The organism is Arcticibacter eurypsychrophilus, assembly GCF_001730525.1.
Lineage (GTDB): Bacteria > Bacteroidota > Bacteroidia > Sphingobacteriales > Sphingobacteriaceae > Arcticibacter > Arcticibacter eurypsychrophilus.
Genome location: NZ_MDFN01000009.1, coordinates 1 through 57,671 on the forward strand (window position 1 = coordinate 1; position 57,671 = coordinate 57,671).

Annotated in this window: 34 protein-coding genes, 1 tRNA gene and 1 other RNA gene (1 of these 36 running past the window's edge); 16 read left to right on the plus strand and 20 right to left on the minus strand. The window is 39.0% G+C overall.

What is annotated here, in order from left to right:
- Positions 1 to 259 precede the first annotated feature (259 nt).
- Positions 260 to 1,960: a GH39 family glycosyl hydrolase gene (locus BFL47_RS06335; RefSeq protein WP_069658968.1), complete on the plus strand. Its 1,701-nt coding sequence runs from the start codon at positions 260 to 262 to the stop codon at positions 1,958 to 1,960.
- A gap of 44 nt (positions 1,961 to 2,004) precedes the next feature.
- Here BFL47_RS06335 and BFL47_RS06340 read toward each other — a convergent pair whose 3' ends face one another.
- The 3 genes from BFL47_RS06340 to BFL47_RS06350 all read right to left on the minus strand — a co-directional run bounded on the left by BFL47_RS06340 (position 2,005) and on the right by BFL47_RS06350 (position 4,197).
- The gene (locus tag BFL47_RS06340; protein ID WP_083257043.1) at positions 2,005 to 3,360 is read right to left on the minus strand and encodes an APC family permease; all 1,356 of its coding nucleotides are present in this window, start codon (positions 3,358 to 3,360) and stop codon (positions 2,005 to 2,007) included.
- 42 nt (positions 3,361 to 3,402) lie between these two features.
- Positions 3,403 to 3,894, minus strand: a complete 492-nt coding sequence (locus BFL47_RS06345; protein ID WP_069658969.1) for a GNAT family N-acetyltransferase — start codon at positions 3,892 to 3,894, stop codon at positions 3,403 to 3,405.
- A 229-nt stretch (positions 3,895 to 4,123) separates the two neighbouring features.
- A tRNA-Ile gene (locus BFL47_RS06350) sits at positions 4,124 to 4,197 on the minus strand.
- Positions 4,198 to 4,263: 66 nt separating this feature from the next.
- Between BFL47_RS06350 and BFL47_RS06355 the strand changes: the two genes are divergently transcribed.
- A complete protein-coding gene (locus BFL47_RS06355; protein WP_069658970.1) occupies positions 4,264 to 4,902 on the plus strand; it encodes an HAD family hydrolase in 639 nt (212 codons plus the stop codon).
- Between the two features lie 30 nt (positions 4,903 to 4,932).
- Positions 4,933 to 5,238 (plus strand): phosphoribosylpyrophosphate synthetase, encoded by a 306-nt coding sequence (locus tag BFL47_RS06360; protein ID WP_069658971.1) that lies wholly within the window; start codon positions 4,933 to 4,935, stop codon positions 5,236 to 5,238.
- Between the two features lie 14 nt (positions 5,239 to 5,252).
- Here BFL47_RS06360 and BFL47_RS06365 read toward each other — a convergent pair whose 3' ends face one another.
- A complete protein-coding gene (locus BFL47_RS06365) occupies positions 5,253 to 6,461 on the minus strand; it encodes a proline dehydrogenase family protein (RefSeq protein ID WP_069658972.1) in 1,209 nt (402 codons plus the stop codon).
- A gap of 58 nt (positions 6,462 to 6,519) precedes the next feature.
- Here BFL47_RS06365 and BFL47_RS06370 point away from each other — a divergent pair, with 58 nt between their 5' ends.
- The 7 genes from BFL47_RS06370 (at position 6,520) to BFL47_RS06400 (ending at position 15,223) form a co-directional block, all read left to right on the plus strand.
- The gene (locus BFL47_RS06370; protein WP_069658973.1) at positions 6,520 to 6,726 is read left to right on the plus strand and encodes an RNA-binding S4 domain-containing protein; all 207 of its coding nucleotides are present in this window, start codon (positions 6,520 to 6,522) and stop codon (positions 6,724 to 6,726) included.
- Positions 6,727 to 6,728: 2 nt separating this feature from the next.
- Complete coding sequence (gene aroB / locus BFL47_RS06375; protein WP_069658974.1) at positions 6,729 to 7,793, plus strand: 3-dehydroquinate synthase; 1,065 nt, start codon at positions 6,729 to 6,731, stop codon at positions 7,791 to 7,793.
- A gap of 299 nt (positions 7,794 to 8,092) precedes the next feature.
- Positions 8,093 to 8,926: a prephenate dehydratase gene (locus BFL47_RS06380; protein ID WP_069658975.1), complete on the plus strand. Its 834-nt coding sequence runs from the start codon at positions 8,093 to 8,095 to the stop codon at positions 8,924 to 8,926.
- A 24-nt stretch (positions 8,927 to 8,950) separates the two neighbouring features.
- Positions 8,951 to 10,057: a chorismate mutase gene (locus tag BFL47_RS06385; RefSeq protein ID WP_069658976.1), complete on the plus strand. Its 1,107-nt coding sequence runs from the start codon at positions 8,951 to 8,953 to the stop codon at positions 10,055 to 10,057.
- On the plus strand, positions 10,057 to 11,352 hold the full coding sequence (gene aroA, locus BFL47_RS06390; RefSeq protein ID WP_069658977.1) for a 3-phosphoshikimate 1-carboxyvinyltransferase: 1,296 nt from the start codon (positions 10,057 to 10,059) through the stop codon (positions 11,350 to 11,352). The genes BFL47_RS06385 and aroA overlap by 1 nt, the downstream gene beginning before the upstream one ends.
- A gap of 3 nt (positions 11,353 to 11,355) precedes the next feature.
- Positions 11,356 to 12,447: a chorismate synthase gene (gene aroC / locus BFL47_RS06395; protein WP_069658978.1), complete on the plus strand. Its 1,092-nt coding sequence runs from the start codon at positions 11,356 to 11,358 to the stop codon at positions 12,445 to 12,447.
- A gap of 256 nt (positions 12,448 to 12,703) precedes the next feature.
- Positions 12,704 to 15,223 (plus strand): hypothetical protein, encoded by a 2,520-nt coding sequence (locus tag BFL47_RS06400; protein WP_069658979.1) that lies wholly within the window; start codon positions 12,704 to 12,706, stop codon positions 15,221 to 15,223.
- A 145-nt stretch (positions 15,224 to 15,368) separates the two neighbouring features.
- Here BFL47_RS06400 and BFL47_RS06405 read toward each other — a convergent pair whose 3' ends face one another.
- From BFL47_RS06405 to BFL47_RS06450, 10 genes are all read right to left on the minus strand, one after another.
- Positions 15,369 to 17,141 (minus strand): RagB/SusD family nutrient uptake outer membrane protein, encoded by a 1,773-nt coding sequence (locus tag BFL47_RS06405; protein WP_069658980.1) that lies wholly within the window; start codon positions 17,139 to 17,141, stop codon positions 15,369 to 15,371.
- A 22-nt stretch (positions 17,142 to 17,163) separates the two neighbouring features.
- Positions 17,164 to 20,379 (minus strand): SusC/RagA family TonB-linked outer membrane protein, encoded by a 3,216-nt coding sequence (locus tag BFL47_RS06410; RefSeq protein WP_069658981.1) that lies wholly within the window; start codon positions 20,377 to 20,379, stop codon positions 17,164 to 17,166.
- A gap of 29 nt (positions 20,380 to 20,408) precedes the next feature.
- Positions 20,409 to 21,863 carry a fasciclin domain-containing protein gene (locus BFL47_RS06415; RefSeq protein ID WP_069658982.1) on the minus strand — a complete coding sequence of 485 codons (1,455 nt, stop codon included), beginning with the start codon at positions 21,861 to 21,863 and terminating at the stop codon, positions 20,409 to 20,411.
- A gap of 9 nt (positions 21,864 to 21,872) precedes the next feature.
- On the minus strand, positions 21,873 to 23,687 hold the full coding sequence (locus tag BFL47_RS06420; RefSeq protein ID WP_069658983.1) for a fasciclin domain-containing protein: 1,815 nt from the start codon (positions 23,685 to 23,687) through the stop codon (positions 21,873 to 21,875).
- An 8-nt stretch (positions 23,688 to 23,695) separates the two neighbouring features.
- Positions 23,696 to 25,186 (minus strand): RagB/SusD family nutrient uptake outer membrane protein, encoded by a 1,491-nt coding sequence (locus BFL47_RS06425; RefSeq protein ID WP_170827284.1) that lies wholly within the window; start codon positions 25,184 to 25,186, stop codon positions 23,696 to 23,698.
- Positions 25,187 to 25,206: 20 nt separating this feature from the next.
- Positions 25,207 to 28,488 (minus strand): SusC/RagA family TonB-linked outer membrane protein, encoded by a 3,282-nt coding sequence (locus BFL47_RS06430; RefSeq protein WP_069658985.1) that lies wholly within the window; start codon positions 28,486 to 28,488, stop codon positions 25,207 to 25,209.
- A gap of 13 nt (positions 28,489 to 28,501) precedes the next feature.
- Positions 28,502 to 30,730 (minus strand): fasciclin domain-containing protein, encoded by a 2,229-nt coding sequence (locus BFL47_RS06435; RefSeq protein ID WP_069658986.1) that lies wholly within the window; start codon positions 30,728 to 30,730, stop codon positions 28,502 to 28,504.
- 488 nt (positions 30,731 to 31,218) lie between these two features.
- Positions 31,219 to 33,789 (minus strand): beta-galactosidase, encoded by a 2,571-nt coding sequence (locus tag BFL47_RS06440; RefSeq protein WP_083257044.1) that lies wholly within the window; start codon positions 33,787 to 33,789, stop codon positions 31,219 to 31,221.
- 7 nt (positions 33,790 to 33,796) lie between these two features.
- The gene (locus BFL47_RS06445) at positions 33,797 to 36,706 is read right to left on the minus strand and encodes an exo-beta-1,4-galactosidase (protein ID WP_069658987.1); all 2,910 of its coding nucleotides are present in this window, start codon (positions 36,704 to 36,706) and stop codon (positions 33,797 to 33,799) included.
- A 167-nt stretch (positions 36,707 to 36,873) separates the two neighbouring features.
- Complete coding sequence (locus BFL47_RS06450; protein ID WP_069658988.1) at positions 36,874 to 39,291, minus strand: alpha-ketoacid dehydrogenase subunit alpha/beta; 2,418 nt, start codon at positions 39,289 to 39,291, stop codon at positions 36,874 to 36,876.
- 531 nt (positions 39,292 to 39,822) lie between these two features.
- Here BFL47_RS06450 and BFL47_RS06455 point away from each other — a divergent pair.
- From BFL47_RS06455 to BFL47_RS06480, 6 genes are all read left to right on the plus strand, one after another.
- Positions 39,823 to 40,206, plus strand: a complete 384-nt coding sequence (locus BFL47_RS06455; protein WP_069658989.1) for a DUF1573 domain-containing protein — start codon at positions 39,823 to 39,825, stop codon at positions 40,204 to 40,206.
- Positions 40,207 to 40,283: 77 nt separating this feature from the next.
- Positions 40,284 to 41,522 carry a pyridoxal phosphate-dependent aminotransferase gene (locus tag BFL47_RS06460; RefSeq protein WP_069658990.1) on the plus strand — a complete coding sequence of 413 codons (1,239 nt, stop codon included), beginning with the start codon at positions 40,284 to 40,286 and terminating at the stop codon, positions 41,520 to 41,522.
- A gap of 13 nt (positions 41,523 to 41,535) precedes the next feature.
- Positions 41,536 to 41,904, plus strand: a transfer-messenger RNA (tmRNA) gene (gene ssrA, locus BFL47_RS06465).
- A 77-nt stretch (positions 41,905 to 41,981) separates the two neighbouring features.
- A complete protein-coding gene (locus BFL47_RS06470; RefSeq protein WP_069658991.1) occupies positions 41,982 to 42,740 on the plus strand; it encodes a phage integrase SAM-like domain-containing protein in 759 nt (252 codons plus the stop codon).
- 181 nt (positions 42,741 to 42,921) lie between these two features.
- Positions 42,922 to 43,830, plus strand: coding sequence for a KilA-N domain-containing protein (locus BFL47_RS06475; RefSeq protein ID WP_069658992.1), 909 nt, complete (start codon positions 42,922 to 42,924; stop codon positions 43,828 to 43,830).
- Between the two features lie 922 nt (positions 43,831 to 44,752).
- A complete protein-coding gene (locus BFL47_RS06480) occupies positions 44,753 to 47,344 on the plus strand; it encodes a glycoside hydrolase family 31 protein (RefSeq protein ID WP_083257045.1) in 2,592 nt (863 codons plus the stop codon).
- Between the two features lie 147 nt (positions 47,345 to 47,491).
- Here BFL47_RS06480 and BFL47_RS06485 read toward each other — a convergent pair whose 3' ends face one another.
- The 6 genes from BFL47_RS06485 to BFL47_RS06505 form a co-directional block, all read right to left on the minus strand.
- The gene (locus BFL47_RS06485; protein ID WP_083257046.1) at positions 47,492 to 49,156 is read right to left on the minus strand and encodes a DUF6377 domain-containing protein; all 1,665 of its coding nucleotides are present in this window, start codon (positions 49,154 to 49,156) and stop codon (positions 47,492 to 47,494) included.
- A 352-nt stretch (positions 49,157 to 49,508) separates the two neighbouring features.
- Complete coding sequence (locus tag BFL47_RS06490; RefSeq protein ID WP_211480947.1) at positions 49,509 to 51,332, minus strand: glycoside hydrolase family 3 C-terminal domain-containing protein; 1,824 nt, start codon at positions 51,330 to 51,332, stop codon at positions 49,509 to 49,511.
- A 4-nt stretch (positions 51,333 to 51,336) separates the two neighbouring features.
- Positions 51,337 to 51,984 (minus strand): glycoside hydrolase family 3 protein, encoded by a 648-nt coding sequence (locus BFL47_RS20030; RefSeq protein WP_211480948.1) that lies wholly within the window; start codon positions 51,982 to 51,984, stop codon positions 51,337 to 51,339.
- 40 nt (positions 51,985 to 52,024) lie between these two features.
- Positions 52,025 to 54,187 carry a TIM-barrel domain-containing protein gene (locus tag BFL47_RS06495; RefSeq protein WP_069659056.1) on the minus strand — a complete coding sequence of 721 codons (2,163 nt, stop codon included), beginning with the start codon at positions 54,185 to 54,187 and terminating at the stop codon, positions 52,025 to 52,027.
- A 695-nt stretch (positions 54,188 to 54,882) separates the two neighbouring features.
- The gene (locus tag BFL47_RS06500; RefSeq protein ID WP_069658993.1) at positions 54,883 to 55,884 is read right to left on the minus strand and encodes a DUF4973 domain-containing protein; all 1,002 of its coding nucleotides are present in this window, start codon (positions 55,882 to 55,884) and stop codon (positions 54,883 to 54,885) included.
- A 20-nt stretch (positions 55,885 to 55,904) separates the two neighbouring features.
- Positions 55,905 to 57,671 carry the 3' portion of a RagB/SusD family nutrient uptake outer membrane protein gene (locus BFL47_RS06505; protein WP_069658994.1) on the minus strand. 237 nt of this gene lie beyond the right edge of the window, so only the last 1,767 of its 2,004 coding nucleotides appear in the window; its start codon lies beyond the right edge, outside the window; the stop codon is at positions 55,905 to 55,907.

Consider the following 57,671-nt stretch of genomic DNA (forward strand, 5'->3'; position numbering starts at 1 on the left):
ACCTTTTTTCTTTTACCGGACAACAGTAATAGTTTTTATAACATATCATAAAATGGCTTTTCAAAACAATAAAAAATTGTTATTTAGAGAGTGATAGATTATTTGTTAAAAAAAAGGTTAATTGGAGTTCCTTTATGAATAATCTTAAATCAGCATATACTTCCGGGTAGTTAATAAAGGTATAAGTAGTAGAAAAATTGACCTGTTTTAAGTTTAAATAAGTACCTTTCTTTTATAAACCAGTTTAAAAATCTGCGACATGTTTCTAGGAACCAAAGCGTTATTCATACTTCAAATTGCCCTTTTTGCCGAATTATCTGCTTATTGCCAGACCTCTCCTACTTCGGTCGTGTCTATTGACGTTAATTTAAGCGTTACCAAAGCACCCATGAAACCAATATGGGCCTGGTTTGGGTACGATGAACCCAATTACACCTATATGAAAGACGGCAAGAAACTTCTTACTGAGATTTCTCAATTGAGTAAGGTCCCTGTTTTTGTACGGGTTCATAGCCTATTGGTTACCGGCGATGGGGAAGCAGCATTAAAATGGGGATCAACGAATGCTTACACAGAAGATAAAAAAGGAAATCCCATATACAACTGGACGATAGTTGATAAAATATTTGATACGTTCATTGAAAGGGGCATGAAGCCAATAGCACAGATAGGCTTTATGCCTGAGGCACTTTCCACTAATCCTGAGCCTTACAGGCATCACTGGAAACCTGGAGATAATTACAATGATATATATACCGGCTGGGCGTATCCACCAAAAGATTACACGAAATGGTCAGCTCTGATTTATGAATGGGTGAAACATTCCAAAGCCAGATATGGGCAAAAGGAAGTAGAAAGTTGGTATTGGGAACTTTGGAACGAACCTAATATTGGATATTGGAAAGGTACTACTGAAGAGTATTTAATGCTATACGATTACTCTGCTAATGCCGTAAAGCGTGCTTTGCCTACAGCAAGAATAGGTGGACCGGAAGTTACAGGACCTTCATGGGATGATGCGGCAATTTTTCTTAAAATTTTTTTAGACCATGTCACTACTGGTAAAAACTATGCTACAGGAAAAACAGGATCGCCATTAGATTTCATTACTTATCATGCTAAAGGGTCTCCTAAATTAGTTGACGGGCATATCCAGATGAATATGGGCACACAACTCAGAGATATAGATACTGGTTTTAAAATGGTAGCTTCTTATCCCCAGTTAAAGAAATTGCCTATTATTATAGGGGAATCTGATCCGGAAGGATGCGCTGCATGCTCAGAAGATTTAAGTCCGCAGAACGCTTACCGCAATGGCACCATGTATTCCAGTTATACGGCTGCATCCTTTGCCCGTAAATATGAATTAGCAGAGGCTCGCGGAGTAAACCTAGCGGGTGCAGTATCCTGGGCTTTTGAGTTTGAGGATCAGGCCTGGTTTCGTGGCTTCCGTGACTTGGCTACTAACGGTGTGGATAAACCAGTACTGAATGTATTCCGGATGTTTGGAATGATGGAAGGCAACCGGGTTGAAGTGAAACAAAATCTGGCATACGATTACAAAAGAGTACGTGATTCAAGTGTACGTGCGGAACCCGATATTAACGCATTGGCGAGCAAAAGCAGCAATTCAGCAGCTGTTATGGTTTGGAATTACCATGATGATAAACTTACGGCCCCTGATGCGGCAGTAGAAATAGCAATAAAGGGCCTTCCTGACCATCAAAAAGTGATGTTAAGTCATTATAGGATAGACGACGAAAACAGCAACTCCTATGAAACGTGGAAGAAAATGGGTTCTCCTAAGCAACCATCAGCAGAACAGATTGCACTGCTCGAGAAAGCCGGTCAGCTTCAGCTACTCACTTCACCGGAATGGATCAACCCTAAAGATGGAATGACCACTGTAAAGATGAAACTTCCAAGACATGGGGTATCCTTATTGCAGTTTAAATGGTGAGATTACTTCTCATGAGATGTGATCTGGTCATCACCCCAGGTGCCTTATATTTTAGTACGGGCATCAAAAGGCCATTCCTTATTTAATTTGGCCTTAATAAAATAGACCAGGGCTCCAAGGGTTGTGGTGATTATTCCGCCTAAAACCATTACAAATCCGGTTGAGATGAGGATCCCGAACCACATAATGATAGCCAAATAAACCGGCCATGGAAAGAAAGGCATTTTATAAGGAAAGTTTGTACTGCCGCGTAGTTTTCTTAGCATCAGTAATCCTACTGCCTGAGCAATAAACTGCACCAATATGCGCATGGCAAGAATAGCGTTTATGACGTCGCTTAACTTAAAAAGCAAGCTAAAGACAAAAGCAATGGACCCGATGAATAACAAAGAAACATAAGGAAACTTCCCTTTAGGGTGTAGTTTAGCGAACACTTTAAAAAAAGATCCGTCTGCAGCTGCAGCATAAGGGATCCGGCTATAACCAAGAGTTGCAGAAAACACGGATGAAAATGCAACCAGCAACACTAAACAGGTAATGACCTGAGCTGCTGCAGGTCCCGCTATCTGTTGCATAAACTCACTGATCACGAACTTGCTGTCCTTTGCTTGCGCCCAGGGAATCACACTAACCACACTAACATTCATCATCAGGTATAAAACAGCAATTCCTGCGATAGAAAGGAACATGCTTCGGGGAATATTTTTTGATGGATTAATGATCTCGCCTCCCAAATGGCATATATTGTAATAGCCTAAGTAGCTGTATACACTTTTAACACTCGCAAATCCGATCGCAGTAATAAAGGCATAATTGATCGTTAAGCCATCATTTACATGTTTTATGGGTTCAAGAAAATTTCCGTGAGCAATTCCACCACCAATGATCCAAAACAAGGTGAGAATTACAGTAACCCAAAGGACGATACTTATTTTCCCAATGTCTTCAATTTTGCGATAAAGTAATACGATAATGAGAATAACTACACCTCCACTTACCATCTTGGAAAGAATTGGCGTTAAAGGGATCAGGTAGGATAGATAATAAGCAAATCCTATAGATGCAGAAGCGATAACCAAAGGAGCCTGAATCATGGTTTGCCATACAAATAAAAAGCTCATCAATTTACCTACACTATTCTTCCCGTATGTTTCTTTTAGAAAATTATAAGAACCTCCGGCTTTCGGGAAGGCAGCCCCCAATTCACTCCATACCATAGCATCTACCATGGATAAAAAAGCACCAGCCAGCCATGCATATAGAAAATAAGGTCCGTTCATCATACTGATGACCATAGGTAAGGTTATAAATGGCCCTATACCTACCATATCGATCATATTGATCGCCGTTGCCTGAACCAAACCAAGGCTTCTCTCTTGTTTGATAGCTACTGTATTCACAAGGTGTATTGCATGGAACTAAGATAGGATTTTATAGCTATTTTATGCGATTTTGAGGTCTTTTATCATCCAGATGGTGCATGCATGATGTCCTGAATTCCCTAATGCACTGGGCAGATGGTAAAATCCAGATTTTAAATATAAGCTGACTGCTTTACCAAGAGAAGGAAACGATTCAAGGTACAATTGTGTATAGCCCAGTTCAATAGCAGCGAGAAAACATTTTTCTAGTAAAAGTTTTCCGATGCCTTTACCTCTTGAATCTTCTGATAAATAAAGCTTTACCAGTTCTGCACAGCCATGAGGCAAGCCTTCCGTTGGAAAAACGCCGCATCCTCCAAGTAAAACACCATCTTGTTCTACGATGTAATAAAGGGAACCACCAGTTGTGAATAACTTAAACAAATGGTCGGTAGTAGGATCAGAATAAACGGTCCCAATCTTTGGTACATCATGTTCGGTTAATGAATCGCGAATGATCTTTGCTAAACCTTTATCATCCTTTTCTGTAATGCGTCTAATTTTAATGGACATTCAAAATTGATTTAAAGGTGCTAAGATAAAGGTTAAAAAGGCTTGAGGCAAATTGGCAGGTTGAGTTTAATGCAAGAAAAGGCTAATAAAATGTCCTAAAGATACAAATTACCCTGATGCAGCCTTGCTTCTGACAGTTTGACTTACTGAACGATTCCTGAACTAATGTTAAGTCGTATTTAAACGAAAAAGCCGTTTTCTTTATCAGAAAACGGCTTTTTTATTACTGTGCGCCCACCTGGGCTCGAACCAGGGACCAAAAGATTATGAGTCTTCTACTCTAACCAGCTGAGCTATAGGCGCAGCTAAACAATCTTTTCCGATTGCGAGTGCAAATGTACATTTTTGCATTGAAATTTTCAAACGGATATGCAAAACATAAAAAATATAATTTTCGATTATGGTAACGTCATCTTTCTCATTGACTTCCTGAAAACTCAAAACTCTTTTACCGAGCTTGGAATCCAAAATGTGGAGACTTTTTTCGCACATACCGGTCATAATCCACTCTTTGATCAGTTCGAACAAGGCGACATTACCGCAGCAGAGTTCAGGGATGGAATAAGGAAAATAACAGGTCAGCCTGAACTTTCAGACGAACAGATCGACACAGCATGGACCAGTCTTCTTATCGGCGTTCCTCCTATAAACCACGAATTACTGCTGAAAGCAAAAAGCCAGTACCGCACCTTCCTTTTAAGTAACATCAATGAAATTCATCTTGACTTTATCCAGAACTATTTAAAACAAGAGTTTAATATCGACTCCAACGATCAGTTTTTCGAAAAGGTGTACTACTCCCATCTCGTGCGCATCAGAAAACCGAACCGCGAAATCTTTGAACTGGTGTTAAAAGAAAACGACCTAAAAATAGAAGAGACTCTTTTCATTGATGATAGTCCGCAACATCTTAAAACCGCTCAAGCACTCGGTTTACACACACATCTGATCACCAAAGAGGAATCCCTTGAAAAATTCCTATACCGATCCGGACTTCTAAAAAAATAAACAAAGCACAAGAGCCTGTGTTAAACGTCTATGGAAAACTATGAAAGCTTGGTCGATGCACTCAACGACCTTAAAAAAAGAGGGTTTACCCTGGATTTTAACCTTGCAAATGGAGTGCTTCATAACAGTGAACAAAACATTACGTTAAATCCTGACGATTTCAGTATTGCTGAATTTCATCGGTTTGAAGGACCTTCTGATCCTGCAGATAATTCGATTGTTTATGGAATACAATCCGATAAATACAATGTAAAAGGCGTCTTTGTGAATGGCTATGGAGTCTATTCGGATGACCTGTCTGAAGAACTTCTTAAAAAATTGAATACACCAGGTTAATAAATCGGGAAAGATCAGGAATTCCTACGTCTTGATTTCTCCTTCATAATCAAATTAAGCTCTCTGCCTGTCTGACCAGCCAATGAGGTATTCTCTTCTGCCCTGCGAAATAAGTAGGGCAGAATAGCTTTAACAGGTCCATAAGGGACATATTTAGCCACATTGTATGCGGAGTCTGCCAGATTAAAACTCAAGTGATCACTCATTCCTAATAACTGAGCAAAATAAACAGCAGGATCATTTCTTTCAATCCGGTACGTATTCATTAAACCGACCAGGGAACTGCAGCTTTCCTCGTTATGAGTTCCTGCGATAATAGAAACCTGAGTAATATGTTCCATACAAAATCGGATAGCCTCATCGTAATCAGCATCTGTAGCTGCCTTATCTTTATGAATAGGAGACTGATAGCCCATTTCAGCTGCCCGTTCGCGTTCTTTTTCCAAATAGGCACCCCGTACAATTTTAGCACCCAGCTTAAATTCATCTGTCGCAGCCAGATAAACTACTGCTTTTAATGAAGCCAGTTTATCCGTACGATACATCTGATACGTATTATAAACAATTGTTTTATCGCGGTTATACATCCGCATCATATCCAGCGCAATGTCATCAACAGCCGTCTGAATCCATGATTCTTCTGCATCAATCATAACCGGAACATCCAAATCATGTGCAAATTTACAGATCTGATTAAAACGTGCCTTCACTTTAAAGTACTCCGCATGTTCGGCAACGGTCAACGTCTCTTTATTATTAACCTTCACATATAAATCAAAACGACCTACACCGGTTGGCTTAAACACGGCAAGAGGAATCCTTGGGTCATCCTTAGATTTCCGGAGCACATTCAGAATCTCCTCGGTAGTCTCTATGAAACTCCTTTCCTCCTGTTCTCCCTCAACTGAATAGTCCAATATTGTTCCAACGCCACCATTTGCCAGTTTACCAATTGCTGTTTCGCAACTAGCAATGGTTTCTCCTCCACAAAACTGGGCGAAAATTGTACCCTTTATTAAAGGAACGATAGGCGCACCTATCCGAAACAAAAAGTTTGTAGCAGCGGCCCCAACTTTGGTTATAAACGGACTGCTGACAGCTTTAAACAACCAGTACGCTTTATTTAATTCGGTATTAGTTTTACCCTTAAATGCAATCTCCGTATTACTAAAATCTGGAATACTTTTATTTATCTTAACTGAATTATCAGATTGATTCATCATGGGCTCAAAATTAATGCTAAATAACTAAACTGGAAAAATAATAATTTTAACTTTGTTCATGATAGAATTTGAACTTGAAGGTGAGTTTATACCCATGATTCAATTACTTAAAGCAACCCACCTTGTAGTAACAGGTGGAGAGGCTCAAATAGTTGTATTTGAAGGAAAGGTAAAATATAATGGCGTGGTCGATTACAGAAAACGGCTCAAGGTGAAACGCGGCGATATAGTAGAATTTAACGGTAACAAGATCTTAGTGAAGTAATTATGACGCCAATACAAAGTAACGGATACCCTGTTTTCTTCGACAATGAATTAAAAGAACTTCAGAATTTTCTTGACAATTCGAACTATTCTAAGGTCTTCTTTCTGACCGATATGAACACTTCGGAGCATTGTATGCCCTTGATCAAACAGTTTTTGCCCCTGCTTGATAACTACGACATCATCGAAGTAGATCCTGGAGAGGAAAATAAAAACATAGATTATTGCATTGGCGTATGGCAAATGCTGCTCGATTTTGACGCGGATAGAAATAGCCTGCTCATTAATCTGGGCGGTGGCGTGATTACAGATATGGGTGGTTTTGCCGCTTCTACCTATAAACGCGGAATTGATTTCGTTCAAGTTCCCACTACGCTTCTTTCTCAGGTAGATGCTTCTGTAGGAGGAAAAACAGGCATCGATATGGGCAATATCAAAAACATCATTGGTACTTTCACTCAACCTAAAGCTGTTTTTATTTCTGCTGAATTTCTAAACAGCCTGGATGAACGTCAAATTCAATCTGGTTTTGCTGAAGTAGTAAAACATGGTTTAATTGCGGACAAAGCTTATTTCAACCAGCTTAAGGAAATCAATCCGAAAGGCATTACCTCAGCAATCGTATACCACTCTGTTGAAATTAAAAACCAGGTGGTACTTGCAGATCCTTTTGAAAAAGGAATTCGTAAAACATTGAATTTCGGACATACAATAGGTCATGCTGTGGAAACCTATTCCTTAAAGAACGACAAAAAACCACTTCTTCACGGTCAAGCCATTGCTCTGGGCATGATTTGCGAGGCTTATCTTTCCAATCAGCATAATGGTCTTTCGGAAGAGGAACTTACAGAAGTAATTCAATATATAAGTTCTATTTTCTCTTCATATAAGATTAAGTCCGGCTCTTATCCCGACATCTTAAACTTCATGAAGAACGATAAAAAGAATGACAATGGTAAAATTGGATTTGCTTTACTGAGCGGAATAGGGAAATGTGACTACAACATTTACCTTGAAGAAAAACAAATTTTGGACAGTCTGAATTTTTACGCGGAGTTAAATAGTTAACTATTTCATTTTGCCTATTGACACTTTGAATTAATACATGGAATGAAACAATTAACTATTTCATTTTACCTATTAACTCTTTGAATTAATACATCGAATTAAACAGTTATTTATTTCATTTTGCCTATTGACACTTTAAATTAATACTGTATATTTGGCTCAACAAAAAGAAATGAGAAATATTAACACATATCTGTTCGGTTACTTTTACTACTATCAGTAAGAATCGGGACGAATATGTTATAAGTTTAAGAACTATATAAAGTCCCGGCCAAACAGCCGGGACTTTTTTTTTGATCATGGACAGAAAAAGAGTAGCAATACAAGGAATTAAGGCTTCATTTCACGAAGAAGCCGCATTTAAGTTTTTCGGGGAGGATATCGACACCATTGAGTGCAGTTCTTTTAAGAAAACCTGTGAAGTACTGAAAAATAAAGAAGCTGATTTCGTAGTGATGGCCATTGAAAATTCCATTGCTGGAAGTTTGTTGCCTAATTACACCCTGCTTCGCGATTACCATTTATGTATTATCGGCGAGGTCTATCTTTCTATCCAACTCCACCTAATGGCTTTACCGGGAGTAAAATTTGAACAGATTAAAAATGTAGAATCGCACCCTATTGCCATCCGCCAGTGTATCGACTTTATTGACGAATATCCACACCTCAACATTGTGGAAAGTTCAGATACAGCCGCATGTGCCAAACGGATCCGCGACGAACAGCTTACAGATACTGTTGCCATTGCCAATCAATTGGCAGCAAAACTCTACGGCTTAGAAATTATAGAACGTCGTATTGAATCAAACAAAAAAAATTTTACCCGTTTTCTGATCCTCTCTGAACATATCGGATGGGATATCCCCAGCCCGAATAAAGCTTCGCTTTCTTTTGAAACCAATGATGAAGTAGGATCCCTGGCTAAGGTGCTTAACATTTTTGCAGAACATAACGTCAACCTAAGCAAAATTCAGTCTATGCCAGTTTTAGGCAAACGCAATGAGTATAACTTTTACGTTGATATCGAATGGAAAGATACTGCCGCCTACAAAGAGGCTCTGAGTAAAATATTACGGTACACCATTAACTTCACCCTACTGGGAGAATACATCAAAAACGAAAACGTCAAATAGAACAAACTTAACATATAAAGCAAGATGAAACTTAACTTAAACATAGAACCATTAGAAAATTGGTTACCTACAAAAAACCAGCCTTTAGTTATTGCAGGTCCTTGTAGCGCTGAAACAGAAGAACAATTAATTGCTACGGCACACCTTCTGGCTAAAACAGGTAAAATCACTGCTCTTCGTGCAGGGATCTGGAAACCACGTACACGTCCCGGAGAATTCGAAGGAATTGGAAGTATTGGTCTCCAATGGCTGAACCGTGCTAAAGAAGAAACTGGTTTACCGATCACAGTAGAAGTTGCTAATGCAAAACACGTTGAAGAGGCGCTTGCTGCTGGTGTTGATATTCTTTGGATTGGTGCCCGCTCTACTGCAAACCCATTCACTGTTCAGGAAATTGCTGATGCGCTGCGCGGTGTAGATATTCCGGTAATGATTAAAAACCCGGTAAACCCCGATCTTTCTTTATGGATTGGTGCACTTGAACGTATCAACCAGGCTGGTATCACTAAGTTAGCCGCTATTTCACGTGGTTTTTCATCTTACGAAAAATCTCCCTTCAGAAATGAACCCATGTGGGAACTTGCTATTCAGTTAAAGACGCTTTGCCCCGAGTTACCAATCATCTGCGACCCTAGTCATATCTGTGGAAACAGGGAGTTAATTCCTTACATTTCTCAGAAAGCACTGGATTTGGAAATGAATGGCCTGATGATTGAGTCACATATTGACCCTTCCGTAGCCTGGACTGATGCTAAACAACAATTAACACCTTCCGCATTATCTGATCTGATTGACAATCTTACCGTACGTCAGCATCAACCTAAAAGTCAGGTTGTATCCGATAAATTAGCAGAACTACGTAAAGACATTGACAAAATCGATGATCTGCTTATTCAGAAGGTAGCCGAGAGAATGGGTATCGTGGAGAAAATAGGCGAGTTCAAAAGAGATAACGACATCACCATCCTTCAGCTAAACCGTTGGGATGAGATCATCAACAAACGCGCTGAATTTGCAAAAGCTTTAAAATTAGACACTGAATTTACTACTAAATTATTGGAATTGATCCACGCTGAATCTATTAAGAGACAGACTAAGATCATGAATGTAAAAACAGTAGAAGAACACTAATGGCCGAAAAAAATAGCATACTTTCAAAATCAGGATCGGATACTTTCTGCACCATCCAGCTTACCGGATCAAAAAGCGAAAGCAACAGAGCACTGATTTTGAAGGCATTAAGTAAAGGAAAGGTTGCGATAAACAACCTTTCCTCCGCTGATGATACCGTTATTTTAAATGGTGTACTCGAATCACTTGATAAAGGCATTGTAGAAGCCACCTTTGGTAGTGGAAGTTTAAAACAAATAGATGGTCAGCTAACCGCCAATATAGGTCCTGCAGGTACTGCTATGCGTTTTTTAAGTGCCTACCTGGCCGCTACTGGTACAGAGGCTCAGCTAACTGGTTCAGAGCGGATGAAACAACGCCCTATCGGGATCCTTGTTGATGCACTTTCTAAATTAGGTGCCAATATCGGTTACGACGGAGTAGAAGGTTTTCCTCCCTTGAAATTTAACCTTGGGTTTGAGCAAAAAACTAATATCATCCACATACAAGGAAACGTAAGTTCCCAGTATCTCTCTGCCTTACTACTCGTTTCTCCTTACCTGCAAAACGGCTTAGAACTTCATATTGATGGCGAATTAACCTCCCGGCCTTATGTAGAAATGACTTTGTCGATGCTTAAGGAGGCCGGAATTCAACATTCTTGGACCGGCTCTATTATTACTATTGCGCATCAACCTTTTACAGAGGCCCAACTTACTATTGAACCCGATTGGAGTGCAGCTTCTTACTGGTATTCAATAGCAGCTTTGTCTGATCATGCCTCGATTACCCTCCCCAATTTAAAGGAAAATAGCTTACAGGGCGATAGTCGCATTACTACTATTATGCAGAGTTTTGGCATTAAATCTACCTTTACTGAAGAAGGACTTTTAATTGAAAAAACCAATGAACGTCTTGATGACTCGATTATCTTTGATTTAAGAGACTGTCCGGATTTAGCTCAAACCATTATCGTATGCAGTGCGGTATTGGGAAATAATGCCACATTCACAGGACTCGAGACCCTCAAAATCAAGGAAACCGACCGCATCCTGGCGCTACAGACCGAACTTGCTAAAATCGGGGTAACGCTTTCGGAGGAATATTCTTTTTATCATCTGGATTGTTCCAAGCTTCATTTTCCGGAGAAACTCAGCATTAAAACATACGAAGACCACCGGATGGCAATGGCTTTTGCTCCCCTGGCTTTAAAAATACCACAGCTGGAAATCGAAGATCCACAGGTAGTGGGCAAATCATACCCGACTTTCTGGGATGACCTCCTGAAGGCCGGCTTCCACATCAATACCAATTAAAACATGGCAGGAAATATATTTGGACAATTGTTCCGCATCAGTACATTTGGAGAATCACACGGTAAAGCCATCGGAGTAATCATTGATGGCTGTCCCCCTAATATTGAAATTGACTTGAATTTTATCCAGGGAGAGTTGGATAAACGTAAACCGGGACAATCCAAAATCACTACCCAAAGGAAAGAAAGCGATACGGCAAGTATCCTATCGGGAGTTTTTGAAGGTAAAAGCACAGGGACACCCCTGGCCTTACTGATCCCAAATGAAGATCAGCGTTCAAAGGACTACGACCATAATAAAGATATTTACAGACCCTCTCATGCTGATTATACCTATCAGGAGAAATATGGAATCCGTGATTATCGGGGCGGTGGCCGTTCTTCGGCACGTGAAACTGCTGCCCGCGTGGCAGCCGGTGCAGTAGCTAAACTCTATCTGAAGCAAAAAGGGATTGAGATATTTGCACATGTTTCTTCTGCCGGCACAATAGATTCACCAAATTTGCCTTTACAGGATTTGTCTGAATTGCTGGTGATCCGCGAAAGCAATATTGTGCGCTGTGCTGATCCGGCTACGGCAAATGAAATGATTGAGATGATCGATGGCGTCCGCAAGGATGGCGACACAGTTGGCGGAAAAATATCCTGTATCATCCGGAATTGTCCGGTTGGTTTAGGCGAACCTGTATTTGATAAATTGCACGCGGACCTTGGAAAGGCCATGCTTAGCATCAATGCCGTTCATGGCTTTGAATACGGATCAGGATTTGCAGGATCTGAAATGAAAGGATCAGAGCATAACGACATTTTTCACATTGCTGATGGTGGAAAACCGATCAGCACCAGCACTAACTTCTCAGGAGGCGTTCAGGGTGGTATTTCTAACGGGATGGATATCACCTTCAGGGTGGCCTTTAAACCGGTAGCTACCATTATGCACAACCAGCAAACGGTTGATAAATCGGGAAATGCAGCAGAGATTAAAGGCAAAGGTCGCCACGACCCTTGTGTAGTTCCCCGTGCAGTAGCTATTGTAGAAGCGATGGCGGCTTTAGTTATAGCCGATCACTACTTGAGGCAGGCTGCTTATCAGTAAAGAATTTTTTTTGGGTCTTCTTTAGGAAGATGATAATTTGTATAAAGAGCGAAACTGCGTATTTCTGTTTCTGAGACTCAGGAACAAAATACTTGGTTTCGCTTTATTGTTTAAGAGCCAATTACAAACCTGCATCCTGGTTTGTAGGCTAAATGAATATAAGAAAAACTGCTCTTTAAAGTATGCTTTAATCAACAATAACGTACCTGCTATCCCATTGTATTAGTCTAACTTACGTCATCAATTAACCTTAAATATGACCAAATTTAGAACTCTTTTTGTACTGACACTTAGTTTTACGTTTAATACCTTATTCGCTCAGCACACTACTCCAAAACCATTTAAACTCTTCTTCGAAAAATCATATCTGCATACCGACAGGGAACAATACACATCCGGTGAAAATATCTGGTTCAAAGTCTACCTGGTAAACGGGCAAACCAATACCCTAATCAATACCAGTAACAACTTATATGTTGAGCTGATATCTCCTGGTGCCGAAATAATATCCCGCAATGTAATCCGGATCAATAAAGGATTAGGAAAAGGAGACTTTCTGTTAAGTGATTCCATTGCTACCGGAACTTATCGCATCCGGGCATATACCAACTGGATGAGAAATTTTGGTGACAATTTTATCTTTGAAAAACAGATAAAAATCGTGAATACAGACAATCCGCAAGTAGCCAAGGCAAATGATGCTGCGAATAAAGAGCAAGGGCTAAGTATTAAGTCGGTGGATAAATTGAAAGATGCTGATGCAGCAATTCAGTTTTTCCCTGAGGGAGGTTCCATGATTGAAGGGATTGCCGGCTTGCTTTCATTTAAAGCGATAGCTACCTCAGGGAATGGCATTGCTTTTAAAGGACAAGTGCTTTCTTCGAGTGGAGAAGAGATGAATACGATTACTAGTCCTTCTAATGGAATGGGGAGTTTTATGTTGTTTCCCTTAGCTGGAATTAAATACAGACTAAAAGGTAACTATGCAAATGGAAAAAGTTTCAATACCGAGTTACCGATTCCTTTGATCAAAGGTTTTGCCATGCATATCAAAGCCACAGATTCATTGATCTATCTGAATCTAAGCACCAACCTGGCAACCTTACAAGATTTTGAGGGAGAGGAACTGTTGATTGTAGGTAAGAGTCATGGGAAAACCTGCTATTCGGCAAAAATAGTCATGAAAGATGTACAGGGTGCTGTAACCATTCCTAAAAACCTTTTCCCAGCCGGAATTGCAAGTATCAGTTTAACTGATGATCAGGGTCGTCCTCATTGTGAGCGCTTGGTTTATATCGAAGATCCAAACCCGGTAACCCTGGTAATTACAGCTGATAAAGCAATGTATAAATATAGGGAAAGGGTAACATTGAAGCTAAATGCTTCCCATCAAAATGGGCAACCCGTAAGTGGTAATTTCTCCATGGCGGCTGTAGACGCCGGATTAATTACTGCAAATAAAAGTTCAGTAGCATCCTACCTAATGCTCGAATCTGAACTGAAAGGACATATTGAAAATCCTGATCAGTATTTTGACAAGGGAAATGCACAAAGGACAGCACAACTTGATCTCCTACTCATGACACAGGGCTGGCGTGATTTTACATGGAAACGACTGGCCGATTCGGCACTTCGTGTAACATATGAAGTGGAACAGGGTATTACTGTTTCGGGAAATGTTAAGCAGTTATCATCAGATAAATCTATGGCAGGTATGAACATCTCGCTGTCAGCGTTTAAAGCGAAAGGGGCTAAATTATTCTCTGCTGTAACAGACTCAGCAGGAAAGTTTTATATCGACACCGTACAGCTTTATGGAGCTCAACCATTGACATTAACTTCCGTAAATAGTAAGGGTAAACAGACAGGGCTACTTGTAATGGATTCGTTATTTAAGAAACCAATTGAGTTAAGTTTACGTCCCATTTCCGTTATGGATAGTGCGATGCTTTCTTTATCAAACAGGTTGGTTCATGCTAAACAGAATCAAATGAAACAAAGCATGTCAGACACTATAAATTTAAAGGAAGTAGTGGTGAAATCAAAACGTAGACAAATACAGCTTACAGACCGGATTATTACTGACTTTGGATATAAAGACGAATCATTTACTATAACTTCCAAAGATTATGACTACCGGAATCTTGGACATTTTATTCTTCACCGGGTAAGTACAGCAAGACCAGACGACACTGATGTGGTTAGTTTTTTAAGTACCAATGGAAGTACGCCAGCCTCCACCCGATTTATCGTAAATAACAAGGAGGTGCTGTTCCGTGAAGATGATCCGGCTGAAATGAAGACCCACTATAAAAATTTGTACTATAATATCAGTATGGATAAAGTGCAGGACGTATTGGTAAAACATTTACTTGGTACCACGGGATTAGAACAAACATCTGAAGAATCGACAAACGCCTTTGGAGTTGCTACAGAATCCATGTCCTCTTTAATGGGCCCAAAAGATTTCTATATCATCTATTTGACCCTTAAACCTGGTGCTTTAGCAAGAACAAACCCTTCTACTTTGAAAGAAGATGTAAGTGGTTATTATGAATCCAGGACTTATTACTCGCCCAAATACAGTTTGGATCCAGAAAAACAGGACTTAAGGCCAACAGTTTATTGGAACCCCAATATAGTAACTGATGCTACCGGCTCTGCTAGCGTAAGTTTTCAAAACGGTGTTCAAAAGACACAACTTAGAGTTATTGTGGAAGGCTTGACTGTTGATGGTATACCTGTAGCAAGTAAAGTAGTACTAAATATCAAATAAAGCACGTCAGAATATCAGAGCCCAGTCTCTATTACGTATTCATGTAGTCGTTCATAAAAAAACCCACCATTTGTAAACATCGTTGAGTTTACAAATGGTGGGTTTTTTACCTTAAATTCAAAGGCTATCAGATCCTCTCCATTTATTATTTAAAAGGCAGATACCAACTAGTTACATCATTACCCAAAGCAGTTACACCTGCAGGAACAGGAAGTCCTCCTTTTATAAACTTGGCTGCTATCTTATCTTTAAGGAACAATTTACCAGAGCCTGCGTTTTCCTTTTCTCTTCTTAAGGCGATACGAAGTAAATCAGACCAACGGCTTCCTTCGAAAGCAAGTTCCAACGCAGCTTCATCTATTACTTTATCTTCTAATCCAAGCATATTTGTTTGCAATGCAACAGGTAAAGCCGGAATATTGGCACGACCTCTTATACCCGCATTTCTATGCCATGGTTTACGGAAGTCACTACTGATTCCTCCGCTATTCCTTGCATCAAAATAATAAGGGCTGCTTGTGGGGTAAGGTGTCTGCATGGAATCTACCTGAGCTAAAGTAGGACTGTTGTTCAATACATTTGGAGAATAGGTATTTGCAATGCCCCTATTCAACAATGCATAGCTTAATTTACCTTGTCCATCGCGATTTGCGGCTTCAATATAATGTAAATGAACTCCAGCCGCCCTTGATATATTCCAACTTCCGCCTTTATTAAGTGAAGTCAAGGCTACACTGTTATCGGTAAATTTAGTTATCTCTGGCTTGCCGGGTACATCCGGGTCATAAGACATTACGCCTCTGGCATCATAAGGAATACCATTAAATTGTGTTTGAGAATTCCAATTATTAATGGCTACCTGAGATGGCTTCAATGAATATTTCCCTTGAGTAAGAGAAAAAATCTCGATGAAAGGATTACCCGGTTTAAACATTGCATTATAAGGCATGGCCCACACCCATTCAACATTCCATACGGAACTTGTATTAGGAAGAGCAAACATCGATTTCCAACCAGAAGTAAGACTATATACAAGTGACCCTTCTTCTTGGCCTCTGGCATAACTAACTGCGAAGTTATAAACGTCTTGTGAAACGCCAATTCTATAAACATTAAAAGAGACATTTATATTACTGTTATTTGACTCCGTTTCTAATAGCGCTTTATATTTAGTGGCTGCCTTAAGATATTCGTTCTTCCATAAATATAGATCTCCCAACAAAACTAATTTGTTCACAAAGACCTTATTTGTATTACTACCATCCACAGTCACCACTAGTGAGCTCCCTGCAGGATAAGCGTAGCTCTGAATGTAAGGAAGACCTTCTGTAAATGTAATCAGCTGAGTTACCAATTCGTCAAAACTAATTTTGGGATAGTCAGCAAGACCAGCCAAATCATCAATCGTTTCAAGCGGTTTGGTAATATAAGGTACAGAGCCATAGTGAATACCCAACTGCAGGTACATCCAGCTCCTTAGAGCACCTATGTCAGAATAACGCATATTGTAATCAGCTACACTCATGCGGTGTTCCGCTAACATGATATCAAAGTTCTTCATTACATCATTGCAGTTCAAAATCACTTCATAAAATGGTCTTGGATCTACATATGGATTAGCTTTTGATATAGTGCTATGATTAGACAACTCTCTCAGGTAAGGATCTGCATTTGCAGTGACATCCATAAGGTCAGCTCTTACCTCATTTAACATGATGTAGTTCTTTCCTAGTTCAAGAAATTTACCATACACACCGATCACAGCTGCATCAGCATCCGCTACATTCCGGTAAGCCTGGCTAACATCCAATTGATTTTCTGGTTCAAGATCCAACATTTTCTTGCACGATACCGTGCCCATAACACAAACTATAGTCAGAAATAGTATAGTCAGTTTATTTATTTTACTATTTTTCATCACTTAATTGAATTAATATCAGTTATAAGCCTATACGAATGCCTAATTGAAAAGATTTAAATTGTGGTTCAAGTGTCGTATCCACTCCCTGAGTATAAACGCTTCCAGAAGCACTGAACTCAGGATCATAACCCATGTATTTGCTCAACGTAAACACATTATTCGCGGTGGCATAAACCTTTGCATATTTAAGAGACTTTCCCTTAGTTGGTATAGCATAAGTCAGTGATAAAGTACGTAACCGGATATAAGATCCATCTTCTATCCAACGATCAGAGAACCTGCTATTACCCATTGGATCTCCATAAGTAGCTTTAGGCGTATTCGTAATTTGTCCTTCACCTCTCCATCTGTTAGCAAGTGCTTCAGTTTGATTATTGTAGTTTTTACCTGATTCCAATTGAGCGCGGGTATAATTGTAAATGTCGTTTCCACTTACAAAAGTGAATAAGGCATCCACATCCCATCTTTTCCACTTTAAATTATTAGTAAAACCTCCGGAAAAATCAGGGTTAGGATCACCAATAATCACACGGTCCTGTTCATCAATTACTTTATTAGCATCTTGATCTGTATTTATAAAGCGAATATCTCCAGCCTTAAAAGGAATTAAATCGCCTGCTATAGTACGGATGGATAATCCTACAGCTGAAGCCTCTGCAGCGGTTGCATACACTCCGTTAGTCTTGTACCCATAGAATAAATTAGCGGCATCACCAACACGAGTGATATAGGTAGCTCCGGCGTATGTATTATACAACTCTTCTGACGGTAAGCGGGTAATCTTATTTTTATAGGTACTAATTGTGATTCCAGCATCCCACTTTAGCTTTTTATTTAAAATTCGGGTGTTAATTCCAAAATCTATTCCTGTAGAACGCATTGCAGCGTTATTACTGATGTAAGAATCGAGACCAGCACTACTTTCTAATGTTTGAGCAGTAAGCATCTTATCGGTATAGTTATTCCAGTAATCCAGGCTAAAGCTTAGCCTTTCATTGAAGAATGCTGCATCAACTCCTGAATTAAACTTTCTAACTACTTCCCATTGCAGGTAAGGATTGGCAATATTTCCACGAACCAAACCTTGGAGACCCAGCAAGTTTTGAGAAACATAATACTGTTTAGCAGTATAGTTTCCAATATCGTCATTACCTACCCAACCATAACTTACCCTAAGTTTAAGCAAGTCAACATTCTTTGCAGTTTTCAAGAAGTCTTCTGAAGAAACTACCCATGCTGCACCAATTGCTGGCATTACTGCAAACTTATTTCCATTTATAGTTAAGGCATTTTCAATCTTCTTTCCAAACCGTGAAGAACCATCTATCGAAAAAGAGGCATTCAATAAATAGCGGTCTTCGTAATTGTAATCTGCAGATCCGTATGTACTGAAAGTATTCCAGTTGCCCCTATCTCCACCGAATTGACGGGTTGATAAATCACTATTTCCAATGCTAATCAGTTCGTCTGTTCCAGAATTATATCCAAGCGCATAATCTTGCTCACTTTGATTGGTATTGTACCGCATTCCAAGAAAGGTATTGATGCGTTGATGATGGTTGATTTCTTTTGTATAAGACAATCTCAAATCATTGTACATACTGAAGTATCTGATCACCTGACTACCTAAACGACTATCAGCTATAATGGTACTTAAAGTGTCATTTGCAACACCTCGTCGGGGGACAAACAAACTTTCCTGAATCTTATCATAAGTTAACCCGGTTAGCGCAGTAAGTTTTAAAGCTTTAGTGAATGCATAGTCTATATTTACAGATCCTGAAAAACGATAGGTCTTCTTATTATTCTGGCCTTTTTCAATCAGTGACCTGGGGTTACCGATTCCAAGGGTGTCCGTATCTGAAAGATTTGGAGATACAATCCCACCCTGACTTACTTCATTCACATTCATAAAAGGTGACTTTACCAGAGCAAGAAACATTGGATTCGTTATTGGAGAGAGCCCCTGATCTTTCAAATCCTGTTGCACATAACTGAAAGCAAGATTAGTCGTTGCTGTCAATTTTTTACTTAAATTTAAATCAGCATTGAAACGTGTATTGTATCTATTATAAGTCGTACTATCAATAATTCCTTTATTATCTATCACTCCAACAGAAAGAGCATACTTGGCAATATTATCTCCCCCACTAACACTAAGTGAGTAGTTTTTATCAAAAGTGTTTTTGAAAACTTCCTTCTGCCAGTCCGTATTATTATGATACTTCGTATAACTCGCATTGGCGGGGTTATCATTCATGAGAGACATCGCCGATACGGCAGCATTACTTATACCCTGACTCTTCAGAATATCGGAAAGATATAACCTATAATCAGCTGCATTCATTACCGGCAAATTTTTAGGAGCCATATTTAATCCGCCATAAACAGCAAAGTCAATTTTGGTAGCTAGCTCTTTGGCGTGATTAGTCGTAATAAGGACGACTCCATTTGCTGCTCTGGTTCCATAAATAGCCGCTCCGGATGCATCCTTAATCACAGTCATATTTTCGATATCCTTGATATCGAGATGCTGCAAAGGGTTATTTGCGTGTCCGCCGGTTAAAGAAGTTCCGTATGAATTGGCGTCAAAGATCATTCCGTCTACCACATATAGCGGCTGGTTGCTTGCCAGTAGAGAACGAAAACCTCTAATAAAGAGGTTAGCACCAATACCGGGAGTACCTGAGCGCCTGATGGTATTCACTCCACTTAATCTTCCCTGATAATAAGTGTCAGGTGTTTCAGAATCTGCTGACCATGAACCATTCGGATTTTGTGATGAAATTGCTCCAACGGTTCGGGCTAAAGACTGCCTTCCTGAGGGAAGCATGACTTCAGCAAACTGAGAAGCAAATGTTTCGGGATAGAGATGAACGTTCAGCTTCTTCCCTTTTGAAACCTGAGCAAACCGGGTGTGAAAGCCATCGGCAGAAAATATGACTGTAGATCGGTAATCCGGAACTACAATGGTAAAGTTTCCCTTATCATCTGTAATCGCAGCAGAGAATCCTTCTACAGAAACTCGTATACCTAAAGCGGGACTACCTGTAGTTCCGTTGAATACTGTTCCTTTTACTTGAACACCTTTAATCTTTTTTTGAACTACGGCAACTGTAGTTGTATCTGTGCTATACTGCGTAGTATCCTGCTCCTGGGCAAATAGGCCAGACACCGAAGCAAGCATAAAGAGTGAAAGGAAAATTCCTTTTTTTATCGTAATAAATTGACGCATAATAAATATTTTGAATCAGAATGAGAATCTTATTGAGGCAAAACCGGCTCTAATCGTATATAATCTAACATCAGGGTATTTATACCTGTAGTTGTAACAGCTGCAGAAATAAGCCTAAAATTAATTGTACCAAATTTTGTTTTAGTATACGTGCCAAGCTCATATTCATCAAACCTCGTTTTTCCTGTTCTGTGACCAACAACAAATGGCAAGGCGCCCGTATAGTTAAGGCTATAGAGACCTGTTGCTACATCGGCAAAGGCTACCCGTTGAGTAAAACCTGTTATTTGTGAATCACCAGGTAAACCGAATACTGCCCTTCCAAATACTTTATACGTTACAGAATTCAAGCCCCTGCCTTTATAATCAATATAATATTCAGAAGTAACATGTGCATAAATCTCAATGTCCTGATATTTTTTCCCCAGTGTATCTGCTTTCGTACGGTAATACGTCACTGATCTTTTTTCAGTATTTCTGAAAGAAGAAGGCAGTTCACCCTGAATAACAATATCCTTAATCTTATAATTCAACGGATAAGGCAACGCATTTACAATATGGACAATTCCATTACTTGCCGGTATGCTTGCAATAATGTTTGCTTTCTTAATAGGAATCCGTACACCTGAAACGGCAATCAATGGAGTGTCTACCAAGTTTTCTACCGTGTAGATTCCTGATACCATTACATCTTTAAGCATAGAGAGTTTTGTCAGGTATTCGGTTGTACTGTCCGGGCTAATACTTGTGGACTGATAATAAGGCATTATTTTACTAATCTCAGTTGCAAAAGCTGAGTTGTTTAATACAAAGTAAGTGTACTGCCTATTTTCGGTGTTTAAAGCGGCTGAATAAAGTAACCATGTGGGGCTCATTTTATTAGCAATGGTGTCACCAGCTGCTCCTAAAACAACAGTATCAAGGGATTTCATCGCAGCAATTTGTGAATATCCTGTTAGCGCATTTAAGATAGTCCAGATCCTGACTTTAACAGGAACAGCCTGACCAACAACATGAAGTACACCGTTCTTGGTATACTGATCAGCTTTAGTTATCAAGATATTTTCAAACTTATCATTGATCATGTTGATATACTTCCCGTTTAATGTCTGAACCCGAAGTGTATCACCTGCTTTAGAAATAGGATACATCATTTTGACAATATGATTGCCTATAAAACTCTTCAGATTTATAGCATTAGTCAAGTATCCCGGCTCTGCTGTATTCAATGCTTCTAAAGCAGTATTAGAAGGTGCCCAAACCGTGAAGGTTTGGGAAGATTCAAGTACTTTATCGTAACCAGTGGATACTAGATACTCATAAAACTTACTTAAAGTTGGATCCGTAGCTATTTGCTCTGTTAAAGTCAGTTTATTAGCCTCATTAGTCAGGCCATTATGGTCATCCCATTGATCTTTACATCCTTGAAGAGTAAAAAGGCAGGTGAGGAATAACACTGAATAGGCTATATTTTTTATGTTCATGATTCTTCTTTATAAATTTGGTCTTTGGAAGATAGCAGCTGTTTTGTGAAATCTAGGATAATTTTGATCCTTATCAAGAGGTATGAAGTGGATCATATCGATCCATGTATAATCTTGCCCTGTATTCCCTCCAACATGTGTAAATCGAATCCAATGCCTGTCAGTAGTTAGAATCTCGACCGTACCAAGTAAACGGGAAGGATTTACATTCCAACCAGTACCCGTTTGTGGAATGCTTCCTTTTATACCATCTACATTTGTTTCATTCGCATGTGCCATATAGCGCTTAAAGCCCTGTGAAAGCATATTATTATCTGCATCAGCAAGTGCAGCACCAGCAGAAACAACGCCTGACGCGTCCAGGGTTTGTCGGCAATCAAGCAGGGTTGGCATGGTTTGCTCCATACTGGTTCCTTTATCAAAAACTGCCTGGAGAATAGGTCCATTACTATTTTGACCATAACATGCCCATACCTTGTATTTTCCTTTCACTAACATGGGAGTTTTCATTTCGAACCAAACATTTCTAGCCGTATTTGTGGCCGCTATCATAGACATTGATAGATAATCCGAATTGCTAAAGTATCGGTTTGTCGCTGTTGTAGAAACATATTTTGGAGTCTGACCAGCACTTGGACGCTCAAACTGATAGGCGGCTACCAAGCTCGCTCCATTAGCAGTTAAAACATAGGTTGACCCTGTCGGTTTACGCCATATACTTCCCTGTGAACTGATCTCAGGTTGATCTGTAATTTCCCAAAAGAGAGGAACCTGGAACCTAACCTTTATTTTAAATAGATTTTTCGAATCATGTATTACACCATTTGAAGTAGTCAAATCTGAGAAACTTCTATTAATGGCTACTCCCTGCTCATGCACTCCATTAAAGTCATCATCGTTAAGTAGAATCATTTGTCCCACAAATTTACTGGTGATAATTTCCCTCGGAGCCAAAGTATACAGTGCGGAAGTCTCTGTTATATCTGCCATGTAGTTTGCTCCTGGTATAATGTGATACGCCACATAAAGCCATAAACTATCGGTATGGTTTTTGGGACTTGATGTCTTACTTAACTTCGCTTTTAATTGTGCATAGCTGCTGATTCCAGCCACATTAAGGGCAGAATCTGATTCAATGATAGCCGTTTGGAATCGCTTTAAGGTGTCTGTTGCCTCAGATTGTTCCACATTTAACGAATCATAAAATCCAGTTTCCTTTAATGCCTGAGTAAAAATGGTGTAACGTGAACTTTCTTCAATCATCTTTGCCAATGTCTTAGTGGAAGGCAATAAGACCTCATCAATGATATGCATGACGCCATTACCCACACGAACATTAGGTTTCGTAATTTTAGCTTGCTTATTGACCAAGTAACTGCTACTTCCATTTTGATTAGTAGCTCCAGTAACCAGATATTGTCCATATAAGGTAAGTTCTGGCAGCTTTCCATCGGTAAATGCTTCTGTACCAATTGTATCAGCCAGCAAATGGAATTTAACCATGTTCTTCAAATCTTCAACAGGTACATCAGCAACTGACGCTTTATTTAATTTTACTAACCAAGCCTTAATAGCTGTGTTGTCAGGAGTAAACAAGGTATACGTTCCATAGGCTCCAAGATATCCTGATGTACCTGAGCGCTCTAATATTTCTGTCATGAGTGAAAATTGATCCGGATACAATTCCAGATACCCAACAATATTCACATCATCAGTAGTAGATTGGGTATATAATTCCTTCTTACAACTATTAGTTATAAAGAGTAATAGGATCAACATAAAGATCCATCCCTGATTGGGTTTAAAACGATATATTTTTTTCATAACCACTTTTATTTGTAGAATGGATTTTGTATTAATTTAGTATCAGCGAAAATATCAGCCTCATTGATAGGCAGGTAATGACTGTTTACATCTTTAAATTTATTCATTGCCGTTTGTTGCATGGTTGAGGGAACAGTTCCTGAAACCATATTGAGTAGAATATCAAGCCTTTCGTAGTTGTTCCTTTTAGCATTTCTTAAAAGATCATACCAACGCTTTCCTTCAAAAGCAAACTCACGGGATCTTTCAGCCAAAATATAGTCACATATTCCAGCGACATCTGTAGGATCAGGACTTTGAGCTGTGGAAGAAATTGCGTGGCGGGTAGTGCGAAAGCTTGATAGGATCGCAAGGGCTTCTGCTCCCTGATCTTTTACAGCCAAGGCTTCAGCTTTCAAAAGCAACACATCAGAATAACGGTAAGCCTGCCAGTTTACATAGGAAGGATTTTCTACGCCGAATTTGGTTATGGTACTGCTTGTAGAACTGAAAGAAACGTCATCACCCCGGTAGTCCCTATTACTAAGATCCATATCATCGGGAATAAAAACAGATTCTACGAGTGAAGGAGAAGCTATAAATCTCTTTGCTGAATTAACAAGGATGGCGTTAAAACCATTATCTGTGGAGGGCATATTAGCAAACTCAAAAATTGTTTCTCTGGAACTTCCGTTATAGTAGACAAGAGTCCACCATGCATTAGATCCACCGATCAAAGATAATTTTAAAGGATTGGCGATAGAATAGGCAATCACCTTATTACATTCCGCAATACAATTATCATACTGTTCCATCCATAGATAAACATCTGCCAGCAGTGTTTCAACGGCTACTTTGGTAATACGTCCCTTGTCAGTTGCAATTGTAGAATTGTATGTAACCGGAACTGCCAAGTCAGCTGTTTTTAGGTCAGCAACTAATTGATCAAGAATAACAGAAGCGGATGTCGTTCCTAATTCTTGCAAATCGGTATCCTTCGATGTCGAAGTTGTCTTAAAAGGGACATCTCTAAATGTTCTTACCAGATAGAAATACATCAGACTTCTTAATGTAAGAGCCTCCCCCATATATGCATTTAATTGTTCATCAGTCAATGTTGGATCATAATTTTTCACTTCGGGAGCATATTCCAATACGGTATTGCAATAGTTAATAGTACGGTATAGTGCTGCCCATTTTGTCAGTCCATTCGATGCGACAATATTTACCTCCATAATATTCTTATCATCTATTGTCGCTAAAGGACTAGCTGATATCATATCAGCTCTAATTTCTCCCCAGGTAAATAAATATTCTGTTACCTTTCTATCTGTAACTCCTACGGGAGATGCAATAAGAGAGGAGTAACAACCAATAATGGCGGATTTTATATCCTCTTTTGTTTTCCAATATTCCTGACGTGTGATTCCATCCTGAGGAGATAGATCCAACCATTTGTTGCAGGAAGTGTCAAGCAGCATCAGGAATATAATACCAGCTCCATATATAAATTTTTTCATCTTACTCATATTAAAAAAGATTAAAACCTTACAGATAAACCGAATGTGACTGTTTTAGCAGCTGGAGTCATTGAGTTATCAATGATAGTGCTAAAAGGTCCGTTAATTTTTGTTGATACTTCTGGATCCTGACCGGTGTATTTAGTGAATGTAAAGAGGTTTTCAGCTGTTAAATAAGTACTCAAACCACTCAAATTCAAACGTTGCAATACACTTTTAACAAAGTCATACCGAACAGTTACTGATCTTAACTTCACAAAAGAACCATCTTCAACATACCTGCTTGAACCCAGGTAATTGTATCCTTTACGATACATTGCTCTTGGCATATCTGTAACATCGCCCTCTGTCTTCCATCTTTTCAAAACAGCAGTACTTTGATTACCGAAACCATACATACTAGTTGTTGTAATTTTCGTACCATTTATCAAATCAAATCCTTGTCTGTAAGTAAAGAAAGCACTCAATTTCAAATTTCCCTTGAAGGTAAATGATGGGCCAAATCCTCCTGTTAACTTTGGATTTCCATTTCCAAGATATACGATGTCCTTATAATCAATCGATCCGTCATGATTGATATCTTCATACTTCGCGTCTCCCGGTTGAAAGACATAATCAATGGATGGATAGGCAAAACGCATATATACCTTATCACCGTTAGGACCGATAATAGGATTTCCAGCCTTATCTGTCGCAATAGTTGCTTCCTTATCCTTATAAACTCCTTGAAACTTAAATCCGTAGAAGGATCCGAATGGTGTATTCTCCTGCACATAGGTTTTCCAGGTTCCATTAGTGGTTATCTTACCTGCATTTTCACGTGGATACAAAGGAGAAATCTCTCGAATCATATTTTCATTATGAGCTACATTGAAGTTAAAATCAAAGCGCAAATTCTTTTTGTTTATAACATTAGTATTTAAGCTTATCTCCCATCCTTGATTATCCATTATACCAACGTTCATATCTAAACCTGAAAAACCATTGTAAGAAGCTACCTGGAGATTTTCATAAAATAAGTCAGATGTACGATTTCTGTATAGTTCAGCATCAAGCGATATCCTGTTATTAAATAATGCCAGGTTCAATCCAACATTTTTACCAGTAACTGTTTCCCATCTAAGATCACTTAGCTCAATATTTGACGGATAGACTCCTGTTTCTCCAAGATAACTTATGCTAGAGCTTTGATAAATATTGAAATAGCGATAATCATACTTAGGTGCATTTCCTAATTTACCGTAACTCGCTCTTAAACTAAATTCATTTAAAAATTTCAAGTCTCTCATTATAGGCTCATCAGATATTCTCCAACGACCTGAAATGGATGGGAAGAATCCGTAACGATTAGCAGGGCCAAACTTTGAATTCCCATCACCTCTCAAACTTACATTCAACAAGTAACGATTTAGATAACCATATTGTCCATTTAGCAGTACTCCTACTGACCTTGATTCGATAACGCTGGATTTAGCAGAATTCACTAAATTAGTTCTTGAATCAATTGATGGATCATCTAGAAAAGAAGAAGCTGTATTGGAAGATTTCAAAGATTGCGATGTAGTAGTTACATCATTACTCTGGAAAGACAGTAGCCCTGTAAAACTATGATTTTCACTTATTTTAGGTGTATATATAAAATTCGTTTTAGTAGAAATTCCAAAATCATCGGCATCATTATCAGTGGCCCGATTAACGCTATTTTCAATAAATGGTCTTCCTGTCGCTATTTGAGGAAGGAAAGTTTTGTATTTGTTATTGTTTATGTTAATTAACAAATCTGATGATGCTGTTAAAATACTAGGTATAATTTCATAGCGTAAATTAAACTTTGGCATGATACGCTCTCCTATTTGTCTATTAGTAGAGGCCATAGCCATAGCCAGTGCATTATAAGTACCTATAATTTCATCTTTACTATTATAACCAATTGTACCTTGAGCAGTGGTAGCCGGACTAAAATAGTTTGATGTCAGATTTCCGAATTCATCATATTCATAAATACTCTGGTTAGGCATTTTGCTATAAGCGATGTCTCTGTTATACTTGTCATATAATGCGCTATTATCTAAATGGGTATACGATATATCTGAGCGGAAATGAATACGGCTAGATACATTATAATCCAGATTAATACGAGCGGTTATACGACTTAAATCAGTTCCCTTTGTAGTTCCTGCCTGATTAAAATAGCCGACTGAAGCAAAGTAAGTAGCTTTTTCTCCACCACCATTAATAGAAATATTATGATCCTGCATATAACCTGTTTGGGTAATAGCTTTTACCCAATCTGTATTATTGCTGAAATTATAATAATTGTAAGGATCATTAGGATCATATTGAAACTGCTTAGCACTCTCATTAGTAGAAAACTGAACTCCTGAATTATAAAATTCTTCTGAGATCAATGTGGAGTACTGATCCCCATTTAGCATAGGGATAGCATCAGGTTGTTTTGAAAGTGACCCTTTAAATGTATAAGTAACCTTAGGTGTTCCAATGGCTCCACGTTTAGTATTAATTACTAAGACCCCATTAGCCGCTCTTGATCCCCATACCGCTGTTGCTGCCGCATCTTTTAGCACACTAATATCTTGAATATCAGATGGTGCAATATTCAGCAACTGACCATATCCGTTTTCATCCGATGTTGCAAAGTTAAAATCCGACGGTATCGTTATCTCATAGATCATTCCATCCACTACTATAAGCGGATCAGAAACCCCATTTATGGAAGACACTCCACGAATTCGGATTTGCATGCCCGCTCCAGGATCACCTGATCCTGCCGTAATATCAACACCAGGAAGACGTCCCTGAAGTGCCTGATCTATTGAAGCGGCCTGCATTTCTTCCAGATCCTTTGCCTCGATAGTGGCAACTGCTGTAGTTAGATTCTTCTTATCCAGGTGTAGATCATTTCCCTTCGCTTTCGCTACTCCTTTGATCACAACTGTAGTAAGTTCATTGGACATACCCTCCAACTGGAAGTTTATAATGGCTTTCCCTGCAATTGCCAGAGGTTGAGTGGATTTATAACTAATAAATGACACCATAATCCGGTATTCCGGCTTAGCCACTTTTAAAACATAATTTCCTTCAATATCAGTAGATGTACCATTAACAGTACGCCTTTCCTGATCTACAATAATCACAGTGGCACCAGCGATTGGAAGCCGGTCGCCTTTATCAATTACCTTACCTCTGACTGTAGTTGCAGGAGTTTGGGCCTGAACACAAGGCATAATAAAGAGCAGACAGATAACGATCAGATCGAATCTGTAAAAATATTTTTTCTTCATGATTCTGATCGTATTAATAGGTAAACTTTAAATAAGAACTGATTTGATGAATAAGGGTCCTATTGGATAGGACGTTACTATTTGAAAGAACAACCTGTGCAACGCCTCCATTCATATCTGTTACCTTAAGATTATTCAATTCATATGTAATAGTCAGACCAAGAATATCACCATCAGTATTTTTGAGTAAGGTCTCATACCTGCCAGTTTTCTGTCCATCCGTTGCAATAGAGTTCTTATTTAAAATATGGTATTGAATAAAACGGGTTACATTTGATATACCGGTTGCATCTGTAGGATTGAAATTGGGGGTTACCGTTGTAGCTGTAAATGCACCAGGTAACTTACCATCTCTAACAGCCTGTTCAATAGCTTCTTTTGAAGGAACAAAAACGGTGTAATTGATACCTAATGATACCCCTGTTATCTCACCCGTGGTCGCATTATAAATACCACCTTTTGTTCCAAGGTTATTCTTCAGATATTGAAAGAAATAGTAAAAAGGATCAGTAGGTAAAGTTCCATACTTTTCAATATGTTTGCCTACTAACAAATTGGTGTATGTCAATGCTCCTCCAGCATATATTGCAGGGCCGTTGCTAGATGTACTAACCGAACTTATAGGAATTGTTAAGTTATTATCCATTGTTCCTGAAGAGCTCAATTGGTTTCCTTTATACCTGATATATTCTCCGTTATTCGTTTCTAGTACGCCTTCACCTGCAAAATTAGGTGCAGCCCGAGCTCCTAATGGAATAATGTGAGTATCCATAATTCGTTTCAGCATTACATTATCTGCAGCACCATTATACCGAAAAGGAGCTGTAGGGTAATAAGCATCGTATGCAAAACCCATTTTCATTAGTTCGGCGTCTGATACCAGGATCAGACCATATCTCAAGGTTGCCGTTTTTAAACTAATATAGAACCCATAATAATTCAGCGCCTTGGTCATGATTGAATACGTAGGATTCAAATAAGCATTCCCATAAACGGTTGAAAAGATGTTAGCGTCCTGTGCTTTGTTGGTTCCATAAAAGAATCCGTTACTTAAGGCCTTCTTTTCTATTACATCTGCTGCGAGGCTTACATGTGTAAGCTCACCTTGCGAATTAGTTGTAGTTGCAAATTTACTCGCCCACAATGGAGTAGAATACATATGTGAGTTAACGAAATTTGAAAGGATACCTGGATTTAATTGGAACAAATTATCCAGGGTAGTTCCTGCAGGATAATACTTTAATAAAACATTTGCGGCGTAGGTATTAACAGCTGCATCAGTTGGTGCAATAATGGAAAAACTTGATATTTGAGCATCATTTGCATCTTCTTTTAAGAAATTTTCACTGTTTACAGGAAAGGCAAGAGATGCACTATAAATCTTTGCATATACAGAATCACTATTCCCTGTTAATACCTGATACCGATGTGTAACATCAGCGTTAGCACTGTAAGAAGCAAATTTGTTCAACAAACCTCTGAATACCTTGTATTGGTCGTTTGAAGCAATATATCTATCTACGCTTAAGGGTGGAACCAATACTTTGTCCACTACATGAATTACCCCATTCTCCGCAACAATATCCTGTTGATCTGCAAGCACTTTTGCAGGTCCTATATTGAATCCTATATAGTCACTATTAGGATAAAAGACTTTATAGTCATCCGCTGTAACTTTAACCAGGTCGGTGAAGGCCGTTTGAAATATAGGTATATTCTTGTTATTGAAATCGTTGGAAAGATAGCCTCCAAGTCTATTGCCTGCAATTGCTTTAATACTTGTTCCGGCCGCATTCTTATCATCATATACAAAGTCGTAATATACTGTCCGGCGACGGAATGCCGTATTTTCTATCCAGCCTGTCCTTGAAAGATAGTCACTAAGACGACTACTTTGCTCACCGTCATAAGTCATCGAATACCTGACAACTTTTGTAGCTAGTTCTTCACTTACATCTGCGATTCCGCTGATTCCGTTCTCTTGAAAAAACGCTGGAAATGCAGCATCATTTGGTGCAAACAATGTCCAGGAGCCTGATCCGCTTAGGGCATCTTTATAACCTGCTTTGTCTGCTAATGCCAGAAAATTTATAAAATTACCTTTGGCTTGTAATTGTTGATAAATTGGTTCTGCGAGGCCTTCTGGTCTGCCGTAATAATCGTCCCATTCTTTTTTACGACAGCTCGTAAATAAAAGGACTACTACCAGAAAGCACAATAAAGATTGTATTGATCTCTTCATATAATTATTTATAATGGTATGCTAGTTAAGTGCGGACATATGTAACACATGTCAACATGACAATTTAAAACGAGGACGTAAGAATTCCTTAAACCTCATTTTCGGTTTTAATAATTAATTAGTAAAATCTAGTATTTTTAGATTTAGATGTTAGTAGGTTTTGAAGAAACAGTGAATGTAAAGATTTTATCCATATTTATAATTCAGTGAACAATGTTTATGTATGATTTTAGTTTATTAACCAGTCCATAAGTTTCTTCCTTTTCAGATTAAGTTGACTTATATTTCCGAATGTATGAGAGTTAGAAATAAACTGCAACCTGTTCCGTCCTGTCCTGATTTTAATAAATACAAATTTCGAAACAATACCTCTGTTTTATTGTATTCCATTCCATTTTTGTAATGAATATCCGAATAAATCACAATATTTAATTACAAATTTTATTCTTCACAAACAATTAAGAGTGGTAACACTTTGTTATACATAATTACATCGATCGTTTTGAAGAAAAAACAACCTCATAGTGAGGAACAATTAACACGTCGAATAATGAAGCCTGACTGTATTTCATCTTTCCTCTTATCCCATCTTCGAAGAAGACCTCTCGTTCATTCGGCAATGGAACGATCTGAAACAGCATTTCCTTACCTCCACCTGTTTTAATAAACCTTTTCAAACCAACAGTCATCGCTAGCCCTGAATAAAAATCATCAGCAATCAAAGTTCCATTTAAATACAAAGACCCGGTGTCCCCTGTGTAATTTATTTTCATATAAGCTTCATTCAAATCTCCAAGAGTAGCAGGGAGCTTAATACTGTAATACCTGGAACCTGCAACAGCTACCATGTTAGTTTGATATTGAGGACCTGTCTTAACAAGACCTCCGGCAGTCGTATCTCGATTATCAAATGGCACAAGTTTTCCTTTATTCTGATAGGAGGAAATATTCTGGACTTCTTTGAAAGAAGCTTCCAGTCTACGTGGTGTAAGATTAAGACTATGCCTCTTAAAAATCCCATCCGCTGATTCAATCAACTGATGTTTACCTGCAACCAAATTAGTAATTGAAGGATATACAGAAAAGCTAATCCTTGGATCACCGGTACTCTGAATATTTAAGCTATCTCCCGGAAAGGTTAATTCCTGCTTTGAAATAAATAAACGTTCCGCCTCAAATGCATTTCCTTTCCAGGCATCCAAGGCTTGTTTATGACTCAAAATCAATACATTTATCTTGCTCCCATTACTTAAAGAAATTTCAGTGACACAAGCGGTGCCAGGTTTAAGATTAGAAATGTGATAGCCATCTAAAGAACTCAGCACTTTGCCATCTGTAGCTTTCATTTCTTTGATATTCGTCTTATCAAATACAAATTCCGGATCAATTCCTTCCGGCGCAAAAAATACATACATAGGAATTTTACCTTTTACCAAACATAGCGGCTGAGCAGTTGCATATTTCAAATTAACCCCACCCAGATCCATGTTGAACGGAAAGATAACCTGCAGATCTTTCTTGATCGTGATTGGTTTTTCAGGAAAAGTTAAAACGCCCACCGGAAGCTTCAAACCAAACTGTACATTTTCAAAATCTTTCATAACCAACTGCCGCTGGAAATTACTGATAAATACAAATCCACTGTTCCCTTTTGATCGAACCACAAACCGGAGCACACTATTATCTGCCGAGCCCGAAGGTTTCTGATTGGGAAACGAAGTAGTATACTGCACCAGCTGATTACCAAAATCATTTAAAAAGCTATGGATAACTTTATACGATCTGTAAGAAGGACGTATTTGTCCCCACTCCCCTATTGGTGCTAAAAAATCATAGCTGATAATAGGATAGTCATTCGGATACTTAGTTGCCTTTGATTCCTGAAGCGTAGACAATTTACCAATTGGATTTGAGCCCCCATGAAACATATAATAGCCCATCAGATTAGCCCCTGACCCAACTTTAACATAACTGAGTGCAGAAACATCATCTGCCTGAATGATAGGTCTCCGATGATCAGTAATTTGGTTTCCACCACCCATTTCGGCTGTCGCATACGGATAGCGATATCCTTTATAAGTGGTGTCAATAGCATGTTTACCCAATAAATCACTTCCTATCGTAACATCTCCCCGTAAAGCTGTAAAAAGGTAGTTTTCCGAAAGTGCTAATTTGGTAGTCTTTTTATCCCATGGTGCTTCAGGATAAGCACCCCATACAGGTAAAAGTTCATTTTGCATTTGGTTAGAACCCGGCCATCCTGTTGCTGTATAATAGGGAACATCTATACCTGCCTTAAGCGCCATCTCCTTTAAAGTCACCATGTGCTCCAACCCTGCTGGATTATTAAAACGGTACTCATTCTCTATCTGAGTGCCTATAACCGGACCTCCATTTTTAAAATAAAGCCCGTTAAGCTGTTTCCCCACTTCATTATAAAACAGTTGAACGGCACTCAAATACGCTGGATTATTTTTTCGGGTATTGCCTTTTTTAACCAGCCAATCAGGGAAACCACCATTCCTGACTTCTCCATGGCACCATGGACCAATGCGCGCAAAGAAAAACACATGATGCTTTTTACATAACTCGGCAAAAGCACGAAGATCATTGTCGCCCGTCCAGTTAAAGTGCCCCTCCTCCTCTTCATGGTAAATCCAGAAAACATAAGAGGCAATCACATCGATTCCCGCAGCTTTCATCTTTAGAATAGCTTCCTCCCAATATGCACGAGGATAACGGGAGAAATGTATTTCACCCATAACAGGATACCAGGGCTGACCATTTTTTGTAAAGTACAGACTATTTGCATCCAGCACATCCCCATTAGCGTTCTGGTGAGTTCCCAACTTAAGATGGTCTCTTAGGATTGGCGTTTCTGCAGAACTCAAATCTGCAGTATATGTACTTTGCCCTTTAACTTCCGTAGAAAAAAATAACGCAAATAAAATAATCAAGCTTAATTTCATTAGAGCAGTATACCTACTTTGAACTCTAACTCCCCTGAAAAGGATCATCGTCGATAAAACAATCCCGCCTAATTTAATTTGATTGGCCATAATTACCTTATTTTGATTTATTTTGATTTGAATTAGGCTTCAATTCATCCGGACTATCTTTCGTATAGTTCTTATACTCCTGTTTAGATGGATTTACAAATACATCTTTGATGACTTCAAAAGGCACATCTGTCACCGGATTAAACTTATCAGTACCCATATACTTCATCAAACTCAAATATAGTTGTTTAGCAGCAGGACGATTCTTCACATCAGCACTTAAGTCTGCGCTGGATACTATGATCATCCCCTTCCCCACTTTTGCCTCATAAACTAAAGCCAAACGACGGTTCAAGAACCAAGTATCTATAGGTTGCACCAACGGTTTAAATCCCAATGGAAAATCTTCCAATATCATAACCTGCGAACGGTTAGCAATATCCCACCATTGTATATCACTATGCGATGCGGTAGGAAAATCCTGAAATGCCTTACTTTGCGATTGAATGAGCATTCCAGTTACATGTGGAGGTCGCATTTTAAACCAGGATGTGTTCCAAAAGACAGGAAGAAAATGCATGACCACTTCTTTACCTTTAACCACTTTCCCTGCAGCATTCAAAAATACCTTTCCCCCTCGATCCAAAACTTCTTTTGCTTTACTATCAAGTACTGTCGTATAATAAACGTCTGTTTTTAATTCCGTTTCAAGAGCCGGATAGACCCAAAAATCCCAGTCATTCACAAATGAAGTTTGCGCAACCGTAACTTCTAAGTTCAGCTTAGTTGCCTTTGTGATCCCCGATAAAGGAAAACTAATTTTCCCTACAGCGATTCCGTTTCCATTGTTAATAGTTTTAGGATCCAAACTTCCCTTGGCAACCACCATACCCTCCGGATCCTTTATCGTCCAGTTCAATACCGCATTTACAAGCGGTTGAGCGCCTGAATGAAAAATTGAAATCCCTGCTTCAAACGTCTCATCATTTGTAAACACAAACTTAGGAACCAAAGCTAAAGGAACCGTTGTATTACAAAAACGAGCAAACTGTTCAGCAGGAATATATCCTTTTTCATCCCAGAAAGCATCCAGCACACCTACCAAAGCAGTACCCTGACCAGGGAAATCCTGTAACCCTAATAATTGAAATCCTCCATAACCGGGAGTACGCAACACTTTTTCTATTTCATTTTTATAACACAGTGCCTGAAGCTTACCCGAAGCAGTAAGGAAATCCTCCGCCTGATCAGCCATGCCCTGATCTTTCAGATCTTCCTGAAAGAGCTCAAAGTTTTTTGCCCTGTAAACGCCTATGTACTTTTTAATTTCTTTAAAGTTCGGGAACACACACCATTGTCCCATTTCATGAGCAATGAAAGGAACCGTAAATTTCGCAATCCCTTCACTGAAATCGCTTACCGTTTCAGGCTTTGCATTCCAGTTCAACCCTCTAACTCCTCCCCTCACCTGATATTCGGCTTGCGGCACCACAGGCCAACTCCCCCCTACTGACATCCCAGTATAAACCCGTCGGGAGTCTTTCTTTTTCCAATAGTCTACAAACGCATTCAGATATTGTACCTGATTTCCCGCAGGCTCATTTCCAGCCGAAAGCATAGTAAACGAAGCATAATTGCCGTAATTTCGAGACATACGGTTCGTTTCATCATACAGATACTGATCAATAGGAAACCCCCTTCCAATAGAAGTTCCATGGTTAGTCCAGCTTGGTCCCTCGGGTTGAATATAGAACCCAATTCGATCAGCAGCTATAAATGCAGCTTCAGGCGGACACCAGGAATGGAAGCGCATGTGGTTTAAACCATGGGCTTTGGCAATTTTATAAATCCGCTCCCAAGCCTCTACATCCATAGAAGGATAACCTGTTAACGGAAATTCACAATTATTAACCGTTCCTCTTAGAAATACAGGCATCCCATTAATCACGAACCTATTCCCTTCAATAGTAAATTCTCGCATACCAAACTGAATTTGTTTAGTACTCTCCACACCTTTATTTTCTTTTAAACAAGCATTGAGATGATATAAAGCAGGATTAAACTCATCCCAGGTTTGCATACCTGCTCCAAATGGCAAGTCCACTTCAACAAGTGCGGTAGCCAATTTCGCAACTACAAAGCCGACAGTAACAGGTTTAGTTTCGTCACCAACCGAAGAATTAAAACTTTTTGCAGATAGCCTAATTTGTCCGGCAACTTTTGCCGGGGAACTATTCTTAATGTAAAACTTTACCCTGGCTTTCTTATTTTTAACATCAGGATACACCTGGATGTCTTCGAAATAAACAGATGAACCTGCCTCTAAAGCAATCTTGCCAATAATACCGTTCCAATTTCCCTGCGTATGATCTGTTATGCTATGCGAATCAGGACCTACATTGATTTCCTTAATCCGGTTATCAATCCGTATAGATATTCGATGGTTACCTGAACCCAGTTGGCTTGTTAAATCATATTCATGTGCAGCAACCAGGCTATTTTGCATGCCAAACTCCTTACCATCCACCCAAACACGGGTCTCAATATGACTGCGTTCCAAATAGAGCACAATACGTTTCCCCTTCCAGTCCTTGGGAATACTGACCTCCTTTTGATACCAGGCTACACCAACGTAATGTTTTGCAGGAGTAAGCCAAAAAGGAAGTTTAATATTTCCGGGTTCGCGATACTTTGCCAAACGAGGATTAAAATAGAAGGAACTATCATAAATACTTCCTGTCCACTTGGTTTTTAAAGTAATATCGTCCCCTTTTAAGTTTTGAGCCATCGAGCCTGGCAAAGTAATCTCATCCTTTAAAGCTTTTAAAAACCACTTTTCAGCTACACCATGATCTTCTCTATCGATTTGGAATTCCCATTTCCCATTAAGCGAAATAGTATTTTGTGCTTTTACAAAGCTGCTTGATGAGATTAAAATGGAAAGCAAAAATAGGGAACGAAAAAATGTAGTGTGCATAATTAGAGGTGGTTCGATTGTAATTAGCTAAATGGGTTTAAAAGGGTTTATGATCCTGCATGCACAAAAATAAGCCTACTGACTGAAGATCCTGTAACAAGATGGATATTCAATCAGTAGGCCTCTCAAAGAAATACTAATATTTAGATAATATGAATTTTCGCTTATTAATATATAGGTGGAAATAATGAGGGATTAGTTTCACTCATCATTTCATAAACAACTTCAATAATGTCATCCGTAGAAGGTTTGCTAAAATAATCACCATCTGTACCATAAGGAGGGCGGTGTTCCTTAGCAGTTATAGTTCTCGGTGCACTATCCAGATGATAATATCCGTTTTGTTTCTCCAGTATTTGCTGCAGAATATAAGCAGAAGCACCACCGGGAACATCCTCATCTACAATCAATAATTTATTTGTTTTCTTTAATGATTGTGCACACAGATGATCCAGATCAAAAGGATGTAACGTTTGCAGATCTATAATTTCTATAGAAATGCCCATGTGTTCAAGCTCTTCTGCCACTTCCTGAACCACACGAAGTGTAGAACCGTAGGAAACAATTGTGATGTCCTTACCTTCCCGCATCAGCTCTGCTTTTCCAAGAGCTACAGTAAAATCACCTACATTAGAAGGAAGACGCTCTTTTAAACGATAACCATTCAAACATTCCACAACTAAAGCAGGCTCATCAGCACGAAGTAATGTGTTATACATACCTGCCGCCTGAGTCATATTTCGGGGTACGCAGATATGAACCCCGCGCATAATACCTAATATAGCTGCCATCGGTGACCCTGAATGCCACACACCTTCAAGACGATGTCCACGGGTACGGATAATCAAAGGAGCCTTCTGACCGCCCTTAGTACGATAACTTAAACTTGCCAGATCATCACTGATCACGTTTATAGCATATAAAATATAGTCGATATATTGAATTTCAGCGATAGGTTTTAAGCCACGGAGACCTAAACCAATACCTTGTCCGATAATGGTACTTTCCCGGATTCCGGTATCAGCCACTCTTAATTTGCCAAACTTGTCCTGCAGCCCCGCAAAGCCCTGATTTACATCACCTATACTTCCAACATCTTCACCAAAAGCAATAATCCGTGCATCTCTTGCAAAGTTTGCATCGAAACAGCCATTCAAAATTTCCCTTCCATCAATAAGCTTAGAGTCTGCGTCATATATAGGAGCAACAACGGGAACGTGTACATGCGAATCAAATGAATCGGTAAATAGTTTTGAATTATAGCGTTCATTGTTATCAGCCAACTGTTCCTGGTACCAATTCTGAAGATCTTGCTTCTGTACCGAATCTTTTCCAATCAGCGTACGCATTGTTTTGCGCACATGAACCATAATCTCCCTTCTGGTTACCTCTACAGAGGAATGAATTGACTTCGCCATTTCATTAAAGACTGGAAGATCAAACGCTTTCAACAGTGCTTCTGCTTCATCAGCTTCCTTGCGCAATTCTTTTTGGAAGTTATCCCAAGCATTTTTACGGCAAACACGAACATATTCAATTGCCTTTGTTTCAAGCTCAGCCAGCTCTTCTTCATTGATAATGGCCGACTCGATCATCCAGTTTCGCATTTTCAACAAACAGTCGAACTGCATTTCCCAGGCTAATCTTTCTTTTGATTTATACCGCTCATGAGAACCTGAAGTGGAATGTCCCTGCGGTTGAGTAAGTTCATATACATGAATCATCACCGGAATTTGTTTCTCCCGGCAAATGGCTATAGCCTTTTCATATGTTTCACAAAGACCTGCATAATCCCAGCCCTTTACTTTAAAGATCTCAAATCCTTCGCCCTTTTCATCGCGTTGAAATCCTTTTAGTACTTCTGAAATATCTTGTTTGGTAGTTTGCAATTCTGAAGGCACTGAAATAGCAAAACCATCATCCCAAATAGACACAGCCATCGGAATCTGTAATACTCCGGCAGCATTAATGGCTTCAAAAAACACCCCTTCAGATGTTGAGCCATTGCCTATGGTACCAAATGCAACTTCATTCCCTCCTGCTGAAAAATGCGATAGGTAACTCAGATCCGGATTATTCCTATATAATTTGGATGCTTGGGCTAGTCCTACCAAACGAGCCATTTGCCCCCCAGTAGTGGAAATATCGGCAGATGTATTTTTAGTAAGCATCTGATTTTTCCAGCTGCCATCCTCATTGAGTACACGCGTTGAAAAATGACAATTCATCTGCCTGCCTCCCGAAAACGGCTCTGCTTTTACGTCAGTATTTGCATATAGCTGCGAAAAGAATTCGGTTATGGTCGCCATTCCAGTAGCAAACATAAATGTCTGATCCCTATAATAGCCCGACCGCCAGTCTCCTTTTTGGAAAACTTTAGCCATTGCTATTTGGGCAACTTCCTTCCCGTCGCCAAAGATGCCAAACTTGGCCTTACCTGTTAACACTTCACGACGGCCAATTAAACTGGCTTGCCGGCTTTCGAAGCATATTCGATAGTCTTTAATTACAATATTTTTAAAGTCCTCAAAGCTCAATTCAGGAACCTCAAACTGATTACTTAGTTTAGATTGTTTTTCTGACATATGTATGAGAGTCAATTCTTCAAAATTAACATAAAATAAAACCGTTATGCTGTTTAATCAGAAGAAAATTACAAAGATTGAGCAGGATATAATTTGGTTGTGTGCTAATAAACAGTAAATATGACCTTATCCGATACATTTTTACACTACGATGTGTTTCAGTATAAGACCTGTAGCGGTTTTGGATACCTCGGTTTTATATGATCATCAGTGATCTCATATCATTATTTTTTAAAGGATACATGGGGTAATCGTATTTATAATTAAAAGAGATTTAAGTCTGATCTAAAACGCAGTTTGTTTTCATTCGGAGCGGAGAAGGTGCGGACAAGGTGCGGAGAAGGTGCGTGGAATGTGCGCTTTAATTATAATGGAGTGTATTCATTGTCTCGTCCTAATATAACTATACACTTGTAATTCAATAAAGCACGAAATAGACGGCAATCTTAAAAATATTGTTACTTAAGGGCATAGTTTTTGAATAGTTAATTAGTTGAGTTACCTTTACAAAACGTTTATATTATAACACACATGAAAAAGCTTATAGCCTTTTGTTTAATACTATTAGGATTTATTACGGTTTCTGCAATGCGTGCAGACCAGCAACCTGATTTCAAGTTTGAAAAAGAAACGAATGACTTTGGTAAAATCCCTCAGGGAAAGCCAGTTAGTTATGAATTTAAGTTTACTAATACTGGCGATCAGCCTTTGATTATCAGCAATGTAGAATCAACTTGCGGTTGTACAGTCCCTAAATACACCAGTACCCCTATTAAAAAAGGTGATACCGGCATTATTACAGTAACCTATAATGCAGCTGCTCCTGGAGCTTTTAACAAAGCATTGACTATTAAATCAAATGCAAAAACTCCTGTAAAATACATTTACATCAAGGGAAGCGTTGCAACAAGTTAATAAATATTAATAAATTTTGCTTCAAGCATAAAAAACCTCTCTATAACAGGGAGGTTTTTTTTATGTTTGTATATATTATGCCACATATTTCAAACAAGGGGAAGGGGATGCCAGCTTCACCGATACGCAAATTAACACCATTTGCAGAGCAGGCAAAACTACAAGGAAAGACTGTTTATCATTTAAACATAGGTCAGCCAGATATTGAAACTCCGGAAGTCATGATGAATGCGATCCGGAATGTCGATTTCAAAGTATTGGCATATACGCAATCCGAGGGAACAATATCTTATCGGGCCAAACTGGCAGACTATTACAACCATGCCGGATATAACATTACTGCTGAGGATATTCTGGTTACTACTGGAGCTTCGGAAGCCATTGTTATTGCCATGCAAACCTGTTTGGATCCTGGAGATGAAATTATTATCCCAGAGCCTTTTTATGCCAACTACAATGCATTTGCATGGATGAGCAATGCGGTAATCAGACCTGTACTATCTCTTATGGAGAATGGATTTGCGCTACCTCCGGTTAGCGAATTTGAAAAGCTGATTACTCCTAAATCGAAAGCAATCTTCATCTGCAATCCCAATAATCCTACTGGATATCTATACTCCTATGATGAATTGGTAGAATTGAAGAAACTGTGCTTAAAATATGATCTTTACTTCTTTGTTGATGAAGCTTACCGCGAATTTTGCTACGATGGAAATACGTTTCATTCACCAATGCATTTAGATGGGCTTGACCAGCATGTGATTGTTTTTGATAGTGTTTCAAAACGGTATAGTGCCTGTGGAGCGCGTATAGGTTGCTTTGTTACAAAAAACAAACAAGTTTTGGCTACTGCTCTGAAATTTGCACAATCTCGGTTAAGTCCGGGGATGGTCGATCAGATCGCTGCAGAAGCTGCATTAGATACACCAGATTCTTATTTTGAATTAATAAATAAAGAATATACAGAAAGACGGGATTTTCTGGTAAATTCGCTTAATAAAATGCAAGGCGTTTATTGTCCGAATCCTAAAGGTGCTTTTTATGTTGTTGCCCGTTTCCCGGTTGATGATTCAGAAAAGTTCTGCCAATGGATGCTGGAAGAATTTGAATATGACAATCAGACAGTCATGCTGGCACCAGCAGCTGGTTTTTACAGCACAGAGGGCGCTGGAAGAGACGAAATAAGATTGGCATACGTTTTGAACAAAGAAGACTTAGCGAAAGCTATGATCTGTTTGGATAAAGGGTTAAAAGCTTATCCCGGCAGAAAACTAGAAGTCAGCCCGGCAAATACAGTTGGAACTGTCTTTATTTAAAAAGAATATACTTGGGGCCGACCGGAATTGACAGGATGGTAGCAGGTATGTAAGCATGCAGCGCGTTGTGAGACTAGCGCTTAAATCTGAACTCTCAAAACCACAATTGGCGAAAATAACTACGCCTTAGCTGCCTAATTTAGAATTAGCTTAGCTTTTGTCCCGCTGGTATTCTGTTCTGTTTAATCAGTATATGGGGCATCGTTCAACAGAACTGGTCTGATAAAAGGTGTGATTACCGGACAAGATAAAGCACCTAAGGAAGACGGTACAGGCACTCGGTCAGCCTTCCCCTTCTCTACAATTAAATGACAGATACGCATGTAGAAAGCATAATTTGTTCCATGTTTGGACGAGGGTTCGAATCCCTCCGGCTCCACATCTTAAAGAGCTTTTAGTCAGCCGGTTACAGAAACTGGCTGACTATCCAGCTGACCAAAAACTAAAGAATTACTCCGAGTGAATGCTAAATGGGAAGGACCTTTCATATTTGAACCTCCAAAAGGAGATCTTTCGAAAGATCGGTTTGTCTGGATCAAATATCAAAACCCTTTAACCGGTAAGCTGGAAAGATTTCGTTACAATATAGGATTAAATAAATTTACGACCAAAGAGGACCGCCGGCAACATGGTAAGTCTTTAAGGGTTGTAAGTGATAACCTACTCAAAGAAGACTGGTCTCCATTTGAAAAGCATGATGCCTTTGCAAGGCACAAAGATAAATCTGTTGTATCTCTTATAGATCAGTACCTGGATGAGATAAAAAGTAATCTGAGGCCTAACACCTACAAGAAATATTATATTGAAGTCCAGTTCTTCAAAAAGTATTTGATATCAAATTACCTGGTCAACCTTTTATTGAATGATGTCACAAAGACAGTCGTCGTCAATTTTCTTAATTGGGGAAAACAAAAACGAGCATGGAAGGCCAAAACCTATAATCACTATTTGAATGACATCACGACGATGTTCAATTATTATCACCAGAATTACGATAACTACATTGGAAAGGTTCCGGCTCTGAGTCTTAAGCGTGCACCCAGTGAGAGGCCTGGCAATTCTGCATTTAGTGATTGGCAGTTTAAGAAGCTAAGGGAATCGATGTTTAGGAATGGTGACACGATGCTTTATACCTTCTGCAGCTTTATATATTATGGAGCTTTGAGAAATGAAGCTGAGGGAAACTATTTGAAGCCGGTGACTTTAATTTCAGCATAAAGAAATTGAAGGTTGATTCCGGAACACCAAAGAACAGAAAGACGGAAGAAGGAGAATCAAGATTTAATGAGCTATAGGCTAGTTTTGTCAATAATATTACCAAATTCTAATTATACCGAATTCGGTATAATTAGAATTTGGTAATATTAGCAATCGCCTTCAAAAGGCTAGAAATAACATTATGAGTAAAATAATTATAGAAGGAATTGAGATTAATGTTGAATCAAAGGAGAACATTGATTACATCTCATTGACAGACATGGCAAAAAGCCAGCATGAAAACATCATAATAACTAAATGGTTAAGCTTAAAAAACACAATTGAATACCTTGGTGAATGGGAGGCCATGTATAATCCTGATTTTAATTATACCGAATTCGGTACAATTAAAAATACATCAGGAAGTAACAACTTTGTACTTTCAGTAAAGGAGTGGATTGAAAGAACAGGTGCCATCGGGATAACAGCAAAAGCTGGAAGATATGGTGGAACCTATGCTCATAAAGACATCGCATTTCAATTTGGAATGTGGATCAGCCCAAAATTCCAATTATTGTTAGTCAAGGAATTTCAGAGACTAAAAGAAGAAGAAAATAAAAGATTAGGGTCTGAATGGGATTATCGTCGCTTTCTTTCAAAAACAAATTACAAGATACATACCGACGCTATTAAGGATTTTGTTCTTCCTGCTTTAAACGTTTCTAAAGAAAATGAGTGGCTTGTATATGCTGACGAGGCTGATATCTTGAATGTTGCCATGTTTGGAATGACTTCAAAGACGTGGAAAGAGACAAACCCTGAAGCAGCACTAAAAAACCTAAACTTACGGGATTTAGCAGATGCTCATCAGTTGATAGTACTAAGCAACCTTGAAAGTCTTAATGCTGGGATGATTCAGGCTGGAGCAGATAAATCCTCACGCTTGTTTACCCTGAGAAAGAATGCCGAATTTCAACTCAACTCTTTAAGAAAATCTACCTATACTTTAGAAAAAATTCAAAGTCCTTTTTCAGATGTTAAAAATAAGACAATTGATACACCTATTACAGTTACTCCGTCAACTAAAGTGAAAAAAATAATTAAGCCATAATAATATCATGATAGATCAGTACGCAGACAAGCACCTTTAGATTATATAGGAAAACTTTGAAGTGGGCCAGGTTGAGTTTACAACGTTCTGTGAAGTATCTCAGCCTTCCATTAGCAGGATGCTTGCCTGCACTCATGAATATTGATGGAGGTAATTTAAACCGTATGCTTGAAGCTTCATTATGATCCAATGTGGGTGATTTCAGGTATAATACCGGCGAAGGTGAAGGAAGAAAGGTCAAGCCTACTTACGGATATCACAAATCTAATAGTTGAGATCAAGATCTTAAATGCAAGATTGGCAACGGTCGAGGAAAGAGTTTAACATTTCACTAACTGACTACTCAGCTATCTACAGTGGGCAAATTCGACTACTGTAAAAACCTTAACAGCCCCCTATTACATGGAAAAGATCAGAAAAGAGGCAATCAACTTTAAATAGTTTTTGCCTCTTTTTTTTATATACTGGGTAGCAAAAAAGCCAGATTAGATCACCTCGTTTTCCTTGACCCATTTATTTGTAAAATGTGAAATCCACGGGTTTACAGGTTCATTCAACCCTACATTTCGTTTAGATAATCCTGACCCATATAATTGCCAAAACCCTTATTATCAAAATTTTAAAATTAAATAATTTAGATTTCCGAAAGACACTGTTTATTAACAGGCAGGCTTGAATCTACTTTTATATACCTTTATACTTATAATAGTCTTTTCCAATAACCATTATGAAATACATTTTATGCTTACCATTTTCCTTTAGGCATGAAGATAATTAATAAAGAAATAAAATCAATAGTAGAAATTTACGCTTTCCATTATCCGTCACAATCATGTTGTAGTTAATCTCAATGGCTTTTGCTTAAAATCTGTAAGTTTTAGAATTGCACCTGATACTATATTCTCATATTAAAAAATAAAGTATGACCTATTTCTCTTTTAACAAGTTACATCTAAAATGTAGTTTATTCGCCACCTTCACTTTCTTCCTGCTCCTGCCATCGATCCAAGCACAGGAATCTTCTAATTTGCTGGCAGACAAAAAAGCCATAGTTACAACCGACAATGCGCGATTTACGGTCCTGACGCCGCAGCTGCTCAGGATGGAATGGGCTACGGACAAATCCTTTGACGACCATGCATCATTTGTCGTTGTAAACAGAAAATTGCCGGTTCCGATCTTCACAAGCAAGACAGAAAATGGCTGGCTCATTATCAACACGAGCGAACTTGAATTAAGGTACAAAGTGAACTCCGGCACCTTTACCTCCGAGAACCTGAAGGTAAAATATCTAAAATCTGATACTGTAAATTGGTATCCCGGAAAGCAACAGAAATACAATCTTGGTGGCACTATCCGTACGCTGGATGGAGCAGATGGAGAATTCAACAGGCATGAAAACCGTAAAATTAAGTTGGAAGACGGTATTCTTGCAAGAGATGGCTGGTATTTCCTGAACGATTCTTCTTCGTTGCGGTTGGATAACAGTGCCTGGCCATGGGTCTACAAAAAGGAAAGAAAAGCACAGGATTGGTATTTTATAGGATATGGAAACAACTATAAAACCGCTCTATATGATTTTTCACTGATTGCGGGTAAAGTGCCCATGATTCCAAGATACGCATTTGGTTACTGGTGGTCGAGATATTGGAGCTATTCAGACAATGAAATTCAAAACCTTGTCTCTTATATGAAGCGCATGAACATACCTATTGACGTACTTGTTGTAGATATGGACTGGCATAAACGTGGTTGGACAGGATGGTCATGGAACAAGAGTCTCTTCCCTGATCCTTCAGCGTTTCTCGATTGGACCAATAAGTCAAATTTAAAGACAACGCTGAATCTTCATCCTGCTGATGGCGTTGAGGCTCACGAAGATCAGTATAATCAGTTTGCACGCAGCCTAAACTTTGATACAACAGGGAAAAAAGCAGTACCATTCAGTGTGTCTGATAAAAAATACATGAGCTCGCTGTTTGAAAACATTCTACAGCCAATGGAAAAACAAGGAATTGATTTCTGGTGGCTCGACTGGCAGCAATGGCCAAACGACAAGAAGATTACTAATTTAAGTAATACCTGGTGGCTGAACTATGTTTTTTACACTTACATGGAACGAAACAGGTCAACACGACCACTTTTATACCATCGCTGGGGTGGCTTAGGAAACCACCGATATCAAATAGGGTTTTCGGGCGACACATTCATATCCTGGAAATCGCTTGAGTACCAGCCTTATTTTACGAATACAGCATCGAACGTTTTATACACGTATTGGAGTCATGATATCGGTGGTCATCAACTTGATGGTGGCAATACGACCATGGATCCTGAACTCTACACCCGCTGGCTTCAATATGGTGTGTTTAGTCCTATTATGCGCACCCACTCTACTAAAAACGGCAACATCAAAAAAGAGCTTTGGAATTATAGTGAGCCCTACTTTAGTGCACAAACCAGTGCCATCAGGCTGCGGTATACCCTTGTTCCATACATCTATACCATGTCGAGAAAAACTAATGATAAGGCTATCGCTCTTTGCAGGCCGATGTACTATGACTATCCGACGGACCCGGAAGCCTATTCATTTAATCGTCAGTATATGTTTGGCGATAATATGCTTATCTCCCCGATTGGCACTCCTGCTACAGATGGCTACTCGAAAGTAAAGGTTTGGCTGCCTTCCGGTAATGATTGGTTTGAATGGCCGACAGGAACCTTGTTAAAAGGCGGTAGGGAGTACGAACGGAACTTCAGCATTGACGAGTACCCGATTTATGTTAAAACTGGATCCATTATCCCAATGTATAACGATAAAGTCAATAACCTGGACAATAACCCCAAAAACCTGACTCTCGCTGTTTATCCAGGGGGATCTGGTAGCTTTGATGTTTATGAAGATAACGGGAATGATAAAACGTTCGACAAGGAACATGCGGTAACCAACATAAAATCCAGTGTAACCAGTGATGAAACGCTGATCACCATAGCAGCTACTAAAGGTCAGTATAAAGAAATGCCGCTTGAAAGATGGTATAATCTGAAACTATTTGGTTCTGAGATTCCTATGGAGGTCCGCTACAATGGAAAATTAATTCCTTTCAATCGGTACGAAACTCCTGGCTGCTGGACTTACAATGGAAAAGAGCTGAGCCTGAATATCGCGCTTTCCCTTGTCGACTGCAGGAAGTCTTCGCAGATAAAAGTATCTTATAAAAAAGGAAGAAGATTGGACATCAATAACGGAATGGTTGAAAGATTCAAGAGATTATCAGCAATCACTTCTGAATTAAAGAGTCTCGATAATGGGATCTATCTTCCGGAAATCCTGGGCGAGACAGAGGAAACAAACCGGTCACTTGAGTATTTTCCTCTTAAATTTGAGTCTCTGATAGAACGGTTCAATGAGAACTATAAAAAGCTACCAGAAGTTATTAAAGGAATAAAGTCAATTGGAAACAGCAACCAAAACAAACTGGTGAAGAAGCTCCAATTGGAGCAGGCAGATTGATGCTGCTTATTTAGATAATCAACTTATTTTAACGATAAAACCATTGCCCTAATACGGCATTTGGTTTTATCGTTTTCAAAACTCTATTTCTGATTTTAGCTATCCTGTCCAAATGGTTCCAGACGCTGTATACTCTTCGGGAGGGTATTACACTTGAGCCTCTAATTTTCTGATCTTTCGATTTAAGATCACTTTATTTTCAGGATGATCGATAAATTTTATACTTGTTATTCTTCTATCAAATTCTTCACCCTTAACTATCGCTTTGGCCTTAATACGTATTTTGTATGTATAAATAGTACTGACCGAATAGTCTAAAATTCCAGCAATGGTTTCGTCATCTTTTATTCCTAATCGGATCAATGCAAAGATGCGAAGTATGGTGTTCAAAGATTGTTCCTTTTGTGGCCAGATTTGATCTTCAGGTTTTAGCAATTCATTAAATGCAGGAACAAAATTCGGCAGTAACTTCAGAAATATCTGATCCAGTGTATCATATAAATATTCCCGTTCCTTATTAATTTGTAAAGAGGTCACAATTTCTAGAGCCTCATTAATCTTCTTCGTTTTAATACTGTGCTCTATCTTTCTTTTTAATTTTTCGAGCATGCTGATATTAGAAAAGGATCGTTTGAAAAAGAAACCGATGTATTCTTCATTTATTCGGGTATGCTCCATAAGCTTCATGTTAATCGAAGCCAACTGATCGTTTTTCTTATTGACCAACTGTTCGCTGACTTTAACTTTTTTGAGTTGTATGTAAACAATATATAGTATACTCAGAATGATAACAATTATAAAAGCAAATACCAGTGTGTAAATAATGGATTTATCCCTTTGCTGTTCGCTTTCCATAATGGTTTTTCCGGCTATCAGGGGTAAGATATTTTGTATGTCGATTTTATGACCTCGGGCACCATAAAATTCCGCATCTGAGATAGCCTTATTTATACATACATAGGCCATATTCAGATCACCGGTTTTATATAATTCTTCTCCCAACTTAAGGATGGCTTGAGTGTCTTTAGTCGATGAGCGTATATCGCTGATTGCAGAAAGCGTTAGAAACATTATTTTGTCGATTCCTGTATAGTAATAACTCAATCTCATCGCTACCATGGCAATTTTATGATCTGACAATCCATTACTGGTAATGAAATGCAAATAAAATTCAGCCGGAGGCCTACTATGTGATGAACCTGCAGGAATCGCAGCATAGTCTATTACTTTTTCAAATTTATTCTGGGGTGAAACAGAAAACATCTTTCTAAATTGAGCTGCAGCCTCGGCCCGGTATCGTTTTGCATAATATTTATCGTTGTTATATCTTGCAAGAGCCTCGTAAAACCGTGCTTTAAGGTCATAATAAGTGGCCCTGAGTTCGAAAGAGATTTCTTCTCTATCTAATTCAGACACCAGTTCATGAGCCTCTTTAAACATGCCCGAAGGAATTAAGATTTGTAAAAGTTTTAGTTTGCCTTCCTGAACCTTGAACTCATCTCCATGTTTTTGACTGAACTCAATCAACTTCTGAACATAGATGTAGGAAGAGTCAAATTGATAGAACTTATATTCCTCTAAAATTGCGTTGTATAAGCGATATCGCTGTGCGTAATTAAGGCTTGAGGTATCTTTAGCGGAGATCTTTAATGTATTGATTTTTCTCTCTTTCCGATGATCGTGAACGCTATTTTTCAGTTCTATTTTAAGTATGTTAAGCAAACTGTCTTTACTAGAGACGCAAAATGCCGGGTCACCTTTAATAACAAGCAGCAATAACATAAATGCAGTAAAAAGGTTAGTGTTTAACATTCAGTGATAATTAGGCAAACATGTTTTAGTTTCAATACAAGTTTACCCTTTTATTAGGCATTCGCAAACTGTTTATCGAAGTACAAGCCTCGTGAGACAAAAATTGAATCAAGGTGATTACTCAATTGTGTTTGTTGCTTGAAATGCTGGCTTGCTACCGATTAGATTTCAATTTTAAAACCTTCCTATGCACCTATTTTTTGTTTTGCATTTATGCATTGAAAGGTGCACCCTTTCTTGTTTATCTGTGCTGATCTGTGTTCCCGACCTGCAAGCTCCTATATAGTTTGTTAGTCTTTTTCAAGTAGCAGAAACCTTTTTGCAAAGGGTTTCCGCTTTACTAAACTGCTTTTTAGTGAACATCTACAATTTGATTCAATTTTATATCTCTGAAAGAGAATCCAAGCATGATATTATATTTTCCAGGGTCTTTGACAAAGCCTTTTGTTTCTATGTCAAAATAAGTAAAAGCCTCTTTAGGTAGTGTAATCTTAACGGAACGTGACTGTCCTGGTTCCAGAAATATTTTCTTAAAACTCTTTAATTCTTTTTCGGGGTGCTCCACGATGCCTTTTTCCGTTTTCCCTACATAGATTTGCACAACCTGGGCTCCCGCTCTTTTTCCTATATTGGATAAAAGAGTAGTAATCGTTATATCGCCGTTACCATCCGGATTGGAAACTATTAAATCTGAAACCTTGAAGCCGGTGTAAGACAGCCCAAAACCAAAAGGATATTGAACCTTGCGCTTCAACTTGTCATACCCTCTATAACCAATAAATATCCCTTCATTGTATTTTACGTGCTTATCTCCGTCAGGGTCATAATAGTTAGAATAAGCAGGATTATCCTCCCATTTCTTTTCAAATGTCATTGGTAATTTTCCTGAAGGATTCACTTTACCAAATAGTACATCAGCTAATGCTGTTCCACCTTCCTGACCAGCATACCAGCTCCAGAGTAAGCCATTAAGTTTCGGCTCCCATTCCTGCATTTCGATATTCCCTCCTGCGCTTACGACCCCTATGACAGTTTTTTTCACTTTTAAGATACTGGAAAACATTCTTTTGTCTAATTCAGGCAGGCCAAATGACCTGTCAGAGCCTTCTCCTTCCGTGTCTGAATTATGTCCAAAGCAAGCTATTATCAAATCTGCTTTATTTAGATAATTTGCATAATAGTCAGTGGTGTCATTTTTCTTTTTCCAGATGAAATTAACCGCAGCTCCTCCTCCTTGTTGATAATATTCAATCCGAATGCGATAATTGATTTCTTTTTGCAAAGTTTTAGTAAAATCAGTACTCCTATATCCCCCGGGGGTCCAATCATCTATCACAAGCTCATCATTTATGTACATTCTATATCCATCGTCGCCTCCTAAAGTGAAATCATAATCGGATGTCTCATTTGAGCGCAAGATTCCAGTCCACCTAACAGAGAATTTGTCTTTAGACACATCCTTTATTTCAGTACCTCCTACCCAGGAGTAATTGATCTTCTTTTCAATTTGTTTGAAGACTGACGTTCCTTCAAGGGTTGCATTGTTGAAATATTCAGCTTGAAATCCCTGCTTATCATGTTTCTGATCAGTAAAGATAATTTTAGGCATAAAGTCAAATTCGTCCACATACTCGACATTTGTATGATTTAACAAAGCCTCTTTCCTGATACCTTCAAACATACTTACAAAGTGAAATGGGTTTACATTACCACTACCACCACCATGCACGTTCCTACAGGCATTTTTACCTGTAACAATGATATTTCTGATCTTTTTTGTATTGATAGGAAGAAAGTTATTGTTATTTTTTAACAAGACGATACCTTCTCTTGCAACATTTAGAGCTGTTTCTGCAGATGCTGGATCATCTAGCGCAATGCTTTTGTCTTCTTCAATACCATCTTTGAACCCATATGCGATAAGTACACGCAGGATGTGGCGCACTTTATCATCCACCGTCGCCATAGTGACCTGGCCTGTCTTCAGATATTGAAGCATGTCTTTGGGATTCGTCTTTTCGCCACCTGCCATTTCAAGATCTAACCCACTGTTGGCAGCTGGAACACCATTGTGAGCGGAGCCCCAATCAGACATTACTAAGCCCTTAAAACCCCACTGATTTCTTAAAACCTCTTTTAGTAACCACGGATTTTCAGTAGTATAAATACCGTTCATTAAGTTATAGCCTGCTCATTACAGCTCCTACTTTTGCTTCCTGTACAGCAGCTTTAAAAGCAGGGAAATAGATTTCATGAAGTGTCCTTTCGTCAACATCATTACTGATGTCATTCCGGTCGTATTCAGAATTATTGGCCACAAAGTGTTTTATCGTTGCAACTACACCCTGATCCTGTACTCCTTTGATATAACCTACAGCAATGCGTGAGGTTAAGTAAGGATCCTCTCCCATATATTCAAAGTTCCTTCCGTTCATTGCTGCTCTGTAAATATTTACAGCGGGACCTAGTAAAATATTTATGCCCCGTGCTCTGCAATCGCGACCAAGTGCCTTACCATATTGATAAGCCAAATCTTCGTTCCAGGTTGCAGCAAGCATTACAGTTGCCGGATAAGCAGTAGATTTCCCGTGGGTACCTAATCCTTGAGGGCCATCTGTCATTTTCATGCGATGAATACCTAAACGGTCAATATTTTGTGTGTACATCCAGTCGACACCTCCTATGTAGGAGAGCTTTTCCTCCAGCGTCATTTGCTTGAGCAGTTCCCCGACTTTTGTATCAAGATCGGGACTGAACTTTTCCTGAGCTGTAGCAAACAAAGAAATCAATAACAATACGTAGAACAATATAAAACCCTTAATTCTCATTTTCAAATTGGTTTATAATGAAGTTATATTGATTTTATTATCATTTGATAAGAATCTGTATCCCTTTTTGTAAGGTACCACTTCCTTTATATATCTTGCCTTGAAGCAATATTTCCACGTTTATCTTTTGCATTTTCGCATCCGTTTTTTCATTTCCTTCCTTCTTTACCATGCTGACTTGCACTTTGTCTTTAATACGTTTCGCGGAGAATGTCATTAAGCTATAATCGCCGTTTTTAAATGCCCAACCATCACCAGCATCGGTGTAAAGCTTTCCTTCTGCCTTTCCCTGTTGGTCAAGGCAAACTAAAAGGGTCAAGGGGTCAAATGAGTTTTCATTTGTGTTTTGAATGATCTTTCCAGCTGGAATAATTGAACCTCCTCTGATTTTTAGTTTCGCCTGGTAGGCGTCCTTTAGATCACCATCGACTAAACTAAGCTCTTCCCAAATACCAGAAGGGAGAGCTGGTTTTTTTGCAAATGCAGGAATGACTAAAAGGTTTTCCCCCAACAGGAAGACTTGCTCCTCACTTCTAAGACTCAGATCCTTTGGATTGGAAAAAAATACGGGCGCCATCACAGGTAATCCAGTGTGAGCTGCATTGTAAAACAAGGTGTAAATGTATGGAATCAGGCGATATCGGCGTTCAAGTGCGATGCGTGATGTTTTTTCAATGGCCTCGCCATAGGCCCATGGTTCTTTATCATTTGTACCTGCGCAAGCATGCCCCCTTACAAATGGCATAAATACACCAAATCCAAGCCAGTTAGCCCAAAGATCACCGGATGTGTTATTTAAGAATCCGCCGATATCCGGACCGTTAAAAGGCTGTCCTGATAGACCTAAAGTGATCGACATTGGCACTGAAAGTTTTAAATGATCCCAACTAGCCAGGTTGTCGCCAGTCCAGGTCGCTGCGTATCTATGTCCGCCTAACAGATTGGCTCTTGTTAATAGAAAAGGTCTTTTATCCGGATTTGCCTCTATCATTCCTTCCCGCGAAGCTTCAATCATCAAACGACCATAGGCATTATGATATAATAAGTGCGGTCCGGATGGTAAACTACCACCACCCCTATGCATTATATCAACAGGCATCGTCCCTGTTCTTTGACTTTCGGGTAGTTCATTATCGTTAATAGCAGGCTCATTCACGTCGTTCCATACGCCGTCAATCCCTGTTGCTAGAAAACCTTTATAGAGTCCTGACCACCATTTTCTTGCTTTTGGCATGGTAAAATCTGGAAAAACGCAATCGCCAGGCCACACCTTACCATGATATTCATCTCCATTAGCTTTTCTTACCCATGCGTCATTTGCTGTTCCTGACTGGTAAACAGCGTAAGTTTTATCCACTTTAACACCTGGGTCAATCATATAAACAGCATGGAATCCTTTTTTATGAAGGGTAGTATTCAAAGCCATCGGGTTAGGAAAGTTCTGAGGATTAAAGGTAAATACTCTGAAACCATCCATATAATCGATGTCCATCCATATCACATCGCAGGGAATATTTTTGGCACGAAAGGTATCTGCAATTTCATTCACACGTTTTTCTGTTCCGTATGAAAAACGGCTTTGATGGTAGCCAAGTGCCCAAAGAGGAGGCATTTCAATGGTTCCTGTTAATTCGGCTAAGCCTTTCAAAACCTCTTGTGGCGACGCACGGTCAATAATGAATATGCGAAAAAGGGCGCCTTCGGTAGTGTACCTTATTTCGTTAGAATCTGTATAGAGTTCTGATTTCCATGTAGTATCGAAGATAATTCCAAATGCTGTACCATCGCTTCTTACTCCCATTACCCAAGGGTGACTTTGATAGAGCCGTTTCCCCTCTTCAACGCCATACGCACCTGTATCGGTATTCCATAACTTGATGTGCTTTCCGTTGCGTAAGAGTGGTCCCGTCACTTCTCCACCACCATACAGGCTAATGTCGTCGGAAAGTTTAAGACTAGCACTTGCTTTATTGTTATCAAGAGCGAATTTTGGCACGAGAGTCCAATTTCGGGGGGCCTCCCCTTTCGACTTTGGTTCTGCCTTTAATATTAAAGAGGGTGTTTGGCTTTGATCAAATCCTTCTGGTATGAACTGAACGATCCGCTCTCCCACCGAAGTTGCCTTTTGGACAGGTACCTCATTTGCGCTGATATCTGTGACATAAAGAATTGCTGTAAAGAATATTAGATTTTTGATATTCATCTTATCTATAGCATTGGTTAACATTAATTGCGGTACCGGGAGTGTGTTTTACTACTAACTATTGACCGTCTGTGCGCGGTTCTACCGACCGCAACTAAGGTAGGTAAAAGCTTAAGGGTGCTATGCTAAAAAAGAATCATCCTAAAAAAATCTAATAAATTTGTTTTTCAAATAACTAGTTATCAATAAATTGAAATTTATGTACTACATTTTTTACCAATAAAATCAAAGCATTTTGACTATCAGTGTCTTGATTTTACACATTGTCTATCTGGGCTATTCACTTATACTCCTCTGGTTCTTTATATTTTCGGTTTCTCTTTTAAACGCATTGGAAATAAAGACTACCGTTTGAATAAACAATTTTTTGGAATTTCGTGGATTATTTAAACTGGTTAGAGAAGAACAAATTGACTTGCTTGGACCCTAATGTCGGGAAATCCTTAAAACATAAGAGTTGCAAACATCACTATGGAAGTTGGTAGCACTCTCTGCTCCTTACACCTTTTATCAATTGCAAACCTAAAGCTGCATTTGAAATGAACGAGAGACATGCTGATTAAAATAAATGAGGACGCTTTTTAAGACGCCCTCATTTATTAACATAAATTATAATACCAAGTGTATGAATTAGCGACCTTCCTTTGTATTGAAAAACGCTTCAAAAAACGACCATTACATTAATTTGTTTTCAGTTACCACTGTATTGCCTGATCTTCATCTGGAGTTAAGGTATTTCTTCTCCTTTCCATAGTCATTGCCCCTTCAGCCCTATAGCGGATAGGCATATTTGGAATGGAAGTGATATCATTATACTTATACTTGATATTTACGGTACAGTATTCGTTTACCAGGTAAGGTAATGTTAAATCGGGAGTGCTTTTGATTTGATAAGTAGGCTGTCCCAACAATTCAAAATTAATAGCAGGATTATCAGCCTCTACGGTAAGCTGTCCTGTTTTAGTTCCGTCTTCATTATCGACTGCCTCGCCAAAGTGCATTATAATTTTATAATTACCACGCTCTTCAGAACGTTCTTCAACCATACCAGCGTAAAAAAATACTGATTTTTCATCAACAACCCAGGCAGTTTTAGTACTCATCACCATAGATTCAGAGTTCTCGCTATCAAAGTAAATGTTCATTGATGTTGCAGAGTAACTACCTGAATAGTCGTTGAATGGTTTCACATATAGCAGTGCCTTTCTCCATCCTTTACGATTATTGGACACATAAGAAGGGTCATCCTTTATGGTGAGAGGAAGTACCCAACGTTCAACAAGATCAAGATTTGAAAACTTAAATTTGATCTTATAATTTGTCGTATGCGATCCTTTGGGGATAAAGCTGGCAGTAGAGGGTAATTCATAAAACTGATCGGTCAACTGCTTGAAGTACAAATCAGTACGATATTGATACTTTTCCTGATTAAATATGCTGAGCGTATCGCTATCCACCCCAATTTGTACGTACATATCTTTGTCGCTTTCTTTTGAACCGCTGATCAATACGGGCAGATTATACTCTACCTCTCCATCCTTTTTGTAACGGAGATATACTTCCGTTACACCTTCAGTTCCGATAGGGGCTTTAAAAGACACCAGATTCGTATATAATTCATCTGTCCACTCATCATTACATGCTCCGAAAGAAACAATCAAAGCTAGTGCTACAATATATTTATAAATATTTCTCATGATATAAATCAATTATTAAATTAATCAAAAGACGGCCAACCTGGTGTTTGCGTCATACGATTATTCTTGCGCAACTCATCCCAATCAATGGGCCAGAAATACATCTTTTTAGAGAATGAGGTTTGCAACAGGGGGACACGCACGGGCGAGTAGAATAAAGCCGCATTTTGCTTGGTGATTAATGTATTGTACCCATAAATCTGCTTAGCATCTTCTACCGGCGCATCTTTCCATCGTCTTAAATCGTAGTAGCGCTGGTTCTCACCCAATAATTCTAATTGTCTCTCATGCTTAATGCTGTTGCGCAACATACTCTGTTCCATATACACTGACATTTCATAATCTGGAACTCCAGCACGGATACGGACAGGTGAAACCGCTTCACTTATTGTGTTTATATCTCTCGAAATCATGTATGTAGTCGCTCCATCCCATGATGGTATGTTATATGATCCGGACAGTTCATTGAGCGATTCTGCATACATGAGAAGAATATCTGCATAACGGATGGCAATTTCCACTTTTGGATAGATTCTACCACCATTATTCGCATTATCCTTCGGATTGACATATTTCATCATGCCAATTCCTGTGGGCAACCAACGATCGCTATTGACTCTTCCTTCAGAGTTTCCACGGTAATAAAACACCTGTTTATTGGTATTGTTATTTGGATCATTAGTAGCACTTGACATGGTCCATAATGCTCCACTAAAGCCAACTGATGCATAAAATCGGGGTTCCCGATGTGCAAACTCTTTCCAAACATCCACCTTTAAAGGCTTGAATTGATCTAATTCGTTACTTTGCACGAACATGTTAGAACCATATTTTTGCAATATCTCAGCACGATTAAAAGCGCTACCATCAGCCATATCATAAGCATCGGATTGCTTTAATGTAAGGCCATGACAGTTCCATCCTCCTGCAACTTGCGGCATCTGATGCCTTGTTAATGCAATAACGCCATGTTCCTCATCGGTTTGGTTCTCTCCCCGAGTGAAGATCATTTCAGGATTTTCGGCAGCATATAGATCACCGTTAAACAATGCCCGGTATGACTCAAATGGATCTATGTTAGCCCATCCTTCCGGAAAGTTTTTGTCTGAATATACCGCATGGTATGGCGGTACGATTGTTACTGGATAAGATTCGGTGCCCTGAATTTTTCGCTCAGCAGTATAAAGCCTGTATACATTCAAATCGATAACATCTTTAGCAGCTGCCGCTGCTTTGGCCCACTTTTCTTCGCTATATTGTTGGGAAATAAGAGACTTCCCTGCGTCATCTACGAAGTCGGCCATCTCTGAATTGCCGTTGGCTAATGGACTTGCTGCAAATAATAATGCCTTTGCACGGGTAGCTAAAGCAGCACCACGGGTTGGACGAGCAATATTACGATTATCCTGTTTCATTGGCAGATCTTTGGCGGCTAAGACCATCTCAGAAGAAATAAAGTCAACTACCTCATCGTAAGTATTACGCGGGGTGGACAAATTAGCATAGCTCTGATCATAATCAACTCCGTTTTCAGGCATAATGGGAACGGGTCCATATTTCCTAAGCAGTAACCAATATAGGTATGCCCTGATAAAACGGGCCTCTGCCTTATACTGTGCTACTTGTTGAACGGTAAAAGTGCCGCCTTCGGCCATGGAATTGATCATTACAGAAGCTTGACGAATTCCTGCGTAGGATTGTGACCACGATTGTTTGTACCAGTTGAAGTCGTATTCACCAAATTTAAACCTTCTGTATTCAGCACCATTACCACCTTCGTTGTAGAA

Coding starts and splice junctions, on each gene's coding strand:
- BFL47_RS06335 (WP_069658968.1), top strand. CDS start 260: ATGTTTCTAGGAACCAAAGCGTTATTCATACTTCAAATTGCCCTTTTT.
- BFL47_RS06345 (WP_069658969.1), bottom strand. CDS start 3,894: ATGTCCATTAAAATTAGACGCATTACAGAAAAGGATGATAAAGGTTTA.
- BFL47_RS06355 (WP_069658970.1), top strand. CDS start 4,264: ATGCAAAACATAAAAAATATAATTTTCGATTATGGTAACGTCATCTTT.
- BFL47_RS06360 (WP_069658971.1), top strand. CDS start 4,933: ATGGAAAACTATGAAAGCTTGGTCGATGCACTCAACGACCTTAAAAAA.
- BFL47_RS06365 (WP_069658972.1), bottom strand. CDS start 6,461: ATGATGAATCAATCTGATAATTCAGTTAAGATAAATAAAAGTATTCCA.
- BFL47_RS06370 (WP_069658973.1), top strand. CDS start 6,520: ATGATAGAATTTGAACTTGAAGGTGAGTTTATACCCATGATTCAATTA.
- aroB (WP_069658974.1), top strand. CDS start 6,729: ATGACGCCAATACAAAGTAACGGATACCCTGTTTTCTTCGACAATGAA.
- BFL47_RS06380 (WP_069658975.1), top strand. CDS start 8,093: ATGGACAGAAAAAGAGTAGCAATACAAGGAATTAAGGCTTCATTTCAC.
- BFL47_RS06385 (WP_069658976.1), top strand. CDS start 8,951: ATGAAACTTAACTTAAACATAGAACCATTAGAAAATTGGTTACCTACA.
- aroA (WP_069658977.1), top strand. CDS start 10,057: ATGGCCGAAAAAAATAGCATACTTTCAAAATCAGGATCGGATACTTTC.
- aroC (WP_069658978.1), top strand. CDS start 11,356: ATGGCAGGAAATATATTTGGACAATTGTTCCGCATCAGTACATTTGGA.
- BFL47_RS06400 (WP_069658979.1), top strand. CDS start 12,704: ATGACCAAATTTAGAACTCTTTTTGTACTGACACTTAGTTTTACGTTT.
- BFL47_RS06405 (WP_069658980.1), bottom strand. CDS start 17,141: ATGAAAAATAGTAAAATAAATAAACTGACTATACTATTTCTGACTATA.
- BFL47_RS06410 (WP_069658981.1), bottom strand. CDS start 20,379: ATGCGTCAATTTATTACGATAAAAAAAGGAATTTTCCTTTCACTCTTT.
- BFL47_RS06415 (WP_069658982.1), bottom strand. CDS start 21,863: ATGAACATAAAAAATATAGCCTATTCAGTGTTATTCCTCACCTGCCTT.
- BFL47_RS06420 (WP_069658983.1), bottom strand. CDS start 23,687: ATGAAAAAAATATATCGTTTTAAACCCAATCAGGGATGGATCTTTATG.
- BFL47_RS06425 (WP_170827284.1), bottom strand. CDS start 25,186: ATGAAAAAATTTATATATGGAGCTGGTATTATATTCCTGATGCTGCTT.
- BFL47_RS06430 (WP_069658985.1), bottom strand. CDS start 28,488: ATGAAGAAAAAATATTTTTACAGATTCGATCTGATCGTTATCTGTCTG.
- BFL47_RS06435 (WP_069658986.1), bottom strand. CDS start 30,730: ATGAAGAGATCAATACAATCTTTATTGTGCTTTCTGGTAGTAGTCCTT.
- BFL47_RS06440 (WP_083257044.1), bottom strand. CDS start 33,789: ATGGCCAATCAAATTAAATTAGGCGGGATTGTTTTATCGACGATGATC.
- BFL47_RS06445 (WP_069658987.1), bottom strand. CDS start 36,706: ATGCACACTACATTTTTTCGTTCCCTATTTTTGCTTTCCATTTTAATC.
- BFL47_RS06450 (WP_069658988.1), bottom strand. CDS start 39,291: ATGTCAGAAAAACAATCTAAACTAAGTAATCAGTTTGAGGTTCCTGAA.
- BFL47_RS06455 (WP_069658989.1), top strand. CDS start 39,823: ATGAAAAAGCTTATAGCCTTTTGTTTAATACTATTAGGATTTATTACG.
- BFL47_RS06460 (WP_069658990.1), top strand. CDS start 40,284: ATGCCACATATTTCAAACAAGGGGAAGGGGATGCCAGCTTCACCGATA.
- BFL47_RS06475 (WP_069658992.1), top strand. CDS start 42,922: ATGAGTAAAATAATTATAGAAGGAATTGAGATTAATGTTGAATCAAAG.
- BFL47_RS06480 (WP_083257045.1), top strand. CDS start 44,753: ATGACCTATTTCTCTTTTAACAAGTTACATCTAAAATGTAGTTTATTC.
- BFL47_RS06485 (WP_083257046.1), bottom strand. CDS start 49,156: ATGTTAAACACTAACCTTTTTACTGCATTTATGTTATTGCTGCTTGTT.
- BFL47_RS06490 (WP_211480947.1), bottom strand. CDS start 51,332: ATGAACGGTATTTATACTACTGAAAATCCGTGGTTACTAAAAGAGGTT.
- BFL47_RS20030 (WP_211480948.1), bottom strand. CDS start 51,984: ATGAGAATTAAGGGTTTTATATTGTTCTACGTATTGTTATTGATTTCT.
- BFL47_RS06495 (WP_069659056.1), bottom strand. CDS start 54,187: ATGAATATCAAAAATCTAATATTCTTTACAGCAATTCTTTATGTCACA.
- BFL47_RS06500 (WP_069658993.1), bottom strand. CDS start 55,884: ATGAGAAATATTTATAAATATATTGTAGCACTAGCTTTGATTGTTTCT.